Origin of the sequence: Microbacterium testaceum (genome assembly GCF_001476655.1) — a bacterium.
In the GTDB taxonomy this organism is placed as follows: domain Bacteria; phylum Actinomycetota; class Actinomycetes; order Actinomycetales; family Microbacteriaceae; genus Microbacterium; species Microbacterium testaceum_C.
The window spans coordinates 1-57,671 of record NZ_LDRT01000027.1 but is presented as its reverse complement, the minus strand read 5'-3'; the positions used below and the strand labels follow the sequence as shown (position 1 = coordinate 57,671).

Genomic DNA, 57,671 nt, shown 5'->3' with positions numbered 1-57,671 from the left:
AGGCGACGCGGCTCACCTCCACCCCGTCCACGTGGCCGACCGCCTCGGCGAAGCGTTCGGAGATGCTGCTGGTGCCGACGATTCCGATGCGGATCATTCCCCCATCATCGTGGCTCACCCGCTCGCCGTCCCGTGGCGTGGCCAGGGAGTGCGCGAATCGTCCGGCTAGGATCGCGATGATCGCTGCCGATCGCATCCGACCCGAGGGATCATGACAACGACACGTGCCCAGCACCGTCGCCGCGCCACCCGGCGCGTGCGTCTTCGCCGAACCATCGTCGCGGCCGCGGCCATCGTGGCGATCGCCGGCGGGGTGACGGTGTTCGCCGTCACGCGCGGCACCCCGGTCCCGACGGCGGACGCCACCTCCACCCCTGTCATGGAGGAGACACCGACACCGACGCCGACCCCGAAGACCGCGTCCGAGCAGCTCCTGGCGTCCACGACCGACCCGAAAGCGTGCGCCGTGTCGTTCTCGGGCGAGGGCGTCGCACTCGCCCCCCAGCTGGAGACGCAGGACACGCTGTATGCGGCGCTCCCCCTGCCCCAGGCGGACGGTCGCGTCTTCGCCGGGTGGTACGAGACGGCAGCCGACGCGGCCGCGATGACGCTCCCCGCGCGCGTGAACGGCGCCGACCTGGTGGCGTGCACGGCACAGGAGAAAACGCTGTACGCGGGGTGGACGACCCCCGAGGCGAATGCGGCGGAAGAGGCCAGCATCCCGATCCTCATGTACCACCAGTTCACGACGAAGCCCGAGGGCGAAGACAACTGGCTCCGACTGAACTACGCCTACATCGGCGATTTCGACGCGCAGATGGCGCACATCCAGGAGTCGGGTTTCTACCTGCCCACGTGGGACGAACTGAGCGCGTTCATCGACGGGAAGGTGTTCCTGCCGAAGCACTCGGTGATCATCACGGATGACGACGCCGACAGCACCTGGCTCGAGCTCGCCGCTCCCATCGTCGACAAGCGCCACCTGCTCACGACGTCGTTCGTCATCACCTCCGCCCGCACCGAACCGACGCCGAACCGTTTCGTCCTGCAGCGCTCGCACACGCACGACATGCACCGCGCCGGCGACAACGGAAAGGGGCGCATGGTCAACGAGGACGCGGCGACGATCGCCGCCGACCTCGAGCAGTCCGCCCAGATCCTCGGCGCGAAGGAAGTCGTCGCCTACCCCTTCGGGCACTACAACGACACCACCAAAGAGGGGGTGCGCGAAGCAGGGTTCGCGCTGGGGCGCACCATCGAGCACGGCTACGTGCGCATCGGGACCGACAAGCTGGCCCTGCCCGTGATCCGAATGAACTACGGGATGACCGTGGACGATCTGAAGGACGCCATCGGCTGATCCGCCCGGGATAGCGGGTCCTACCAGGCAGTAATCGGAATGAACACCTGCTACCTCCCAGGTAACTGATCCACAATACCGAGTTGAGCACGCGTCGGCCGGTCTACGCTGTGTAATCCTGGATTCACTTTCGAAACGCGAGCGCCCATGATCCTTTCCGTCATCGTTCCGACCTTCAACGAAGGTCCGAACGTCGCCGAACTCGTTCGACGCACGGCGGCAGCGGTACCCGGTCGCGACATCGAGATCATCTTCGTCGACGACTCCACCGACGACACCCCCGAGATCATCCGCGGGGTCGCCGGGAACGCCCCGGTCCCCGTCCGCCTGATCCACCGCGACGAACCCCTCGGGGGCCTCGGCGGTGCGGTGGTCGAGGGCATCAAGGCCGCGGCATCCGATTTCTGCGTCGTCATGGACGGCGACCTGCAGCACCCGCCGGAGGTCATCGCCGATCTGCTCGCGCGCGCCGAGGTCGGCGATGCCGACGTGGTCGTGGCCTCGCGCTACGTCGACGGCGGCACATCCGACGGACTCGCCAACGCCGTGCGCACGCTGGTCTCGCGCGCATCGACCATGCTCACCAAGGCGATGTTCCCGAAGAAGCTGCACAACTGCTCCGACCCGATGACGGGCTTCTTCCTCATCGACCGCCGTTCCCTCGACATCGAGGAGCTGCGTCCGCGGGGTTTCAAGATCCTCCTCGAGATCCTGGCCCGCAAGCAGATGCGCGTCGCCGAGGTGCCGTTCGACTTCGCCCCCCGCTTCGCCGGAGAGAGCAAGGCCTCGTTCAGCCAGGGCATGCGTTTCCTCACGCAGCTGACCATGCTCCGGTTCGGACGCATGTCGGCGTTCGCCGTCGTCGGCGGCCTCGGAGCGCTCGCCAACCTGGCGATCATGTGGGGACTGCAGATGTTCGGGGTCCAGTACCTCGTCGCCGCGGTCATCGCGAGTGTGCTGACCATCATCGCCAACTTCATCGCGCTCGAGTACCTCGTCTTCGCCGACATGCGCCAGGAGTCGGGCCTCATGCGGCACCGCTTCATCAAGTCGTTCACGTTCAACGGCATCGAGGCCATCGTCCGCATTCCGGTCATCTGGTTGCTCGTCAACGAGGCGCACATCCAGAGCGTGCTCGCGGCGGCGCTCACCCTGATCGCGGCATTCGTGATCCGCTTCGTGTTCCACGCGCTCGTCGTGTACGCGCCCAAGAAGGCCCCCGCCGCGGCCGTGGCCGCCGTGCGCGAGCCGCTCGAGGACGAGCTCGCCGCCTGAGGTCTCGAGAGCCGGGGTCACCGCGGGGCGGCGTACCCTGGAGTCATGTCCTCTGACGCTCCCATCCGCATGTTCGGCGCCGACTGGTGCCGCGACTGCATCCGCACGAAGAAGCAGCTCGACGAACTCGGCATCGCCTACGAGTACGTCGACCTCGTGGCCGACCCCGCCGCCGCCGACGTGGCGAAGGAGATCTCGGGCCGCACCAGCATCCCCGTCGTCGTGTACCCCGACTCGAGCCACCACGTCGAGCCGAGCAACGCCGACGTCGAGGCGAAGCTGCGCGAACTGTCGCTGATCTGACGCGTTGTCGACCGACCTGACGGCCGCGTTCGCCGCCGAGGCGGCGGAGCTCGACGCCGCCGACCCGCTCGCGCACCATCGCGATGCGTTCGTCGGCACCGAGACGCCGCTGATCTACTTCGACGGCAACTCCCTCGGGCGTCCCCCGCGGGCGACCGCGGACCGTCTCGCGCGCTTCGTCACCGAGGAGTGGGGTGGCCGGCTGATCCGCGGCTGGGACGAGTCCTGGATGCAGCTGCCCTTCGAGATCGGCGACCGCATCGGCGCGCTGGCTCTGGGGGCGGGGCCCGGGCAGACCGTGATCGGCGATTCGACCACGGTCCTGCTCTACAAGCTCCTGCGCGCGGCGCTCGACGACCGGATGACGAAGGATCCGGAGCGCGTCGAGATCGTCGTCGGACGAGACGACTTCCCGACGGACCGCTACCTGGTCGAGGGCATCGCAGCTGAGCGCGGTGCCCGCGTGGTGTGGGTCGAGGTCGACACGGCGCGCGGGGTCGACGCGGCACTGCTGCGCGCTGCGGTCGGTCCGCGCACCGCGGTCGTCCTCCTCAGCCACGTGTCTTACCGCTCGGGATTCCTCGCCGACGGCGCTGAGCTGACGCGGATCGCGCAGGACGCGGGAGCGCTCGTGCTGTGGGATCTTTGCCACTCAGCGGGTTCTGTGCCCGTGGAGCTGGACGGGTGGGGGGCCGATCTCGCCGTCGGGTGCACCTACAAGTACCTCAACGGCGGTCCAGGGTCCCCGGCGTTCGCTTACGTCGCGTCACGTCACCACGTCACCCTCGCCCAACCCGTGCAGGGATGGATGGGCGCGGCCGACGTCTTCTCGATGGGGCCGGAGTACCGGCCGGCGGCCGGCATGCGCCGCTTCCTCTCGGGGACGCCGCCGATCCTCGGGATGATCGCGATGCAGGACACCCTCGATCTCCTCGAGGCCGCCGGAATCGCCGCCGTGCGCCGCAAGTCCGTCGCGCTGACGGAGTTCGCCCTGCGGGTGAGCGACGGCATCCTGTCTCCGCTCGGCGTGCGTGTCGCGTCTCCCCGGGACCCGGCGGAGCGCGGCGGCCACGTGACGCTCTCGCACCCCGCGATGCGCGCCGTCACCGCGCGCCTGTGGACGCAGGACGTGCTGCCCGACTACCGCGATCCCGGCGGCCTGCGCATCGGTCTCTCACCCCTGTCGACGAGCTTCGACGAGGTCGTGACGGGTCTCGCTGCGGTGGCCGAGGCGCTCCGCGCCGACGCCTGAGGTCGTCGCGCCGACACCGGTCAGCGAGCGTCGACGTGCTCACGCAGGACGGCACCGGCAGCGGCGACAGCCCCGCCATCGCGCGGGTTCGCCGAGACCGCGACGGTCAGATCGGTGCGACCCCGCGCCCGTGCGTGCTCACGCACGCCGTCGAGATACCGGTCGAGGAGACGGCCGTAGCCACGCCCCGAAAGCACGAGGCGGTCGAGATCGAGCACGTCGGCGAGCGCGACCACCCCGCGGCTGAAGGCGACCACCGCATCGTCGACCACGTGGGCGGCCCGGGGGTCGCTGCCGGTGCGCGCGACGATCCGACCGATGGTCTGGCTGCTGCCGGTCTCTGCGTGAAACCGTTCCACGATCGCGTCCGGCGGGGCGAGGACGGCCAGGCACCCGCGCTGACCGCAGCGGCACGCCGGGCCGGCGGGGTCGAGAGGGAGGTGCCGGATGTCGCCCGCGCGGCCACGTGAACCCCGGACGAGCCGCCCGTCGACGACCACGCCCGCGGCGAGTTCCCCGTCGAGATGAATCACCGCCAGGGCGCGGGAGTCGGCTGCGGCGCCGGTCCACACCTCGCCGGCGGCGGAGAGGAGAGCGGCACTCTCTATGCGGACGTTCAGGCCCGTCGCCGCCTCCAGAGCGGGACCGAGGGGGAACCCCTCCAGGTTCGCGAGGCTGGGCGTGTCGACGATCGCTCCCGCGTCGTCATGGGGCCCGGGCACCGCGACGCACAGCCCCTCGATGAGTCCGTCACCCACGGACGTCGCGGCGAGCAGCTCCGCGACGGCGGAGGTCACCGCGCTCACGACGTCCTCGGGCACCGCCCCCGCCGCGCCCGCGACACCGATGCGACCGACGACGGCACCCCAGAGGTTGGCCACGACGACCTGCACCGACGCGGGGCCGAGTTGCACCCCCAAGCCGTAGCGCGTCGCGGGATTGACGTCGAGAAGCTCGCGGCGCTTCCCACCGGTGGACTCCCTGTGTCCGACCGACATGACGAGCCGCTGCTCGATGAGGTGACGCACCGCGGTCGTCATCGTCGCCGGGGTGAGGCCGGTCGCGGTGGCGAGCTCGATGCGGCTGATCGGCCCTCGCGTGCGGATGACGTCCAGCACCAGAGACGGCGTGGAGACACCGGTCATCTCTCCCGCCACGCTTTCCCCTGCCCGCTTAATTCAGTAGCTTGAATAAGGCCCGCATCTGTGCCGATATTACCGTCCCCCTCACTCGAGAGCGGGGCGACGGCGGGGCCTCTCCGGAAGGAACACCGACGCTGATGTATCACCCTCTCGACGCAGGTTGGACCCTGACCCTTCTCCGCGGAGAGCGTCCGGACGAGGACGGGGCGCTCGATGACGGGATCCCCGCCGCCGTTCCGGGCGTCGTTCACACCGATCTGCTCGCCGCCGGCCTCATGGACGATCCGTTCCCCGGCGCACAGGAGGAGAAGCTCGCATGGATCGGTGAATCGGACTGGCGGTACCGCACGACCTTCTCGTGGAGCCGTCCCCTCGACAGCGCCCGCGTCGACCTGGTCGCCGAGGGCTTGGACACGGTCGCGACGGTGCGCGTCAACGGCGCCACCGTGCTCGAGACCGCGAACCAGCACCGCGGCTACCGCACCGATCTCACCCCCGTCCTGCGCGAGGGCGAGAACACCGTCGAGGTCGACTTCCGCTCGCCCGTGCGGTACGCCCGCGAGCGAGAAGCGGTGCTCGGCGAGCGTCCCCACTCCTACGCGCACCCGTTCAACGCCATCCGCAAGAGCGCCTGCAACTTCGGCTGGGACTGGGGCCCCGACTTCGCGACCGCCGGGATCTGGCGTCCGATCGGCCTTCAGGAATGGACACGCGCTCGCATCGCGGCGGTGCGCCCCGTCGTCGACATCGTGGACGGCATCCCGCATCTCACCGCGCACGTCGAGCTCGAGTGGCAGCATGAAGAGGGGGAACCAACCACGGTCCAGATCGAGGTCGCCGGTGCGTCGGCCCGCGTCGAGGCGCGGCCCGGTCAGCCCGTCGTGATCGACCTCGCCGTTCCGGATGCCGAGCCCTGGTGGCCGCGCGGCTACGGCGAAGCACGGCTCTACGACCTCACCGTGCGCGTGGGCGACGGTGCCGACGAGGCGACGCGGTGGTCGCGGGCGATCGGCTTCCGTCACGTCGAGGTCGACATCGCGCCCGACGAGCACGGTAGCCCGTTCACGGTGCGCATCAATGGACGCGACGTCTATGTGCACGGCGCCAACTGGATCCCCGACGACGTCTTCGTCACCCGCATCACGCCCGAGAGCCTCGCCGCTTCGATCGCGGATGCCACGGACGCGGGACTCAACCTGCTGCGCGTGTGGGGCGGCGGTCTGTACGAGAGCGACGACTTCTACGACATCTGCGACCGCGAGGGTGTCCTCGTCTGGCAGGATTTCCTGCTCGCCTGCGCCGCGTACTCCGAGGATGCCGAGCTGTGGGACGAGTTCGAGGCCGAGGCGCGCGAGGCCGTCACGCGTCTCTCACGCCACCCGAGCCTCGTGATCTTCAACGGCGGCAACGAGAACATCTGGGGCTACGTCGACTGGACGTGGCGCTCGCGCCTGAACGGGCGCAGCTGGGGCGAGGGCTACTACCGCGACCTCTTCCCGCGCATCGTCGCCGAGCTCGCCCCCACGACCTTCTACTCGGACGGGAGCCCGTTCTCGTTCAGCTCGTACGTCCACCCGAACGACGACGCGCACGGCACCATGCACATCTGGGACGTATGGAATACGCGGGACTACGACGGGTACCGCGCCTATCGCCCGCGCTTCGTGTCGGAGTTCGGTTTTCAAGGCCCGCCCGCGTTCTCGACGCTCGAGAGCGTCGTGCGCGACGAGCCCCGCAGTCCGTTCGGGCGCGAGATGCTCGCGCACCAGAAGGCCAACGAGGGCAACGACAAACTCGCGCGCGGCCTGGGCACGCATCTGCCCGAACCTGGCGGATACACCGACTGGCACTGGACGATGCAGCTGAATCAGGCGCGCGCGGTGTCGTTCGGGATCGAGTGGTTCCGCTCGCTCTTCCCGCTGAACCGCGGATGGATCGTCTGGCAGCTCAACGACTGCTGGCCCGTCGTGTCGTGGGCCGCGGTCGACAGCCACCGGCACCGCAAGCCGCTCTGGTACGAACTGCGCCGCGTCTCGGCACCACGGCTGCTGACGATCCAGCCCGAGCTCGAGGGCGACGGCCTGCGCGTGACCCTCCACAACGACAGCGACGAAGCGATCTCGGGCCGCGTGGAGCTGCGCCGCGAGGGCCTGGAGGGGGGCGTCCTGGCATCCGCGACCCTCGATCTCGAGGTGGAACCGCGTTCGAGCTGGACGGCAACGGTCGACCCCGCCCTCGCCACCGCGATCGAGCCCGAACGCGAGGTCCTCGTCGCGCACGCGACCACGGGCGAGCGTGGCCTGCACTACTTCGTCGACGATACGGAGCTCGCCCTCGAGGACGACATCTCGACGCACGCGCGTGCGGTCGACGGCGGGTACGAGGTCACGGTGACCGCGCGCACCCTGGTGAAGGATGCCACGCTGCTTGCGGACCTCGTCGAGCCCACCGCGCGCGCGGACTCGGGGATGATCACGCTCACAGCGGGCGAGGAGCACGTCTTCCGGATCACCGCGCCCGCGGGCCTCGACCCGGCCGCCTTCGCGGATGCCCGGGTGCTGCGCACGACCAACGACCTTCTCGCCCGCGCACGCGAGAGATAGGCGATACTTGCCGACGATGAAGGACGAGCCCGCACCTCACTCGACCCTGCGGCGCTCCGTCGGCCTGGTCCTCCGCCGCCCGGTGCGCCAGCTCGGCGTCGAAGCGTTCTACAGCGACTTCATGGCGGGTCTCGAAGAGGTGCTCACCGAACACGGTCGACCCTTCGTGCTCCAGGTGGTGCCCGACCTCGACGAGGAGCTCGACGCGTACCAGCGGTGGGCGCAGTCCGGTCGGGTCGCGGGGGTCGTGCTGGTCGACATCACGCGGCAGCGGGACCCCCGCCTCGACCTCGTCGACCGGCTCGGCTTCGCGAGCGTCGCGCTGGCGCACCCCGACGACGCCCCCGGCCACGCGGTCGTCTGGGGCGACGACGAAGCACCCATGCGGACGGCGGTGGAGTACCTGCACGGACTCGGCCACGCCCGCATCGGACGGGTCTCGGGCCCGGACGACCTTGCGCACACCGTCCGCCGTACGCACGCCTTCGAGGCGGTGGCGGAGCGCGGGGGGCTCGACGTGCGCATCGAGGTCGCCGACTTCACCGGCCCCGGTGGCGTCGCCGCCGTCGAGCGTCTGCTCGCGGGCACGAATGCCCCGACCGCCATCGTGTTCGACAACGACGTGATGGCCGCGGCCGCGGCATCCGCTCTCACCGCGCGCGGGATCGACGTGCCGGGCGACCTCTCGCTGCTGGCCTGGGACGACTCGGTGCTGTGCCGGTCGACGGTGCCGTCGCTCAGCGCGATGGCCCGCGACATCGCTGTCTGGGGCGAGAGCGCGGGGACGGCGATCATGAAAGCGCTGGGGCACGGCGCCCGACCGGTGACGATCGCCCCCACACCGGAGCTCATCGTGCGGGCGTCGACGGGCCCCGCGCACGGAGGCGCGTCCGCCGCAGGCCGTGCGGAATCCGCTCCCTCGACACCCGGGACTAGCCTCGAACCGTGATCGATCCCCTCATCCTCGTCGTGGCAGGGGTCGTGGTCGTGGCCCTTGCGACGGTGATCGCCCCGAAGTTCAACGTGGCGGGCCCCCTCGTCCTCATGACGCTGGGCCTCGGCGTGAGCCTGCTGCCGTTCTTCCCGCCGTTCTCGCTCGATCCCGAGGTCATCCTCGTCGGGGTCCTCCCACCCCTGCTGTACTCCGCGGCGGTGCAGCTTCCCGCCATCGAGTTCCGTCGCGACTTCGTCCCGATCGCCGGGCTGTCCGTGCTCCTGGTCGTCCTCAGCTCCGTGGTGCTCGGCCTGTTCTTCTGGGCCGTCATCCCCGGGCTCGGGCTCGCGCTCGGCATCGCGCTGGGTGCGATCCTGAGCCCCACGGATGCCGTGGCCACCTCGATCGCGAAACGGCTGGGCATCGCGCCACGCGTCGTGACGATGCTCGAGGGCGAGAGCCTGCTCAACGACGCCACCGCGCTGGTGCTGCTGCGCACGGCCGTGGCGGCCGTGGCATCCGGCTTCGCCTTCGGCGACGCGGTCGCCAACTTCGCATGGGGTGTGGTCCTCGCCCTCATCATCGGTGCCGCGATCGGGTGGATCAACCTGCGCGTGCGCGAGCGCGTCACCAACTCGGCGGCGAACACCGCCCTCAGCTTCACGGTTCCCTTCATCGCCTACCTGCCCACCGAGCACCTCGGCGGCTCGGGCCTGGTGGCGGCAGTGGTGGCGGGGATCGTGACCGGACAGGGCGCGACCCGCCGTTTCACGCCCGAGCAACGGATGAGCGACCGCCTCAACTGGCGCACGATCGAGCTGATCCTCGAGGGCGGGGTCTTCCTCGTGTTCGGTCTCGAACTGAAGGACATCGTGCAGAGCAACTTGAGCGAGCACGAGGGTCTCTGGCACGGGACCTGGCTCGCCCTGTCGGCGCTGGGAATCGCCCTGCTCGTGCGGGCTCTGTACGTCTCGGGGCTCATTTGGATCCAGGGCCGACGGGGCCGCAACCTGCCGCGACACCAGGGCCGCATCGACGAGGCGCGCGACCGCCTGGACCGGTTCGAGGAAGCATTCCGCAACGATCCCGACAGTCTGAGCAGACGTGTCGACGATCCGGAGCGAGCCGACCGTCGCATCAGTTGGATGCGACGCCGCATCTCGCGCACCATGGCCGATCTCGACTACTACCGCGACAGCCCCCTCGGCTGGCGACACGGCACCATCGTCGTGTGGGCGGGCATGCGCGGGGTCGTCACGCTCGCCGCCGCCCAGACCCTGCCTCGGGAGGGAGTCGAGGACCGCCCGCTGCTGATCTTCGTCGCCTTCCTGGTCGCGCTCTTCAGCCTCGTCATCCAGGGGATGACCCTGCCGGCCGTCGTCCGCGCCGTGGGGCTGACCGGCGACGGCGGCGAGGGGCCGACCAGGGAGGAGCAGCGCGCATTGGATGCCGAACTGCGCGAGGCCTCGACCGCGGCTCTGCAGGCGGGGAAGCTTCGACGGCGGGACGGCGAGGCCTTTCCCGACGAGATCATCGAACGCGTCGGCGCGCGCATCACGGAGCCGCCCGACGAGGAAGCCTCGGGCCGCGTGCGCGACCTGCTCGAGCTGCGCCTGGCCTCGATCGAGGCCATGCGTCGACGACTCGCTCGTGTCGGGCGCGACGGCCGCTACAGCACCGCCGCGCTGAGACATGCCTTGGCCGAGCTCGACGCCGATCAGCTCAGCCTCGAACTGCGGCTGGACGACGGCGACGAGGAGTGAAGGAATACTCGCGGGGAATCCCGCGCTTGCATTCATGTGCATGAAATCCGCGCGAGATCCGCGCGGCCCGAATGCGGAAGGGAAATCCGATCATGAGCAGGTTCACCCAGAAGGTCGCACTCGTCACGGGTGCGGGAAGCGGTATCGGCGCCGAGATCGCTCGCGAGCTGGCCGCCGAGGGCGCGTCGGTGGTCGTCACCGATATCAACGAGGGCGCCGCGGGCGCCGTCGTCGCGCAGATCCGCGAGGCGGGCGGCACCGCCGAGGCGTTCACCCAGAACACCGCGAAATGGCAGGACTCCGAGGCCGCCGTGGAGTTCGCGAAGAAGACCTACGGCGCCCTGCACCTCGCCGTGAACAACGCCGGCATCGGCGCCGCTGCGCAGAACATCGGCGACTACGACATCGAAGCCTGGGACCGCGTGCGGTCCGTCGACCTCGACGGCGTGTTCTACGGTCTGCGGTTTCAACTTCCGGCGATCGTCGCTTCCGGCGGCGGAGCCGTGGTCAACATGTCTTCCGTTCTCGGGTCGGTCGGCATCGCCCAGAACGCGGCCTACGTCGCGAGCAAGCACGCGCTGATCGGGCTGACGAAGGTCGCCGCGCTCGAATACACGGCGCAGGGCGTCCGCACCAACGCCGTCGGTCCCGGCTTCATCGACACCCCGCTGGTGCGTTCGAGCCTCAGCCCGGACGCCCTCGGCCACCTCGAGCAGGAGCACGCCGCCGGGCGTCTCGGAACCGACGCGGAGGTCGCGGCACTGACCCTGTTCCTGCTGAGCGATGCCGCGTCGTTCATCTCGGGCAGCTACCACCTCGTCGACGGAGGGTACTCGGCGCACTGACCGCGTCGCCGCGGTTCGTCCGCCGGAAAGCGCAACGGGTGATCCGGGGCGTCGCGAAGGCGGACAAACCGCGGCCGCCGTGCGGCACAATGGGAGCGGAGGTTTCCATGAGCGATCCGAGCACGACGACGACGTCACCCGCGGATGCCGCCGGGACCGGTGCCGTGCCCGTCGCGCACGCAGCGGCCGAGTGCCCGAAGTGCTTCACGGAGTTGCAGAGCGACCGCGATTGGTGGCGGGCTCGCCCGGCCGGCTCCCGTCTCGTGGGTCTGGTCGTGTCCCGGCCCGGGATGCCGAGCGTCGTTCAGCAGCGCGACGACCTCACGAGATTCGGCGTTCCCATCGAGGGGTTCCGTCACCCGGCCCCGGAGACCCTCGAAGGGTGGGCCGCTCGTCTCGACCGCTTCTTCGGCACGCTCACCCGCGGTGACGTGCTCGTCGTGACGAGCGCTCACTCGCTCGGACTCACGCGCGACGACGAGACGCGCGCGATCGCCGACCTGCGCCGGCGCGGGGTGATCGTGAAGGTGCTCTCGCACGGCGAACGCCACCTGCACGACGCGACGCTCAGCACGCACGGCTGACGCCGGGCGGTGCTTACGCGAGTTCGTCCCGGCGCTTCTGCGCGTCGAACGCGTCTCGCACGGCCACCGTGTCGTACACGATGTGCAAGGACTCGATGAGCCCGTCGGGGGCGAGCTCGGCGATATCGACGACCGTGAACGGCGCGGGCGTCCCGTCGGCGAGAGTCCAGTCGAACCGGAACCAGAAACTGATGACGCGAGCGCCCGAGGTGTCGTGCATGACGCTGCGCAGCGTCAGTCGCGACGACGCTGTGTCGGCGAAGAGGAGCGGATAGAACTCGGCGGCGGGTCGCTCGCCGTACAGCGGCGAGTGGACGCGCGCGGTAGGAGCGAACAGAGCCAGGACCGCGTCGAGATCTGCCCGCTCGAGAGCGGCGAGGTAGCGCTCGACGAGCGTCGTGGGTGTCATACCGGTGTCTCCCTCCGTCGACCCAGACCGGGACGACTCCTTGCGAACGGTGCGTTCACTGTCCCACGTATCGCGCGAGATGCTCCCCGGTCAGGGTCGATCATGCCGCGACGAGATCGGCGGGCGTGCCCTCGAACACGATACGTCCCCCGTCGTGTCCGGCCCCGGGTCCGAGATCGATGATCCCGTCGGCGTACGCCATGACCGCCTGGTGGTGCTCGATCACGACGACGGTGTCGCCGGCATCCACGAGTCGGTCGAGGAGGCCGAGGAGGTTGTCGACGTCGGCGAGATGCAGGCCCGTCGTCGGCTCCTCGAGGACGTAGATCGCCCCGGACGTGGCCATGGAGATCGCGAGCTTGAGGCGCTGCCGTTCCCCGATGTTCACGTCGCCGATGCGCGACGATCGCGCGCCCTCATCGAGGCGGGTTCCCCCGCACGCGGGGCAGGCGCGCACGGTGCCGTCGGGCGCGAGGCCGTCACGCACGGGGCCGTCGGGCGCGAGGCCGTCGGGCGCGGGGCCGTCGCGCGCAGGGCCGTCGCGCGCGGTGTCGTCACCGGAGGGGAAGACGACGGTGCCCCCGCAGACGCATCTGCGGGGGCACCGGGAGAAGCGACTCAGCCCTGGGCGCGACGGTTGGTCCGCGGGTTGCGGGCGCCGACGACCATGCCGGTGGTGGGAGTTCCGGATGCCGAACGCCCGGCGCCCTGCGGACGGGCGGCGGGAGCGCCGGTGCGCTGCGCACCCGCTCCGCCCTGGCCGCGGCCCGCGCCGGAGCGCTGGCCGCCGCGGCCACCCTGCGGAGCGCGACCGGCGGCCGGAGCGTCGGATGCCGGAGCGCCCGCGCCGCGACGACGACTGCCGCCACCCTGTGCGCCGCCGCGGCCGGCGGGCTGCTGGCCCTCACCGCGGGCCGCGCGCTTGCGCTGGGCGTTGGCCCCCTGCGAACGTCCGCCGCCCTGGGGCTGCGCGACGACCGGCTCGGGTTTGACGTACGGGGCCACCTCGCCGACCAGGGCGACGACCTCGGGCGAGGTGGAGGTGACCTGCTGCGGCGTGGCCGAGATCTTGGCCTTGCGCAGGATGTCGAGGGTGTCGCGACGCTGCTCGGGGAGCATGATCGTCACCACGTCACCGGCCGAGCCCGCGCGGGCGGTGCGACCCGAGCGGTGCAGGTACGCCTTGTGCTCGACGGGCGGGTCGACGTGCACGACCAGCTCGACGCCGTCGACGTGCACGCCGCGGGCGGCGACGTCGGTCGCGACGAGGACCTTCGCGCGACCGTCGCCGAAGGCGGCGAGGTTGCGGTCACGGGCGGGCTGCGAGAGGTTGCCGTGCAGGTCGACGGCGGGGATGCCCGAGGCCGTCAGCTGCTTCGCGAGCTTCTTCGCCTGGTGCTTGGTGCGCATGAAGAGGATGCGGCGGGCGGTACCGGAGGCGAGGGTCTGGACGAGGTCCTTCTTGGCATCCGCGTCGACCGGGGCGAAGACGTGGTGGGTCATCGCGGCGACGTGCGAGTGCGCCTCGTCGACCGAGTGCAGCACCTCGTTGCGGAGGAAGCGCTTCACGAGCTTGTCCACGCCGTTGTCGAGCGTCGCCGAGAACAGCAGACGCTGGCCGTCGCCCGGCGTGCGGGCGAGCAGGCGGGTGACGCCGGGGAGGAAGCCGAGGTCGGCCATGTGGTCGGCCTCGTCGAGAACGGTGATCTCGATGTCGCCGAGGTTCGCGAACCCCTGGCCGATGAGGTCTTCGAGGCGACCGGGGCACGCGACGAGGATGTCGACGCCGGCGTTCAGCGCGTCGACCTGGCGCTTCTGGTTCACGCCGCCGTAGACCGTCGTGGTCACGAGGTCGTAGGCCGCGGCGAGGGGCTTGATGACCTCGTCGATCTGGTTGGCCAGCTCGCGGGTCGGAGCCAGCACGAGCGCGCGGGGCTTGCGGCCGCGGCGGCGGTCGGCCTTGGCTGCGAGCCGGGCGACCAGCGGCAGCGAGAAGGCGAGGGTCTTGCCCGAACCGGTCTTGCCGCGGCCGAGCACGTCGCGGCCGGCGAGGGTGTCGGGCAGGGTGTCGGCCTGGATCGGGAACGGCTCGTTCTTGCCCTGGGCGGCGAGAACGTCGATGAGGGGGGCGGGCACGCCGAGGTCGGCGAAAGTCTGGGACGTCATGAATACTCCTGCCGCGGCGCACGCGCGCACGGCGATTCGGGATGCCGCGATGCTGCGGCCAAGTGGGCGAAGGCGCCGGGTGGCGCATCCGTTCGCCGTGAAGGTCAAAGGCCCGAGAAAGGGGCCGGTGCGTTCGACGACGCGAGGAGCGAAAGCTCCGCCGATCAGTCTAGCGGGTGAGCAGCCTCTCCGCCGCGTGGGGGATCCGCCGCCGCCCCGGCGTCCGTAACGTCGAGGGCATGGACGTGTCATCGATGATCATGGGCGCATCGATCGCGTCGATCGCCTGGATCGCCTTCTATCCGTGGGCGCAGATGCGCCGCCTCCGCGAGATCGACGCGAGGAACGCCGCAGAGGGCGGGGAGACCGAACGGTAGCCGGTCGGGCGTCAGGCGGCCGCGCGCCAGCACCCCGCGACGTGGTCGTCGACCATGCCTGAGGACTGCATGAGCGCATACATCGTGGTGGGACCGACGAAGCGGAAGCCCCGCCGTCGGAGCTCCTTGCTCATCGCGGTGGATTCCGGGGTCACCGCGGGCACGTCGGCGAAGGTGCCCGGTGGTTCGTGCGCCACCGGGGCGAACGACCACAACAGCGCGTCGAGTTCTCCCTCGACCATGCCGGCCACGATCGTCGCGTTGCCGATCACGGCCTCGATCTTGCCCCGATGGCGGATGATCCCGGCATCCTGAAGCAGCCGCTCGACGTCGGCGGCCCCGAACGCGGCGACGGCGCGCGGCTCGAAGCCGTCGAAGACCTCGCGAAAGCGCGGGCGCTTACGCAGGATCGTGATCCACGCGAGACCCGCCTGGAACCCCTCGAGGCTCATCTTCTCGAACAGCGGGCGGTCGCCGCGCAGCGTCGTTCCCCACTCTTCGTCGTGATAGCGCTGATATTCGGCGTCGGAGCCGGCCCAGGCGCAGCGGACGATGCCGTCGGAACCGGTCACGAGATCACTCATGCGCACAGACTATGGGGGCCCTCCGACATGGGTGGCGACACCCGGGCCCGAGAGCCGCCCGGCCGTCACCAGAACAGGGGATGCCACGGGAACAGGCCGTTTCCCCCACGACCGGCCTGTTCTCGTCGCATCCCCTGTTGTCGTCGCACCCCTCGACCAGGCGGCAGCGCCGGCGTCACAACGCCCGCGTCGGCAGCGCCTCCTCGACCACACCGTCGCCGTCGCGATCGATCCGATGCACCACGCCCCCGGGCCGCTCGGTGACGACGTCGACGGCGCGGGAACCCTCGTACAGCACGCCGGTCCCCTCGTCGAGACCGAACCCACCCGGGAGCGCCCCCGACGCCACTGCCGCCCGCAGCGCCGGGCGCCGCGAGGCTTGCGAGTCGAAGTGCACCCCGAGGGAGCCGGGGACGAAGCCCAGGCCGTTCGTGATCGTGCGCACCTCGCCGAATCCCGACGTCGGGCCGCCCTCGTGCCAGCACAGGGCACCGGCCGAGGTCCCGGCCAGAAGCGTTCCGCGCTTCCACGCCCGGTGCAGCGCGATGTCGAGACCGTGCGTCCGCCACACCGACAGGAGGTTCGCGACGCTCCCTCCGCCCGCCCACACGAGATCGGCCGCGCCGAGGACCTCGTCCAGGTCGAGGGCGGTGCGTCCGAAGAGGCGCAGGTGCACGGCATCCACTCCCGCCGCCATCGCGGCGCCGAGCTCTCGACCCTCGTCCCCGCGCTGGTCACCGCCGGCCGTGTTGACGAAGACGATGCGGGGCCGTCCCTCGACACCGGTCAGGTCGAGGGCGAAGCGTAGGAGGGGGCCGAAGCTCACATCGCCCCACGAGGCGTCGGCCCACCCGCCGCAGGTCGCGAGGATGCGCGGCACGGTCATGACGTGACCGCCACGGCATCCGCGTTCCAGGCCCGCACGCGCGGGGCGTTCCACGAAGCACCGGCCAGGTCGAACGCGATGACGCGCTCCTCACCGGGCTCGAGCCCGAAGGCATTGTCGTCAAGCCAGGCCCCCGGGGCGGTGGGGAACTCCTCGATGAGCACTATTGGCGCCGGCACCTCGCCCGCGTTGCGCACGCGCAGCACATCCCCGTCGAGACGGGCCTCCAGACGCGTGCGGGGCTGCTCCTTCAACGGAGCCGGTCCCGTCGCGTAGGGGGCGAGCAGTTCCTCGATCGGCCGGTCGGTCAGGCTGTCGAGCAGCGCGGCCTCGAGGGCCGCGACCTCGCCGCTCTTCGGTTGTGCGTTGAGCGCGTACCAGGCCGACGAGACACGCTCGCCTCGCTCGTCGCGAAGGTACGCAGCCAGCACGAGCACCTCGTCGGAGGGGACCACGGCCTCGAGGGTGAACGCGAGGGCGTGGGAGTCGGCATCCAGATCCACGGATGCCGTGCGCTCGGCCAGCACGCGGAATCGCGCGTCGTAGAGACGAGAGGTCACCGAGCCGGCCAGGGGGTGCGGCGTGTCATTCGCCGCGTGCACCTCGGCCGAGAACGTCTCGCCCGCGGCGAACGCTGTCCGGTCGTACACCGCGAACGCGGAGCGCGCGGCGCCGAACTGGCGCGCGCGGTAGTACGACAGCTTCGCGCGACCGTAGTAGTCCACGATCGCCCACGAGGCGCCGGGGAACACCTCGCCGACCTTGTAGAACCAGTAGGCCGCGGTGCTCTCGCCGGCGTGCGCGCGCAGCCGCTCCGAGGCGAACCGGAGCGCGTCGCCCTGGGCGAGCTGCGAGTACTCGACGAACGTCGCCCAGTCGGTGAGGGGACCGTAGTGGGCGTAGCGCGCCTGCTTGAACAGGTCGAAGAGCGAGAACTGCGCCTGGTGCTGCAGGATCGCGCCGTGCGCGGGAGGCGGCCACTGCTCGAGCAGGGCCGGATCGAGGAAGCGCTCCATGCTGTCGAGATCGCATTGGCTGGATAGCCCGTACTCCCCGAACACCGGGGGGACGTGCGTCGCGTACGCCTCCACGGGCTCGCCCTCGTGATAGACGCCGTAGTAGTGCTCGCTACCGCCCCAGGGGTCGGTGCGGTGGAAAGGACGGGTCGGGTCGTACTGCCGCACGCGTGTGCCGATGACGGTGAGCAGATCGTCGCCCGAGATCGTGTCGGGGTTCTCGTTCCCCCCGCCCCACATGACGAGAGAGGGGTGCGAACGCAGCCGCCGGACGATGCGCGACGCCTGCTCGTCGACGGTGGCGAGCGTGGCACCCGTGGCATCCAGCCCGAAGGTCAACGGGAACTCCTGCAGGACCAGGATGCCGCGGCGGTCGCACTCGTCGAAGAAGGCGTCGCTCTCTACGGTGCCGCCGCCCCAGGCGCGGAGCATCTGCAGGTTCGCCCGCACGCAGAGGTCGAGGATGTGCCGATCGATCTCGAATCCGCGACGCGCCATCGGATCGGTGAAGCACCAGTTGGCCCCCTTGAGGAAGAGGGCGCGGCCGTTGACGACGAACTGCCAGTCGTAGACGTCGTCACCCGACATCTCGGGGAGCGCCCGCATTTCGACGGTACGGATGCCGACGGTCGTCGCGCGCGAGGAACCGTCGACGCGCGCCTCGACCCGGTACAGCGGCTGCGCTCCGTACCCGAACGGCCACCACAGGCGCGCGTCCGGCACGTCGATCTCGACCGCGTGCCGGGACGTGCCCCGGGATGCCGCGGCCTCGGCCGTGACGTCGGCGACGACCGTGCCCTCGGGATCGAGGACGCGCACGCGCGTCGGGGCGACTCCCTCGTCCGGGGTGTGCCGCACGAGATCCCACTGCACGCGCAGGAGCGCGGAGCCCTCCGCGGCCCGGACGGTCGAGACGAACAGGTCGTCGAGCTCGAGGTCGGGGACGCGCTCGAGGCGGACCCCGCGCCAGATCCCCATCGAGATGAGGTGCCCGTAGTGCCACCCCCAGCCCGGGGAAGGTTTGAGGACACCGTGCCAGTCCCGCGGGGGTGCGTCGATACGCACGACGATCTCATCGGTGCCGTCGCCGCGCAGCAGGGTCGTCACGTCGATGTCGGGACCGCCGTACATGCCGGAGTGCCGGGCGATCGGTTCACCGTTGAGCCAGAAGGATGCCGTCTCATCGACGCCGTCGAATGCGAGGCGCACCCGCTCCCCATGCCACGCAGCCGGCACATCGAATCGGCGGGCGTACCACCACTGCTGCTCCTCGACGCGCGTGCGGCGGAAGAACCAGGGCCACTCGCTCGGGACGCCGTGCGCGGTGAGCTCGGCGTGCGTGTGGTCGTGCAGCAGCGGGTCGGGGATCTCGCCCGCCGCGACGAGGGCGGCCTGGACGGTTCCGGGCACCGCGGCGGGGATCCACGACGATCGATCCGTGTCGGGGCGGTGCCAGCCCACGGGCGCGGGCGGGGCGTGTCCGGCGAACCACCGTTCGATCGCGAACTCGCGGCCGGCGGGAGCTCCGGCCAGCAGCCACTCCCCGTCGAGCGAGATCGTCTCGCGCGGGGGCGGGGAGTCCTCTCTCGGCGTCGGATTCCCGGCATCCGACCTGCTCGCGGCGGGCCCGCCGCCGGTCGAGACGACCGGCGAGGAGACGGGCAGAGTCGCGTGCTCCTGCACCCAGCGGTCGCCGTACAGCGGCGACGCGAGCGCACGCGCCCGCTCGCGGTCGTCGAGCGAGGTCATGCCCTCACTTCACCGCCCCGGCGTACAGGCCGCTGACGAAGAAGCGCTGGGCGAACACGAACAGCAGCAGGATCGGCAGACTCATGATGAGAACGGCCGCCATGATGTTGCCCCAGTCGGCGAGGTACTGCGCCTTGAAATAGAGCACGCCCGTGGTCAGGGTTCGCTTGGACGGATCGGTGAGCAGGAGCTGTGGCACGAGGTAGTCGTTCCACACGCCCACCCCTTGCAGCACCCAGAACGTCGCGATCGCGGGCCGCGCGAGGGGGAGGAAGATCCGGCGGAAGAGGGTGAAGTACCCCGCGCCGTCGATGACCGCGGCCTCGACGATCTCCTTGGGTACTTGGCGCATGAAGGCCGCCATGAGGAAGACGCCGAAGGGCAGCGCGCCGGCGATGTAGATGAGGATCACGCCGACGTAGTTGTTGATGAGACCCAGGTCGCGCACGACGCGGAACTGCGGCACGAGCGCGAGCTGCATCGGCAGGAAGATGCCCGCCGCGAGCAGCAGGTACACGCCCGAGCCGATACGCGTGGCCTGCCGCACGATCGCGTACGAGGCGAGGGCGGCCACGAAGGTGGCGATGGTCATACTCGTGACCGTCAGGAGCACCGAGTTGAAGAAGAGGTTGGTGAAGCCGGCATCCTGCCAGGAGGTGACGAAGTTGTCGAAGGTCGGCGCCTGCGGCAGGCCGGTCGGGTTCGTCAGCACCTCGAGGTTCGGCTTGAACGCGGTGATGACGATGATGACGATCGGGTAGATCATCGCGATGCTGAGCACGATCAGGAGCAGATTGATCGGGATGCGGCGGGCCAGGCGGAGCAGGGACCGCGTGTTCACGCGGGGGTTCGCTTGCGTGCTCATCGGTTGCCCTCCTCGGCGGCGACGCGGTTGTTGAGTCTGTTCTGCACGGCGGCGATCGCGATGAGCACAATCAGCACCAGGACGGCCATGGCCGAGGCGTAGCCGAAGTTGTTATTCACCAGGCCCTCCTGGAACACCTGGGTCATGAACAGCTGCGTCGAGTTGCCCGGCCCCCCTCTCGTCATCAGGTAGACGGTGTCGAAGGCTCGCAGCGCGCCGTTGATCGACAGCACGAGCACGAGACCGATCGAGGGGACCATGAGCGGGATGGTGATGTAGCGCATCGCCTTCCACCCGCGGGCACCGTCGACCTTCGCCGCTTCGAGGATCTCGCCGGGGATGGTCGAGAGCCCCGCGAGGAAGATGACGACGTTGAAGCCGAGTCCGCTCCAGAGGTCGACCAGGATGACGCTGTACAGCGCGAGGTCGTAGTTGCCGAGCCAGTCCTGCGCAAGGCCCCCGAGCCCGATGCTGCGCAGCAGCGTGTTGAACGTGCCCGTGGTGGGGTCGTACATGAAGCTCCACGTGAACACGATCGCCACCGGCGAGATGACCATCGGCGCGAAGAAGATCGCGCGGTAGATGTTGCCGAGCCGGAGCTGGCGGTGCAGGAGCACGGCGATGAGGAACGCCAGGATCGTCTGCACGATGATCTTGAAGAACCCGTAGATCGCCGTGTTCCCGATCGCCTCCATGAGCACGGGGTCGCCGGAGAAGATGCGCACGAAGTTGTCGGCCCCGACGAACTCCCACGCGCGGTTGAACCCGCGGGCGTCGGTGAAGCTCGCGACGATGACCTGTCCCATCGGGTACACCGTGAAGACGGTGTAGAGGATCAGCGCGGGGGCGACGGCGATCCAGAACCTGCCCGCGGTGGATCGCCCTGTCCACAGGCGCACCTTCAGCGAGCGCGTCGTGACAGCCTGCGTCGCGGTGGGGTCGTCCAGGGCGAGGACCCGCGGGTCCTCGACGCGTGTGCTGCTCATAGCGATCCAATCGAGTCGGAAGAGGGGAGGACGACGGTCGCGCTCCGGGCGGGCACGACGATGCGCCCCTTGGAGACCGGGGCGCGGAGCCCGTCGAGGTCGTCGGTCTCGGCGTCGCCGAGACCCGTCAGATGGAGCGACAGGGGTTCATCGTCGTAGGTGGCCACGACGACGGCGCGGGTGCCGTCGGCCCCCTCCCACACGGTGAGGAGGTCGTGGACCGTGCCGTCTGCACGGTGGGCGACGACGTCGTGGTCGACGACGAGGCGCCCGTTCCAGAGCAGGTCGCGGTGGCGCTCGCGCAGGGCGTCGGCCGCGCGGGCGAGGGCCACGGTTGCGGGCATGTCGCCCGGTCGTCCCTTGAAGTTGTAGGGCTCGAGGCTCATCGCGTACCCGTACAGAAGGCACTGTGCGACCATCGAGCGGTCGTCGAACCCGGTCAGCGCCGTGACGATGCGCGCGTCCGGCCGCAGCTGCCGGCCGAGCGGGCGGTGCGCGGGCGACGCGCTGCGGAAGTACGACACGTCGTAGTGCGCGAACTGGTCGTCGTACGCGCCCTCGGCGGCGATGACGAAGGTGTCGGCGCGGGCACCCAGGGCCGCGCGGATGTCCTCGACGAAGGCGGCATCCCAGGTGAAGGCGCTCGCCCCGACGGGGTGAGCGTGGTCGTCTGCGAAGCACAGCAGAGCCCGCCCGTGGTAGAGCGACTCATCGGCCAGGATGCCGTCGGCCCCCCACGCGGCCATCTCGGCGACCTCGTCGGCGAAGCGGCGGCGCAGCGCCTCGACGCCGAAGCACAGCGGCACGTACCAGGGGGTCGCGATGCCGTAGCGCTTGCGCGACGAGTGGTAGACCGGACCGGGCTGCGCGTAGGGCTGCCCGTTGACGTCGCGCGAGACGAAGGGCTCGAGCTCGTCCCAGAGCGGTCCCGGCTTCTCGACCCACACGTACTTCACGTACAGCACGGTGGCGACGTCGAGCTCGCGCGCGCGGTCGAGCGCGCGGCGCAGGCCCTCCTCCCCGCCGAGCTTGGCGGCAGGCCGGTGCTGGGGAACGAGACCGTCCTGACCGCCCTCGTTCCAGCCGACGATCTGGATCGCCCCGATGCCCTCGCGCGCGCACTCCTCGATGATCTCGACGAGGGCGTCGAAGTCGTACCGGGGCTCCCCCTCGGTCGACATGAGCTGTACCTGCAGCCATGAGCGCGGCTCTCGGAGCCAGGATGCCGCGCTCTTCCGCGTCGGCTCCTGCGTGGGCAGGTAGGCGGCCAAGCCGTTGCTCCACGCACCGGCGAAGGGCGCGAGGATCATCTCCGGAAGCGAGGCCCGGGAACCGTCACCCTCGGGGAAGTGGATCGCGTCCAGCGTCACGGTGCCGTCCGACCCCGCGCGCCGCAGGAGGCTGTCGGCGAATCCGGGCTCGAGGCTCGCGCGCCATCCGATGAAGTCGAGCGTGCGCTCCGCGGGCTGAACGGTGAGGCCGCCGCTCCCGGCCGCCAGAATCACGAAGGGCGACGTCGGGGTGCCGACGAGTTCGGGGCGGAGGTTGCCGCTCGCGTAATCGGGGAACGTCGTGCCCCAGTACGGCGCGTTCGAGTCGAACACCGGCAGGAGCGAGACGCGCGTGCCGGTGGAGTAGTCGACGCCGCGGAGTTCGAGAGCGCCGCTCGTGGGACGGATGCCGCGCAGCGCGGGGAAGCGCACCGCTTCGACGCCGCCCTCGTCGAGGTGGAACGTCAGGGCGAGGCGCACCACGCCGTCGACGATCCGTGCGGTCACCGCGATCTCGCCGGAGAGACGCTCTCCCGCGGAGGTCAGGGGGTTCGACCAGACCAGACGCACCGCGCGGTCCCCGTCGCGGTCGACGTGCGAGAGCGCCTGGGCGGCGGTCTCGATGACCACGGTGCGGTCACCGCCCCGCGGGACCTCGAGAACGAACAGCGAGGCCGCCCTGGCGGCATCCCGTGTCAGTCCGGGCGCGTCGAGAACGGCGATCCCGCCGGTCTCGGGGTCGAACGACACGGCGGCACGATCGTCGGCGATCGTCAGTAGCGCAGTCACAAGCACATCCTCGTTCTCGTTGTGTAGCCATACTACATGGCATCCCGAATCTTGCCCATACAGGCCGGCTCTCCGCCCCGAAACAGCACCTATCGCGTAGCTGCGCTACCCACGGGCGGGGCATCGCCACAACCGAGGCCCCCGTCGACGAGCGGCGGGGGCCTCGGAGAACGGCGGGTCAGTCGGCGTTCGCTCGCACCTCGACGAGGGCCGCGTCGAGGTCGGCGATCACCGTGTCGACGTCGCTGCGCCCCGCGATGAGGTTCTGCATCCCCACGAGGAGCGTCTCCTGCAGCTGCGGGTGCGCGGGGATCACGACGGGGCGGAAGGTCTTCCCCTCCCACGCCGCCGTCATGGCGGGGAAGAGCGGATCGTCCGCCGAGACGTCGATGCCCTCGGTCGTGGGGAACGCCTTCACCGAGGTCAGGAAGTCGGTGTACACCTCGTCCTGGAAGAAGAAGTCGATGAAGCTCTCGGCGGCTTCGACTCGATCGTTGCCGGGGTTGATGCCCCATGCGACGAGGTAGCTCCCCCACATGTCGGCGACGTCGGCGTCGACGGTGGGGAAGTTCATGTAGCCGGGCTCCACCCCCGCCGCGCGCGCGTCGGAGAGGATCCAGGTCGCCGGGAACATCGCCGCCTGGCCGGTGAGGAAGGCGGACTTCGCGGCCGACTGATTCGTGCCGAGCGGGTCGGGCATGTAGGCCGGGACGAGATCCTTCACGACCTCGAGCGACTCGGCGTAGCCGGGGATGTCCGCGAAGGTCTTCTCGCCGGAGAGGAGTTCCTCGATCGCGCCCGGGTCATCGGGGAAGACGTGCTGCGCCATCGCGTAGTAGGCGACGAACTGCGGCCACCAGCTGTCCTGCGCGCTCATCGCGAGCGGCGTGATGCCCGCCGCCGACAGCTTCTCGGCCGCCGCCTTCAGCTCGGTGTAGGTCTGGGGAACCTCGGCGATGCCCGCCTTCTCGAACAGCGCGGTGTTGTAGATGATCCCGTTGCCCGACTGCGAGATGGGCACCGAGTACGCGGTGTCCCCGTCCGCACCCCGCCGCGCTTCCTGCGCCGCCGCGTCGTCGAGGCGCGAGAAGAAGTCGGCGCCCGACAGGTCCGCGGCGAACCCGTCGCGGACGAAGTCGGTGAGGTTCTTCGGGTCGAAGCCGTAGACGTCAGGGCCGGCTCCTCCGGAGAGGCGGGTCTTCAGCACGTTGTCGTAGTCGTTCGTGTTGACGAATTCGGCGTTGACGGTGACGCCGGGGTTCTCGGCTTCGAACGCGTCGATGACCTTCTCGTAGGCCTTCTGCGTATCGCCGCCATCGCCCCACATGAGGAAGCTGAGGGTGGTCGTGTCGCTCGAGGCGGTTTGGCATCCGGTGAGGGATGCCAGGGCCAGGGCGGTCAGCGCCGTCACGGTCGAGGCTGTCCGGGCGCGGGAACGGGGCATGGGGGATCCGACTTTCGAAAAGGGAACCGCCTCGCCCGGGTACTCCCGAGCGAGGCGGTTCGAATGGGTCAACCGTTGTTGGCGCGGTACTGCGCGAGGGCGGCGTCGAGGTCGCCCAGCACCTGGTCGGTGGTCTTCTGCCCGCTGATGATGTTCTGCAGCCCGACCAGGAGAGCGTCCTGGATGCTCGGGTCGGTGGGCGAGAACGCGGCAACGAAGGTCTTGCCCTCCCAGGCCGCCTGCATCTCGGGGAAGAGCGGATCGACGTCGGCGCCGATCTCGACGCCCTTGGTGGTGGGGAACAGCTTCACCTTGTCCAGGAACGCCGTGTACGTGTCGTCCTGGAGGAAGAAGTCGAGGAACTTCTGCGAGGCGGCGAGCTTGGCATCCCCGTTGTTGGGGTTCACACCGAAGCGCACCTGGTAGGTGCCCCACAGGTCGTTCGACGGCTTGTCGACGGTCGGGAAGTTCATGTACCCGAGGTCCAGGCCCGCCTCACGCGCATCGGAGAGGATCCACGTCGCCGGGAACATCGCCGCCTGACCGCCGAGGAAGGCGGACTGCGCCGCCGTCTGGCTCGTGCCGACCGGGTTGGGCATGTAGTACGGGGTGAGGTCCTTGACGACGTCGAGCGACTCGGCCCAGGCCTTGCTGTCGGAGAAGGTCGTCTTGCCCGCGGCCATCTCGGCGCCCAGCTCTTCGTTCGCGCCGTGCTCGGCGAGGGCGTAGTAGACGATGAACTGCGGCCACCAGTTGTCCTGCGCGCTCATCGCGAAGGGGATGATGCCGGCGTCCGACAGCTTCTGGGAGTCCGCGAGCAGCTCGGTGTACGTCGTGGGCGGGGCAGCGATGCCCGCCTTCTCGAACAGCGCCTTGTTGTAGATGATGCCGTTGCCCGAGAGCGAGATCGGCAGGTTGTAGGTGCCGCCGGCACGCTGGCTGTCTTTCGCCGCCTCGGGAGTCAGCTTGGACAGGTAGCTCTCGCCGCCGTCGGAGAGGTCGGCTGCGAACCCGTCGGCGACGAAGGTGTCGATGTTGCCGAGGTCGAAGCCGTAGACGTCCGGGCCGGCACCGCCGGAGAGGCGGGTCTTCAGGATGTTGTCGTAGTCGTTGGTGTTGAAGAACTCCGCGTTGACCGTGATGTCGGGGTTGGCCGCTTCGAACTTCGTGATGACGTCTTCGTACGCCGTCTGGGTGTCGCCGCCGTCGCCCCACATCAGAAAGCTGAGCTCGGTGGGACCGCCGCCGGCACCTCCCGCGCAGCCGCTCAGCGCGCCTGCGGTGGTCAAAGCGACCGCCGCTACCGCCGTGTGCCTCAGCCACTTCGTCATGGCCACTCCCTATCTCCGTCGATCGTCGCGCGGTCCATTCCGCGGGACGTGGTGTCGGTAGCAAGACTACACAAAATCGGTTCATAAGCCCATATCTAATACATAAAAGGCCAAAAGAGCGTGACTATTGCTAGTGGAACTACGCGATTGGCGAAACCGGCGGCTAGGGTGAGGCCCCATGCAGACACGCCCGCCCCTCGGCCGACGACTGACCGTCAACACCATCGTCCGCCGCCACCAGATCGAGGCGACGAGGGACACCTCCCTCTGGGAAGACGAGACCGCGCTGCACTCCGCGGCTCTCGTCGAGCAGTTCTCCGACGCCGTGCGCGGCGCGATCCCGGATGCCTCTCTCACCTGGGCCCTCTCCTGGGGCGCCCTGACCGACGAGTCCCCGCGCTACCGCGACATCCGCCGCACGCTCGCGCGCCTGGCCACCGAGCACGGCGACGACATCACGTTCGTGCCCGGCGGATTCTTCGCCAATCTCTACGGCACGCGCGACGAGGTCGCCCGTGACATCTCCGACGCCGTCGACCTGCTGCACACCCATTTCGACCGCCCGACGACCGCGCTCGTCGCCGGGTTCCTGTCGGCCGCGAACATCGCGGGAGCGCGCGATCTCGGCATCCGCACCGTCCAGGGCAACATCTGGAGCCAGTTCGACATCGACCTGCAGGACGGCGACGGCTCGCTCGCATACCCCTACTACCCCTCGCGCGGACACTTCCTCGTGCCCGGCCGCGGCGACGACCGCCTCGACGCGGTGCAGCTCGACGGCTGGACGGTCGACCTCGTCGCCGCCCGCACCGCGGGCATGTCGTCCGAGTACAACTCGCGGCTCGGGCTCGGTCCGATCGAGACGCTGCACCGCCTGCCGCGCGCGGACGCGCTGAGAGAACTGGATGCCACGAGCGAGGCGCACCTGAACGACCGCAACGTCGCGCGCAACGGCCTCGGCTGGCTGACGGTCAACTACGAGATCAGCGAGGTCGCGCGCGGGCTCGCGCACGACCCCACCACGCTCGACGCCTGGGCGGGCTGGCTCGGGGGCCTCCGCGAGCGGTGGAGCGACCTCGAGGTGACCACGATCAGCCGGTTCGGCGACGAGTGGCGCGCCCGGCATGCCGACAACGAGGACCTCGCCTACCTCCTGCAGCAGAGCGGCAGCGGCGTCCAGGCATCGCGCGCGGGAGAGACGGTGACCTGGTTCATGTGCGCCGACTACCGGCTCGGGATCGTCCAGGTCGGCGACACGGTCGAGGTCTTCGACTACACGTCCTACACCGGCGCTTTCGCCGAGCCCGCGGAGCGCGGGAATCGCCGGTGGAGCCTTCTCGGCGAGATCAATCAGAAGCAGACGCGGCCGCAGGACCGCCCCGTCGCCCTGGACGCCTTCCTCGCGCAGCACCCCGACGTCGACGCCGGCCTGGATGAGCGGTGGGGCGAGACCCCCGAGCTCCGCGCGCTGCGGAGTGCCCGATGATCGCCATCGCCGACCTCACCGTCGAGCACACCGTCGACCCGGTCGGGATCTCGGGGTCTCCCCGATTCGGGTGGGCCCTGCGCTCCGACACCGACGGCGTTCGGCAGCTCTCCTACCGTCTGAACGTGCGCCGGGGCACCGAGACGATCTGGTCGAGTGGCCCCGTCGCCTCCGACCGCAGCGTGGATGTCGCCTACGACGGCCCCCCGCTGGCCTCACTCGGCCGCTACGAGTGGACGGTGGTCGTCACCACCACCGCCGGAGACGCCGCCGCGGCGGGGACGTTCGTCGCCGCCGTCCTCGACGACGACTGGCGGGGGGCGACCTTCATCGGGGCGGCGGACGACGGTGCGGCCGCTCCCCTGCTGCGCACCGAGTTCGAGGTGGATGCCACCCCCGATGAGGCGTATCTCGTGGTCGGGGCCGGGGGCCTCGCCCACGTCGAGATCGACGGCGCGGTGCCCGATGCGAGCGTCCTCGGTCCCGGCTTCACCGACTACGAGGTGAGCGCGCAATACACGGTCGTCGATGTGACCGCGCGGATGACCCCCGGCCGGCACGCGATCGGCGTCGAGCTCGGTCGCGGCTTCTCCGGCATGCGTGGGCGCAACACGTGGAACTGGGAGACCGCACCCTGGCACGCCGATCCCTCCGTACGCCTGCTGCTCGTGCTGCGCGACGCCCGCGGCGAGCGCGTCATCGTGAGCGACTCCGCGTGGAGGACCGCCGCCGGCCCGACACGCTTCGACGACCTCTACGCCGGGGAGGACTACGACGCGCGTCTCGAGCAGCCGGGGTGGAGCACCGCCGGATTCGACGACAGCGCCTGGGCCGTTGCCCGCGAGGTCGAGGGGCCGCGGGGAGCCCCCGTCCCCCAACGACAGCCCCCGATCGTCGAGGGCGAGACACTCGAACCGACGCGCGTGACGCAGCTCGACGAGGGCCGCTGGGTCGTCTCGTTCCCCCGCGTGATCGCGGGCTGGGTCGAGGTCGACGCCGACGCCGATCCGGGCGCGGGGATCGAGCTCCGTCTCGGCGAGAGCCTTCGCGCCGACGGAACGCCCAACTCCGACGACGAGAAAGGGTACTTCGACGGCCGCTTCCAGACCGATCGCGTGACGCTGGCGGATCGGCCGCTGCGATGGCATCCGCGATTCACCTGGCACGGTTTCCAGCACGTCGAGGTGCGCGCCCGCCGACTGCCGACCCTGCGTGCGCGGGTGGTGCACACGCGCGCCGCGCGCACCGGCCGCTTCGAGACGTCGTCGCCGATGCTGAACACCCTGCACGAGCTCACGGTGCGGACGATCCTCAACAACCTGCACGGCATCCCCACCGATACGCCGAAGTACGAGAAGAACGGGTGGACGGGCGACGGCATGGTCGGCGCCCGGATGATGCTGCTCAACCTCGATACGCACGAGCTGCTGGCGAAGTGGGTCGCCGACATCGCGGCATCCCGTCATGGCGAGGGAGCTCCCGAGGTGATCGCCCCGCACGGCGGCTGGCGGATGGACTGGACTCCCGCACCGACGTGGCACTCGGCCCTTCTGCTCGTGCCGTGGGACATCTACCAGCTGCGCGGAGACGAGCGGGTGCTCGCCGACGTGTGGCCCGACGCGCGCGACTACCTGCGTTTCGAGCTCGCGCGCGGGGCCGACGGTCTCTTCGACACGACCCTCGGCGACTGGGTGAGTCCCGAGACGGATCCGGGTGGCGGCAACGCACCCGAGGACACCCGGGTCGCGGCGACGGCGTTCGTCATCGCCATGTGCGACACGGCGGCCGCGATCGCGCGGGTGCTCGGCCACGATCCGGGCGAGTGGGAGCGGGCCGCCGCGGCCTCTCGTGCCGCGTTCGTCGCGGAATTCTGGGATGCCGACACCGCCGAGGTGCGCGGACGGGGCGACGCCGGGTATCGCCAGGCGCACGCCGCTCTGGCCCTGGCCTTCGACATCCTTCCTCCGCTCGACCGGCAGCGCGCGGCCGACCGCCTGGCCGCCGACGTGGTCGACCGCGGACACCACCTGTCGACGGGGGCTCTTGCGACGAAGCACCTGCTCCCCCAGCTCACGCGTTTCGGTCACGCCGACGTCGCTGTGGCCGTGGCGCTGCAGACGACGTTCCCGAGCTGGGGCTTCTGGGTCGAGCGGGGGGCGACGTCGCTCTGGGAGCACTGGAAAGAGGAGTCGCGCTCACGCGGGCACTACTTCCTCGGCACGATCGAGGACTGGTTCTACGCCGACGTCGCAGGGCTGCAGGCGGTCTCGCCGGGGTGGCGCGACGCCAGGATAGCCCCGACGGTGCTCGGGACCGCGCTCTCATCGGCTTCGGCCGCGGTGCGGACCCCGTACGGCGAGCTGTCGGTACAGTGGCGCGTCGCGGGCGGCGAGGTGATCCTGTCGTGCGAGGTGCCGATCGGCGTGCGCGCCGAGATCGAGCTACCGGGGTTCCGCCGCCGGGTCGAGGCCGGGGCGCACGAGGTGCGGGTGGCGCTGGACTGAGGGCGGGGCTGGGGCAGAGGTCCCGTTCGGCCATAAACGCGAGCCGCACACAGAAACACGCTCTGCTCGTGTTCATCGGCGCGGATCGCGTTCATGCATGCCCGGGATGCCCGTTCGCCCCGCGTTCACCCTCCCGCGCTACGGTCGGCGGATCAACGACAGGGAGGTCGGACGGATGCCGATGACCGCACGTGCCCGCATCGGGATCGCCGCTGCCGTCGTGGGGGCCATCGCCGTCGGCGGCGCCGCCGTCGTGATGTTCGGCTGGATGATCGACGAGACGCGCTTCGACAGGCCCGACCCCGCGTTCGACGCGCTCGCCTCCGAGATCTCTGCGGTTCCCGGAGTGTCCGACGTCCAGAAGCAGCGCTGGGTCGAGGCCCCCGCGTTCCTCGCCACCTCGTCCTGGGTGCAGGTCACCGCCTCGGCATCCGCGTACCCCGAGGTCCGCGAGATCGCCTGCGACACCACCTATCCGGATGCCGTCGAGTGGGGCTTCGACCTCGAGGGCGCCGGTGGCACCCGGGTCTCGGCCTACGCCGACGCCGGGCGGGGCTGCCCCGAGCTCGGATTCGACCTGGAGGCCGTGGCATCCGAGATCTCCCGCGTCGCTCCGGGGAGCGTGATCCAGGCGGCGATCTGGGATGCCGAGCGCTTCGCGCTGTCGTCACTCGACGGTCGGGCCTCGGAGGTCGCGGCGCAGCTTCTGCCCCTGGTCGCGCACGCCGACGCGCTGCGCGAGGCCGCGGGAGTCGATCCGGCGATGCCGGTCGAGGTATCGGGGGTGCGGCTCGGCGTCGAGATCGGCCCCGGCGAGGGAGCCGGGTATCACGCGCTTGTCTCGACGCTCATCGACGAGCACGACGTCACGTTCTTCTCGTTCGGGGGCGGCGGAACACCGATCGACGGGGTCGAGAAGGTGCAGGTGACCGCCCCCGACTCGCAGCGCGCCGCGATCGAACGGCTGATCGCCGACTCGGGCCTGCCCGTCGCCGCGCTTCCGGTGGCGTTTCTGGAGTGAGGCGGAGCCCTCAACCACACCGATAAACGCTCCCTGTGCTCAAAAACGGTCTCTCACCGCGTTTCTGAGCACGGGGAGCGTTTATCGGCTGCGGAGGCGGGGGCGGCGCGGAGCCTGCGTCTCACCAGGCCGAGTAGCCGCCGTCGATCAGCACGACCGAACCCGTCATGTACGACGCGGCATCCGACGCCAGGAACGCCACGAGGGAGCCGATCTCCTCGGGGGCGCCGAGGCGGCCCATCGGCGTGCGGCGCACCCAGTCGTCCCACCAGTCGCCGGGGACGCCTTCCTTGGTCAGTTCCGTGCCGACATAGCCGGGGGCGACCGCGTTGACGCGGATCCCCTGCTCCGCGAACTCGATCGCGAGCGACTTCACGGCGAGGTGCACCGCCCCCTTCGAGGCGTTGTAAGCGGCCTGGCGCTGGGGCGCGTTCGCGAGCTCCCCCGACATGGAGCCGATGGCCACGATCGAGCCGCCGCGCTCCTGCATGTGGCGCGCGGCCTCACGTGCGCACCAGAACGTGCCTGTCGCGTTGACCGCGAGGACGCGGTCCCACGTCTCGCGCTCGAGGTCGAGCGACGGTTGGTGGTTGGCGATGCCGGCCGAGGTGACGAGGACGTCCACGGATCCGAGGCGCGTGGCCACCTCGGCGAAGACCCGCTCGACCTCGGCGGCGTCCGTGACGTCGAGGTGCACGTACGACACCCGCCCGCTCTCGAACGACGCCGCGGCGGCGTTGCCGGCGTCGTCGAGCACGTCCGCGATGACGACGATCGCCCCGAACTCCTCGAGGGCGGTCACCACCGCGAGCCCGATCCCGCGGGATCCTCCCGTCACGACCGCCACCCGATCGGTGAGTTCCAGCCTTTGTCGGTACATCGTCGTCCTCCCGTGCTGTCGCGCTGTGCGGGAGAGCCCGCGTCGGCTAAGATGTAGCCATACTACATGGAAGGAGCTCGCGATGACCCTCGACGTGGAGCAGGCCAGCGAAGAGTCCACCGACACGCTTCTCGAGCGCGTCACCCGCCAACTGCCGCACCTGCGCCGCTCCGAGCAGCGCGTCGCGGCGATCGTCCTCGACAACCCCGTGGGCGCCGCGCAGTACACGATGGCGGGCCTCGCCGAAGCCGCCGAGGTCAGCGAACCCACCGTGATGCGCTTCTGCAGCTCGGTCGGGTGCGAGGGCTTCCAGGACTTCAAGATCCAGCTCGCGCAGACCCTCGCACTCGGCCTGCCCGTGACCCACTCGACCATCACCTCGTCCGACTCCCCGGGCGACGTGGCCGAGAAGATCTTCGACCACACCATCTCGAGCCTCGACCGCGCGCGCCGCACCCTCGCCCCCGCCGCCGTCGAGCGCGCGATCGAGGCGATCCTGGGTGCCAGCGACATCCTCTTCGTCGGCTTCGGCGCCAGCGGCATCATCGCGCAGGACGCTCAGCAGAAGTTCCCCCTGTTCGGAGTCCCGTGCCAGGCGCCCGAAGACTTCCACCAGCAGTTCATCGCGGCGACGATGTCGGGACCGCGCAGCGTCACCGTCGCGATCTCCAACACCGGGCACACCGAGCAGACACTCACGGTCGCCCGCGCCGCGCACAAAGCCGGCGGTACGGTCATCTCTCTCACCGGGCGCGTGAGCCCCCTCTCGGAGCTCGCGGATATTCCCCTGGTCGTGCGCACATTCGAAGACACCGACGTCTACACGCCCTCCACGAGCCGCCTCGCCGGACTCGTGGTCATCGACATCCTCGCCACCGGTGTCGCCCTGCGCCGCTCGCCGGCCCACAGCGAAGCGATCCGCCGCATGAAGAGCGAGCTCGCCGCCATGCGCCAGGCCGAGGGCGCCGCTGCCGAGGGCGCCGCTGCCGAAGGCGCCGCCGCCGAGGCCGACTCGTGACCGGGGTCGTGCTGGTCACCTCCCGCTCGTTCGGGTCGGGCGAGTACGACCCCGAGGCGGTCCTCGCGGAGGCGGGCTACCGCATCGTGCGCGCCGGATCGTCGCACGAGATCGACGAGCTCGCGCCGCTGCTCGCCGACGCGGACGGGTGGATCGCCGGCACCGGACCGGTGACCGCCGCGCACCTCGACCTCGCCCCGAACCTGCGCGGGATCGCCCGCTACGGCGTCGGCGTCGACAACGTCGATCTGGCCGCGGCCACCGCGCGCGGCATCCCGGTCACGAACACCCCCGGGGCGAACTCGGCCGCGGTGGCCGAGCACACCCTCGCTCTGCTGCTGACCGCGCTGCGCGGCATCCCCGCCGCCGACCGCCGCGTGCGCGCCGGCGATTGGTCGGGAAAGCCCGCCCGCGAGCTGTCCGCCCTGACGGTCGGGGTGGTGGGACTGGGCCGGATCGGCCGGCTCGTGACCGAGCGCCTGCGCGCCTTCGGCGCCACCGTTCTGGGGGCCGATCCGTGGGTCGATGCCGGCGATCCGCTCTTCGACACCGTGGAGCGCGCCGACACCGAGACCCTCTCGACCCGCTGTGATGTCGTGACACTACATGCGCCGGGCGGCCAGAAGGTGATCGATGAGCGGTGGCTCTCGGCGGCCGATCGCCCTGTCCTGCTCGTGAACACGGCCCGCGCCGACCTCGTCGACGAGGAGGCCGTCGCTCGCGCCGCTCGGCGTGGGCGCGTGGCGGCGTACGCCGCGGACACCCTTTCCATCGAGACCGTCGGCGACGCGTCTTCCCCGTTGCTGGCCGAGGACCTCGCCGACCGCGTGGTCGTCACCGCCCACCTCGGCGCACAGACGCGCGAGGGCGTCGACGGCATGGGGCGCATGGCCACCACGGACATGGTGGCGCTGCTGCGCGGCGGCACCCCGGCGCACCCCGTGCCCGCATGACGGGCTTCGTCCGCAGTACGACGGGCGACCTCGACCCCGGAACCCTCGGGAACGTCGACTACCACGAGCACCTCTTCCAGGTCTCGCCGTTGCTGCCCGACGACGACCTCGACGACGAGGAGGCCAGCACCGAGGAGACCCGCCAGTTCGCGGCATCCGGGTTCCGAACCCTCGTGGATGCCACCCCCCTCGGTCTCGGCCGGCGCCCGGTGGCGGCCCACCGCATCGCCGAGGCGACGGGGGTCACCGTCGTGCTGACGACGGGACTGCATCGCCGCGAGCACTACGCCCCGGACCATCCTCTGCTATCCGCCGACGTCGACACTCTCGCCGACGCCTTCATCGACGATCTGTTGCACGGTGCCGCGGAACCCGGCGCGTCTCGCGATCCGGCGATCCGGGCCGGTGTCCTCAAGGCGGGCATGGGGTACTGGCGACTGGATGCCGTCGCTCGACGCTCCCTCGAGGCGATCGGTCGCGCGCACGCGACGACCGGAGCTCCGGTGATGGTGCATCTCGAACACGGCACGGCGGCGTTCGAGACGCTCGATACCCTGGCCTCCGTCGGCGTGCCCGCCGACCGGGTGGCCCTCGCACACGTCGACCGCAATCCCGACCCGGGTCTGCACGCCGAGCTCGCGGCCACGGGCGCGTTCCTCGGCTACGACGGACCGGCTCGGGCGCGCGAGCACCCCGACTCCGTCATCCTGTCCTGCCTGATCGCCACCGCCGCGGCGGGAGGAGCGCACCGCATCCTGCTGGGCGGCGATGTCGCCCGCCGCACGCGCTACATCGCCTACGGCGGCATGCCGGGGCTGCGATACCTCGGCGACCGGTTCGTGCCGCGCCTGAGAGCCGAGGGCGGCGACGACCTCGCCGATGCCGTCCTTCGCCGCAACCCCGCCGCCTGGTTGACCTGGCGCTGACGTCGGCACGGGTAGCTCGACTACCGATCAGCGGGCCGAGGAGCCCCAGAAGCCACCGAGATTGCCCAAACTCCCCCACTTCTTGTAGTCTTACTACGCACGACGACGCTTCCCGGTCGTCGGCGAAGGGAACGACTTCATGTGCGCCGCTGCACGACTGGCCGAACCGGCTCGGATGACCGTCGATTTCGCCCGCGGCCTCCTCGACGGAGGCTCCGAGCGTTACGAGAAGCACGTGCCCGACCTCGCCGGTGTCTACCGCGACGATGCGGCCTACGCCGAAGCGCTCGCCCGAGACGACGGTGAGCCGGTCTACTGGGTCGAGAGCAGCACCCCGGAGACGGGCCGAGGCGCCCTCACGATCGGCCTCAGCGTGCTGCGACCCGGCCGCATCGGCGACGAGTTCGCGATGACCCGGGGGCACCTGCACGCGCAATCCGAGTTCGCCGAGCTGTACTACGGCATCGCGGGCTCGGGCGTCATGCTGCTCGAGTCGATTGACGGAGAGTCCCGAGCCCTCCCGATCACCCCGGGCGTCGTCGTGCACGTGCCCGGCGGCTGGATCCACCGCAGCGTGAACGTCGGCGACGACACGCTCGTCACCCTCTTCACCTACGCGACCGAGGCCGGTCAGGACTACGGGATCATCGCCGATGCCGGCGGGATGCGACAGCTCGTCGTAGCCGACGGCGCCGACTGGACGACCCGCCCGAACCCCGACCACGGAGGCTACCGTGCCTGATCCCGGGCCCGTTCTCGCCGACCTCGCGCAGCACATCGACATCAGCTGCGTCCAAGCGCAGCACGCGCGCGAGGACATCGACGAGCTCGTCCGGCAGGCGGTGGCGGGCGGATTCGTCAGCGCGCACGTCCTCCCCGAATGGCTCGGCTACCTGCGCGAACGCCTCGAGGGCACGGGCGTCCTCGCGGGGTCGCCGGTGTCGTTCCCGAGCGGCGGCGCCACGACCGCGACGAAGGTGGCCGAGGCATCCGAACTCCTCTCCCTCGGCGCTCAAGAACTCGACGTGGTCGTCGCGATCGGGCGCCTGCGCTCCGGTGACGACGTCTACGTCACTCGAGAGCTCGCCGCGATCGTCGAGGTCGTCGACGGGCGCGTGCCGCTGCGCGCGATCCTCGAGGTCGGACGCCTCGACGACGACGACATCCGCCGCGGAGTGGATGCCGCCATCGAGGCGGGCGTGCCCTGGATCAAGACCGGCACGGGCTGGTCGGGGGTTCCCACCTCGATCGGGCACATCCGCTTGATCGCCGACCGAGCGGACGGCCGCGCAGCGCTCAAGGCCGCGGGCGGCATCCGCGATCTCGAGACCGTCCGCGCGATGGCCGAGCTCGGCGTCACCCGATTCGGCATGAACGCCCCCGCCGCGCTGGCCGCGGTCGACGCCACGAAGGATCCACGATGACTTTCCCCACCCTCACCGCCGCGACGCTGCGCCCCGCGACGACCCCCACCCTCTACTTCATCGGCGTCACGACCGGAAGTTCCTCGATCCAGCACGTCTTCCCCCGGTGGGCGGCGCACCTCGGACTCGAGGATGCCGTGCTGCAGGGCATCGACCTCCCCCTGCACGCGCCCGCCGAGGACTACCGCGCCGTCGTGAAGTTCATCGCGCAGGACCCGCTCAGCCTCGGCGCCCTGGTCACGACCCACAAGATCGACCTCTTCGCCGCGTGCCGAGACCTCTTCGACGAGATCGACGAGTTCGCCGCGCTCATGGGCGAGACGAGCTGCATCTCTCAGCGCGACGGCCGGCTCATCTGCCACGCCAAGGACCCGATCTCGAGCGGCCTCGCGCTCGACGCGTTCCTCCCCGCCGGATTCTGGTCGGGCGGTCCCGCCGACGCCCTGTGCCTCGGCGCGGGCGGATCGTCGATCGCGATCAGCTGGTACCTCTCCCGTCTCGAACGGGGGCTCGACCGGCCCGCGCGCGTCATCGTCACCAACCGCTCGGCCGCGCGCCTCGAGCACCTCCGCGAGATCCACGCGTCGCTGCCGACCGACACGCTCTTCGAGTACCACCTCACCCCCACCCCCGCCGACAACGCCCGCGTGCTGAGCGACCTGGCACCGCGCTCCGTGGTGGTCAACGCCACCGGTCTCGGCAAGGACGCACCCGGTTCCCCGCTCCCCGACGACGCCGTGTTCCCCCTCGACGGCGTCGCGTGGGACCTCAACTACCGCGGGGACCTCGTCTTCCTGGATCAGGCGCGCGCGCAGAGCGCCGACCGCCGTCTGCAGGTCGAGGACGGGTGGATCTACTTCGTGCACGGGTGGACGCAGGTCATCGCCGAGGTGTTCGACATCGAGATCCCCACCTCGGGTCCCGCCTTCGAGCGGTTGAGCGAGCTGGCTCTGGCCACCCGCTGACCGATGGAACCCCTCGCTCTCGCCCTCGACCTCGGCACCGGCGGCTGCAAAGCCTCCCTCTGGTCGGCCGACGGGCACGCGGTCGCCGAGACGGTCGTGTCGTATCCGACGCGGCATCCCGGTCCCGGCCGCGCCGAACAACGGCCGGACGAGTGGTGGGATGCCGTCGTCTCGGCGACCCGCGAGGTCGTCGCCCAGACCCCCGGCGCGCGCGAGGCCGTCATCGGGATCGCCCTGTCGGGGCAGAGTCTCGGCGTCGTGCAGGTCGACGCCGCCGGAGAGCTCGTCGCGCGCGACACCCCGATCTGGTCGGACACCCGCGGTCGCACGCGCCCGATCCTCGACCGCATCGACGAGGACGAGTGGTACCTGCGCACGGGAAACGGCTTCGGCGCCCCGCTCTACCCGCTCTTCAAGACGCAGACGATGCGCGCCGAAGACCCCGAGGGATGGGCGCGCACGCGCGCGCTGCTGGGGTCGAAGGACTGGATCACCCTGCGGCTCACGGGCGAGATCGCGACCGACCACTCCATGGCATCCGGGTCCGGCGCCTACGACCTGACCCTCGGCGACTACGACGACGCGATCCTCGACGCGGCCGGGCTCGACCGCTCCCTCTTGCCGACGCCGCGCGAGTCCGCCGACGTCGTCGGGACCCTGCTCCCCGCGCCGGCGGAAGCGCTCGGCCTCCCCGCGGACGTGCCCGTGCACGCGGGCGCCGTGGACAACGCGGCCATGGCCCTCGGCTCGCGCGGCACGACCGACGGCCGGATCTATGCCGCGCTCGGCTCGTCGAGCTGGATGACGGTGACGTCGAGCGCGCCCGTGCTCGACGTCGAGACGCGACCGTACGTCTTCCGGCACGCCGTGCCGGGCCTCTACATCAGCGCGCTGTCCACCTTCAGCAGCGGCACGACACTGACGTGGCTGCGCGATGTGATGCGCCCCGGTGCGGACATCGGGGCCTTCATCGACGGCGCCGCGGCGAGTCCCCGCGGAGCGCGCGGGGCCGTGTTCGTTCCCACGCTCGCCGGCGGCACGCCGCTCGAGGGCGGGAGCGGGGTGCGCGGCACCCTCACCGGCCTCGAACTCGGCACCGGTGCCGACGACCTCGTGCGGGCGTGTCTCGAAGGCATCGCGTTCGCGCTCGACCGGAGCCTGCGTCACATCCGCGCGCTCAGCGGTCTTCCCGCTGACACTGACCTGCTCATCTCGGGCGGGGGAAGTCGCTCCCCCGTGTGGAACCGCATCTACGCCGACGTGCTCGACACCGCTCTGCTGCGCACCACCGTCGACCAGCAGGCCGCCACCCTCGGCGCCGCAGCGCTCGTCTTCTCCGGTTCGGGGGTGTGGTCTTCGCTCGCCGCGGCCGACGACGCGCACGAGGTCGTCGAGCGTCTCGCCCCCGATCCCGACGGGGTGCGCGCCTACGACGCTCTTCGTGACCGTTCCTCTGCCGCAGCCGACGCCGCGGTGCTCTTCGCCCGATCCACCCCCTCCCAGGAGAACGCATGACCGCCCTGCCCCTCGTCGTCATCACCGGAGCCAGCTCCGGGATCGGCGCCGCGACCGCGCGCGCCTTCTCGGCCGCCGGCCACCCGCTGCTCCTGATCGCGCGGCGTCTCGCCCCGATGCAGGCCCTCGGACTTTCGGATGCCGAACTCGCCGAGGCCGACGTCACCGACACGGCCGCGGTGGCCGCGGCGATCGCGCGCGCCGAGGAGCGCTTCGGTCCCGTCGACCTCCTCGTCAACAACGCCGGCCTGATGGCCCTCTCCACGGTAGCGGAGCAGGATCCGGCCCTCGTGCAGGAGCAGTTCGACGTCAACTGCGTCGCCCTGGTGAAGAACAGCCAGCTGGTGCTCCCCGGCATGCAGGATCGCCGTCGCGGAACGATCGTCAACATCGGATCGATCGCGGGAAAGCAGCTGTACGAGAACCACGTCGTCTACAACGGCACGAAGTACGCCGTGCACGCGATGACGGAGGGGCTCCGGCGCGAGAACGCCGCCCACGGCGTCCGCGTGCTCCTCATCGCCCCCGGCATGGTCGACACCGCCCTGCTGAGCAACACCGGCGAGGGCGACGTGCTCGACGGATACCGCGACTACAAGCAGAGCATCGGCGGCGGGCTCGTCCCCGACGACATCGCCCGCGCGATCCTTACCGCGTACCAGCTCCCGCAGCACGTGAGCTTCCGCGAGATCGTGGTCGCCCCGACGTCTCAAGACGCATGAGCGGCGTCGACGTGCTGCACGGCAGCCGCATCGTCCCCGTCGTCGTGCTCGACGATGCCTCTTTCGCGCCCGACCTCGCTGACGCGCTGACGGCCGGCGGCATCCCGACCGCCGAGATCACGCTGCGCACCCCCGCCGCCCTCGACGCGATCCGCGCCGTGGCCGGGCGCTCCGGCTTCGCCGTCGGTGCCGGCACCGTCACCACCGCCGCGCAGGTCGACGCCGCCGTCGACGCGGGCGCGACGTACCTCGTTTCGCCGGGGTTCGACGACACGGTCGCGGAGCGGGCGGCGGCCCTCGGCATTCCGTTCTTCCCCGGGGTGGCGACGGCGACCGAGATCCAGCGCGCGATCGCCGCGGGACTCGACCGTCTGAAGCTGTTCCCCGCGGGTGCCGTGGGCGGCACCGCCGCCCTGAAGGCCTTCGGCGGTCCGTTTCCCGACGTGCGGTTCCTGCCCTCGGGCGGGGTCTCGGCCGCGAACGCCGGCGAATACCTCGCCCTCGGCAACGTCTTCGCGGTGAGCGGATCGTGGATGGTCCCGTCCGCCGCGCTCCAGGCACGGGATGCCGAGACCGTGCGGTCCCTGTCCGCCGAGGCCTCCGCGGCGGTTTGACCCGTCTCCGCCACACCACACTCCGTGTAGCTGGACTACGAAAATGTAGTGGTGCCCACGCGGAAGATGCCCGAAATACGCGCTTGCATACGCGGCTCGCGCCTCATAGCCTCGCTTATACATCCCCCCGGCGTAGCTTTACTACAGATTCACTGAGGAATCACCGCAACGCCTCCCATCACCGGCGATAGGAGAACCCATGAGACCACGGCATGCCGCCCTCGCCGTGACCGCGACGACGAGCGTCGTCGTCGCTGCCCTGCTCGTCCCCGCGACCGCGGCATCCGCGGCCGATGAGCAGCGCACGGTCACCGTCCACCTCGACCAGACCGTGCAGGAGGACTACCTCGGCGTCGGCGTCAACGTCATCCCGTGGAGCCTCCTCGAAGGCACCACGAAGTACGGGTACGACGACGCCGACTGGGAGGTCGACGTCGAGCGCATCCACACGCTGCAGCCGAAGGTCGCCCGCATCTGGTTCCAGATCGACTGGATGGAGCTCGAGAAGGGCCAGTACGACTTCGAGAGCCCCGAGATGAAGGCGTTCTCCCGCTACCTGGATGCCTTCAAGGCCGTCGGCACCGAGGTCGAGTTGAACTTCGGGTGGAAGGTCGGTGCCCGCGTCCACGACTGGTTCACCATCCCGGGTGCGCCCGACCCGTACATCTCCGCCCCCGCAGACCTGCCCGCGTACGGCGCCTCGGCCTCCGCGCTGCTGCAGAACCTCTTCGATCGCGGCTACGACAACGTCGACCACCTCACCTTCTACAACGAGCCGAACGGCAGCTGGGATTTCTGGGCGCCCGGCGACGAGAAGGCGTACTACGCCGACATGGCGCGCGCGGTCAGCGACCGCCTGACGGCCGACGGTCTGCGCGACGACGTGCAGATCTGGGGTCCCGAAGAGGTCAACGCGGTGGCCTGGACCCAGTACATGGCCGAGAACGCCGACGACGTCTTCGACCAGTACTCGTTCCACCTGTACGGCGAGTCGTACGACGCGATGGGGGATGCCATCGCCCAGCGCCGCGCGGTGATCGGCGATGCTCCCCTCAACCTCTCCGAGATGGGCTGGACCAACCCGGGCACGAGCGTCTGGGAGACCGGCTACGCGAACTACATCATCCGCAGCGCGAACGACGGCGTGCACTCCAACCTCATCTGGCAGCTCAACGGCGTGATGACCGGAGACCCCGCCGGCGACACGAACGGTTCCTACAACCTGTGGGACTCGCTGATCCTGGGCCTCGAGCCCACGGCCGCCTTCTCCGAGGCGGGCCCGCTCATGCGCTACATCCCCACGCACAGCACGGTGCTCGGCACGGAGGTATCGGATGCCGACGTGCGCGCGACCGCGTTCCGGGCGCCGGACGGCGAACTCACGGTGCTCGTCGAGACGCAGTCCGGATCGCCGAAGGACGTCCGCGTGCAGTTCGACGGCGGCGACGTGACCGCGGACTTCACCCGCATCGCGTACACGGATTCGATCGCACAGCCCGGCGAGAACGCCCTGCTGCCGGCATCCAGTGGGACGCTGACCCCGGATGCCGACGCCTTCACCGACACCGAGATCGGCGACGAGCACACCTACGCGATCTACACCACCGCCCCCGCGGCGACGCAGGTCGAGATGACCCCCGTGCGCACCGCGGTCGTCGGCGGCGCGCAGGTGCAGCTCGGCGCGAACGTCATCGACGGCACCGGAACGCCCACCTGGTCGGTGGTCGGCGACGACAACGGCACCGTCGACGCGAACGGTCTGTTCACGGCCCCCTCGGTGACCACCGAGCGCACCGTCGCGGTGCGGGCCACGCTCCCCGACGGGGAGTACGGCGTCGCGCAGGTCGAGGTCACCCCCGCCCGCACGACCGGTGTCACCGACGCTCCGGTGTTCAGCCTCGAACGCGGCGTCTACGACTCGATCGAGGCCGTGACCATCACCAGCGTCACCCCCGACGCGCAGATCTTCTACACCACCGACGGCACCGAGCCCACGGCATCCTCGACCCCGTACACCGGGCAGATCTTCCTCGAGCCGCTCAAAACGACGTACCTGCGGGCCGTCGCGGTGGCGCCCGGGGCGGCCGCGTCGGGAGTGACGTCCCGTCTGTACAAGGTGAAGGACGTGCAGAACGCGCCCGACGGATACACGTTCTGCCAGTACGCCGACGGCGGCGAGTGCGCCTTCGACGGGGAGGCGAACGTCGCCTTCGGATCGGACGGACTCTTCGTCTTCGGCACCTTCACCGACGGCGTGGACTGCGCGGTCTCCTCGTTCGGTTCGAACCCGAACCCGGGCGGTGCCAACCGCTGCTTCGTCAACCCGGACGTGTCCCAGGAGCCGCCGCTGGTCAGCATCCTCAACGCCGGATTCGAACGCCCCGCCACCGGCGGCACCGCGAACGGGCCGATGGTGAACGGCTGGACCTTCAGCGCCCGCGCCGGCATCCAGCACAACACCAGCGTCTTCGTCCCCGCCGCGCCCGCCCCGCAGGGCGAGCGCACGGCGTACCTGAAGAGCGACTCGGGGCTGGCCAGCCGCATCGACCAGACCGTGGTGTTCCCGGCCGGCACCTACGCGATCACGTTCGCCGCGGCGAACCGCGTCGGCTTCGGTGGTCAGCAGGAGTTCGACGTGCAGGTCGACGGCCAGACGCTCGGACACTACGTCCCGGTGGGCGGCGACTATCAGTACTACGAGACCGCGCCGTTCACCGTGACGGAGGGCGAGCACACGATCTCGTTCGTGGCGACGACCACGGAGGGCGACAACACCGGCTTCGTCGACGATGTCCGTGTCGTGGCAGCGGAGACCGAGCCGGGCGACACGGTCGCTCCGACGGTGACAGTGAAGCAGGGCGCGGAGTTCACCCAGGGCGATGCCGACGCCTACGACGAGGTGAGCTTCAAGCTCTACGACGCCGGCAAGGTCGACCGCGCGGTCATCAACGGCATCGTGAAGGATCTCGTCGACAACACCTGGTCCGACGTGAACTTCGTCGCGCCGGGAGTCTTCGGGGCCGTGTCGGGCAAGAACACGCTCGTCGTCTTCGACGCCGCGGGCAACAGCACGACCGTGACGTTCACGCTGCGCTGACGTTCACGGCAGGCCCGTCCCTCCCTTCGGGGTGGGGCGGGCCTGTTCTGGTGCCGCGCGCGGAGGCGCGAAAGCGCGCGGGCGGCAGTCCCCCACGGCCGCCGCCCGCGCGCGCTTACTTGGCCGGCTTCTTCTCCGGCACGGGCGCATTGCCCGAGGCGCGCAGTTCGGCGTAGTACGCCGCGGCCTCGTTCTGGCGATCGTCCTCGACGCCCGACGCGACCGACGCGCGCACGTGCTCGGGGCCGTAGCCGAAGGCATCCACGAGGTCCTGCGCGTGCGGGCGGAGCCGCGCGCACAGGCGGTCGATGTAGCTCGAGACCGCCGCCGCGCGCTGCGTCGACAGCCGGCCGTTGATGAGATGCCAGGCGAGGTGCTTCTCGATGAGCTGAAGACCGAACAGGTCGCGCAGCCACGTCATCACCTGCAGGGTTCCGCGGTCTTCGATGCGGTTGATCGCGTCGGTGAACGCCTCCCACTGCAGAAGCTCGCCATGGGCGCGCGCCGCCTCGATGAGCTCGGCCTGGTTCGCGTTGAACAGCGCGGCCGCGTCTTCCCGGGAGAGCTTGGATGCCGGACGCAGACGACCCGCGATGTCGGCGATCATCTGCTGCACACGGCCGGCCAGCAGCTCGTGCTGCTGATCGGCGCGGAGTCCGCGCTCGACCGACCGGGCCGTGGACCCGAGATCGGTCACGGCCTGACCGAGCTGACGCAGCCCCGCCCCGTGGAAGAGCTTGCCCGCGGTCTGCCCGACGGCGAACGCGGCGAGGGCCTTGGCATCCTTGCCCTTGAACTGGCGGGCGTAGTCGGCGAGCAGGCGCTTGCCGACGAGCTGCAGGAGGATGTTGTTGTCGCCCTCGAACGTGACGTAGATGTCGAGGTCGGCACGGAGCCCCACGAGACGGTTCTCGAACAGGAAGCCCTGACCGCCGCAGGCCTCGCGCGCCTCCTGCAGGGTGTCGAGCGCGTGCCAGGTCGACAGGGGCTTCAGGGCCGCGGCGAGGGTCTCGAGGTCTTCGCGGTCGGCGTCGGTGTCGAGCTCGCCGCTGAAGACGCCGTCGAACTTCTGCAGGAACTCGTCGTGCGCGAAGATCTCGGCGTAGGTGGTCGCCAGGCGCGGCAACAGGCGGCGCTGGTGCTTGCCGTAGTCGAGCAGCGTGACCTCGGGCGTGCCACTGCCCGAGTCGAACTGGCGGCGCTGGTTGCCGTAGGTGATGGCGATGATGAGGCCGATGGCCGACGCCCAGGCGGCCGCCCCGTCGAGCGACACGCGCCCCTGGACGAGGGTCCCGAGCATCGTGAAGAACCGGCGACCGGGGCTCGCGATGTCGCTCGTGTACGTGCCGTCGGGCGCGACGTCGCCGTACCGGTTGAGCAGGTTCGTGCGCGGAACACGAACGTGGTCGAAGTGCAGGCGACCGTTGTCGATGCCGTTCAGGCCGCCCTTGAGGCCGTCGTCTTCGCCCCCGATCCCCGGGAGGAAGTTGCCGTCGTCGTCGCGCAGGGGCACATAGAAGCAGTGCACGCCGTGGTTGACGCCGTTGGTGATGAGCTGGGCGAACACGGTCGCGGCCTTGCCGTGGAGCGCCGCATTGCCGAGGTAGTCCTTCCATGCGCCGCGGAACGGCGTGTGGATGACGAACTCCTCCGTCTCGGGGTCGTAGGTCGCGGTCGTGCCGATCGCGGCGACGTCCGAGCCGTGGCCGGTCTCGGTCATCGCGAAGGCGCCGGGGATCTCGAGGCTCATGATGCCGGGCAGCCACCTGTCATGATGCTCGGCCGTGCCCAACTGGAGCACCGCGGAGCCGAAGAGGCCCCACTGCACGCCCGACTTGATCTGCAGGCTCGGGTCCGCGGCGACGAGCTCCTCGAAACCGGCGATGTTGGCGCCGTTGTTCTCTTCACCGCCGAACCGCTTCGGGAAGGCGCGGTGCACGGCGTTGTTCTGCACGAGCAGGTGCAGCTGGCTCAGGGTGCGCTCGCGGTGAGCGTCCATTCCCAGGCTGTCGTCGCGCCACAGGGCGGGATCTTTCAGCATCTCGCGCGCCTGGCGGCGTGTGTCGCCCCAGGTGCCGAGCAGCAGGTCGGTGACGCGGTCGACATCGATGCGCGACTCGGCGGCCTCGGCGGCGGAGTGCGGAGCGGAAGGGGCACCTCCCACGGGCGTGCGCGTGCTCGTGGCGGGCGTGGTGGGACGGACGGCGGCGTCGGTCATTTCGGCACCTTTCGACGTTGCAAAGGGATGCCACCACGGTAGAAGTCCCACAACGCAGCGGCAAACGATGTGTGCGGTGTCCACAATGCGGTCGCGCGCGGGGTACCGGGGTCGTTGTGGGTGGTCAACATTCCCGTGCGGGGGCTGCGAGGCCGGGCGCCGCGCGAAAGACCGGGGGCTTCGACAGGCTCAGCCACCTCCCGCGGAACCAAGGTCCCTGAGCTCGTCGAAGGGACCGGAGCCCGCGCGTCAGTTCGCGGCGACCACCGTCAGGATGCCGTCGCCGTACGCCTCGCGCTTCTTGGCACCGATGCCGGTGATGCCGTCGAGGTCACCGATCGACGCAGGACGCGCGGCGGCGATGGCCCGGAGCGTGGCGTCGCCGAAGACGATGTACGCCGGGACACCCTGCTCCCGCGCCTTCTCGGCACGCCACGCGCGCAGCGCCTCGAAGAGATCGCGGTCGTCGGGGGCCACGTCGTCGGCGCTCGACTTCCGCGGGCGCGAGGAGCCGCCGCCGGTACGGCCCAGGACATCGCGACGAAGCGGCACCGGCGTCTCGCCACGGAGCACTCCGGCCGACGCCTCGCTGAGCGCGAGCGTGCCGTAGTCGCCCTGGGCGACGATGATCCCTCTGGCCAGGAGCTGGCGGATCACGCTGCGCCAGTCCTGATCGGAGAGGTCGGCGCCGAGCCCGTAGGTGCTGAGGCGATCGTGCCCCTGCTGCGAGATGCGCTCGGTCTTCGCCCCTCGGAGGATGTCGATCAGGTGCCCCGCCCCGAAGGCCTGGCCGCGCTCGCGCTGCAGCCGGACGATGGTGGACAGCAGCTTCTGCGCGGCGATCAGCCCGTCCCACGTGTCGGGCGGAGTGAGGCACGTGTCGCAGTTGCCGCACGGCTCGGACTTCTGCCCGAAGTAGTCGAGGAGATTCTGGCGGCGGCATCCGACCGTCTCGCACAGGGCGAGCATGGCGTCGAGGTGCTGGCCGAGTCGCATCTTGTAGGAGCGGTCGCCGGGCGATTGGTCGATCATGCGGCGCTGCTGCACGACGTCGCCGAGGCCGTACGCCATCCACACGACCGACGGGTCGCCGTCGCGGCCGGCGCGGCCCGTCTCCTGGTAGTAGCCCTCGACCGACTTGGGCAGGTCGATGTGGGCGACGAATCGCACGTCGGGCTTGTCGATGCCCATGCCGAACGCGATCGTGGCGACCATGATCACCCCGTCTTCGCGCAGGAACCGGGACTGGTTGGCGGCACGCACGGAAGCGTCGAGACCCGCGTGATAGGGCAGGGCGTCGAGCCCCTGCGTCGAGAGATAGGTCGCCATCTGTTCGACACTCTTGCGACTCAGTGCGTAGACGATGCCCGCCGAGCCCTCGGGCTGGCTCTTGATGAACTGCACGAGCTGGCGGCGGGGGTCGACCTTGGCGTCGATGCGGTACTGGATGTTGGGCCGGTCGAAGCTCGCCACGAACCCGCGGGCGTCACGCAGCCGCAGCCGCTCGACGATCTCTTGCGCGGTGGCCGGGGTCGCGGTGGCCGTGAGCGCCATGCGCGGCACCCCGGGGAAGCGGTCGGCCAGATCGCCGAGCGCGAGGTAGTCGGGGCGGAAGTCATGGCCCCACTGCGACACACAATGCGCTTCGTCGATCGCGATCACGCTGAGGCGGCCCCGCGCGAGCAGGCCGAGGGTCTGCGCGCCGTTCAGCCGCTCGGGAGCGACGTAGAGCAGATCGAGCTCACCCGACAGGTAGGCCTGCTCGACCGCCTGACGCTCGGCCGGCGCCTGCGTGGAGTTCAGATACCCGGCGCGCACACCGTTGGCGATGAGCGCCTCGACCTGGTCGTGCATGAGCGCGATCAGGGGACTGACGACGAGCCCCGTCCCGGGACGGACGAGCGCGGGCACCTGGTAGGTGACGCTCTTGCCACCGCCGGTGGGCATGAGGACGACCGCATCGCCCCCATCGACCACGTGCTGCACGATGTCGGCCTGGTCGCCGCGGAAGGCGTCGTACCCGTAGACCTCGTGCAGCACCTCGCGCGGGTCTCGTCCGGTGAAGTCGCGGACGGCCGGCAACTCACGCGCGGTTCCGGTCACCGCGACCGCGCGCGCGAAGGGAGATGAGGGGTCGACGGGGGGCGGCGGTGCGTCGAAATCCTCCGGCGGGGCGAACTGGTCGGGGTCCCAGTCGGCACCGGCGTAGGGATCGTCGTAGTCGCCGAACGGCTCGGGCGGCGCGTCGGCGTAGGACTCGGGGGCGGCGCCGGAGGAAGTCACCCGTCCACGGTAACCCGGGGTCCCGACAGCCGCGCGGGTCACCCGGGCATCTGTGGACGAGGACTCAGGAATCAGGGGTGTGCAGACGAGCCAAGTACCGCTCGACGCGGAAGGGAGCCCCGGCGCGATCGCCCAGCGACACCCCGACGATCACCCCGGTGGTCAGGGGAATCGTCCAGGCGGCGGGCTGAGCGAGGACGGCACTCCACCCGCCGGCATCCGGAATCATCCCTCCGGCCACGAACGCCGCGCCGCACGCGAAAGCACCCACCGCCATGCCCGCGATCGCGCCCCGCGCGGTCAGGCGCGGCCACCAGACGCCGAGCAGCAGGACGGGCGAGAGGGTGGATGCCGCGAACACGAAGACCGCGCCCACGCTCGAGACGAGACCCGCGGGTTCGGTCAGCAGCGCGACCGCGAGCGGCACCACCGTGCAGAGCACCGCCGACAGGCGGAACGAACGGACGCTGCCGCCGAACACATCCTGGCTGACGACTCCGGCGAGAGAGACGACGAGACCGGACGAGGTCGCGAGGAAGGCGGCGAAGGCCCCCGCGACGATGAGGGCCGTGAGCAGTTCGCCGACCACGCCGGGCAGAAGGCGCGAGGGCAGCGCGAGCACGACCGTATCGGCGAGGCCGCGCACCGCCAGGTCGGGCGCCACGGCCCGCGCGATGAGACCCATCGTCGACGACACGGCGTAGAACGCGCCGATGAGCACGATGACGACGACGGTCGTGCGCCGCGCCGACCCGCCGTCCGGACTCGTGTAGAAGCGTACGAGCACGTGCGGGAGCCCGATCGTCCCGAGCAGGAGGGCGAGGAGCAGCGACACCGTGGCATAGGTGTCGACGGCGCCGGGACCGGCGGAGGCGGGGAAGATCGAGACGGGGTCGAGGTCGCGCCCGCCCTGCGACAGCACGACGAGGAGGAACACCGCGGGCACGAGCAGAGCGGTGAGCTTCAGCCAGTACTGGAAGGCCTGCACGGCGGTGATCGCGCGCATGCCTCCCGCGGCGACGATCCCCGCGACGAGGGTGGCCACGACCACGGCACCGGCCCAGCCGGGCACCTCGGCCACCACTCCGAGGGCGAGGCTCGCCCCGTGCAGCTGCGGCACGATGTACAACCAGCCGATCATCAGCACGACGACACTCGTGACCCGTCGGGCCGCGCGCGACTCGAGCCGCGCCTCGACGAAGTCGGGGATCGTGTACGCGCCGCTGCGCCGGAGCGGCGCGGCGACGAAGAGGAGGACGAGCAGATACCCGGCCGCGTACCCGATCGGGAACCAGAACCCTTCGGAGCCCGAGAGCAGCACGAGGCCCGCGAGCCCCAGGAACGTCCCGGCCGAGAGGTACTCGCCGCTGATCGCCGAGGCGTTCCAGACGCTGCGGACGCTGCGCGAGGCGACGAAGAAGTCGCCGGTCGTGCGCGACAGGCGCACACCAGAGAAGCCCAGCACCGCGGTGACGGCGATCAGCAGCCCCACCGCGGCGAGGTCGAACACCGGGTTCACCCGTCGGGCCCGGGGTCGGCGAGGTGGCGGTAACGCCGTTCGTTGCGCGCCGCCGCGCGGACGAAGATGAGCGCGAAGACCAGGATCAGCGGATAGAAGCCGTAGGCCTGCGCGAGCCACGACAGCGGAACGCCGAACAGCACCGGGTCGTCGAGCGCGGGAAGCGCCGCGATCACGACCGCGAACGCCCCCGCCACGACGAGGAACGCGGCGACGCAGCCGATCGCGAGCCGGAGCTGCGCGCGGACCAGCCCGCGCGAGAACACGTCGTCGGCTTCGTCGGGAGCCTGTCCCGGCAGGGCGAAGCCGCGCGTCGCCGGGCGCGGCACCCGAGCGGACCCGGATGCCGTGACCCGGACGCGCGGAAGGCGCGACGTCTCGTCGGTCATGGCCTCCCATCGTGGCATCCGGACCCGTCGGCGTCGATGCGCGTCTCGCGCGCTCAGACCTCGCGCGACAGCGGGACCGGGGGCGTCGCGGCGGCGGGATCGAGGTCGACGCGACGGGCGCGGCATCCGGTGCACCGCACGTAGCGCACGCGCCCCTCACTCGTCGCGTGGACCGATTCGGTGATCCACGCATGCTCGTGAACGGATGCCGAGAGACGAAGCGAGAGGGTGTCGGGGGCGCTCATGGAGCCAGCGTGCTGTAATGCCCTTATGCATCTCAACCCTTACGGCGAGTACGCGGTCCTGCTCGCGGCGTCGCTCGCGAACGACTGGCCCGCCGATCGCGACGGGATCGAGGAGAGGGCGAGGGAGCTGGGCATGTCGATGGAGTTCCCCGTCGGCGCCGACGATCACGAGCGCACGCGCGAGGTCATCGACGCGTGGTTGCGGGTCGTGGACGAGCCCGATCACGACGCCCGAGCCGCTTTGCTGAACGCGCAGATGGCCGAGGTCACGGCCTACCCCCGGCTCACGAACCACAACGGCGAGGGGTGGCACCTGCACTACCGCGACGAGAACGACGCCCTTCCGCGCGTGCTCGCCGCGGTCATCTCGGTCGGCACCGCGCTGCATCTCGTCACGCGCGGTCAGGATCGCCTCGGTCGATGCGCGGCGGAGCCGTGCGTCAACGTCGTCGTCGACATCACGCGCAACGGACGCCAGCGGTACTGCTCGGTGCGCTGCGCGAACCGCGCGGCCGTGCGCCGCCATCGCGCGCGTGCGTGATGCCGGCGCACCCGAGAGCATGTCCCACTCTTTGCCGCCTGAGACCGTCCCACGCAGCACATTTCGGGACATACTCCGCGAAAAGAGGGGCGCCTCAGCGCAGCAGCGCGTCGCGCACCGACGGCACGAGCCGGCGGCTGATCGGCAGCTCGATCTCGGCCAGGACGACCGAGGGCGCCGCACCCGACAGGCGCACCTCGACGATGGCATCCCGATGCACGAGGGTCGAGCGGTGCACCCGCACGAAGCCCACCTCGGCCCACCGGTCGGCGAGCTCCGACAGTGGCACGCGGACGAGATGAGCGGATGCCGCCGTGTACAGGCGCGAGTAATCGCCCTGGGCCTGCACCCACCGCACATCGGCCCGGCGAACCATCCGCGTGACCCCGCCGACCGTGACGGGGATCGCCTCGTCGGCGGCCGGCGTGGGACCGGCGTCGATCGTGCGGTCGAGAACGCGGTCCAGAGCTCGGCGCAGCCGCTCGACGCGGACGGGCTTCAGCACGAAGTCGACGGCCTCGACATCGAAAGCTTCGACGGCCCCCGCGTCGTCGGCGGTGACGAACACGATCGCGGGACGTTCACGCAGGCGCGCCACACCGCGGGCGAGGTCGAGTCCCGACAGCCCCGGCATGTGGATGTCGAGGAAGGCGACCGCGACGTCGACCCTCTCGAGAAGGCGCAGCGCCTCTGCCCCGCTCGAGGCCGCGTGCACCTCGGCGACGCGCGGATCGGCCGAGAGCAGCGCGACCAGTTCGGCGCGCGCCGGCGCCTCGTCCTCGGCGACCAGGACCACGACGCTCACGGCAGCGCCGTCTCGTGCCGTGGCTGCGACTTCGGCACCCGGAGGCGCACGGCCGTGCCCGAGCCGACGTTCGTCTCGACCACGAGGCCCCCCGCGGGGCCATACAGCTGGCGCAGTCGCGCGTCGACGTTGCGCAGCCCCACGTGGGTCGACGCGGCGTCGAGGTCGAGCAGGGTCGCGAGTTCGTCGGGGTCCATCCCGATCCCGTCGTCGTCGACCACCACCTCGGTGTGCGTGCCGTCGTCGATCGAGGTCACCGTGATGACCCCGCCGCGCTCTCCGGGTTCGAGGCCGTGCCGCACCGCGTTCTCGACGAGCGGCTGCACGGAAAGGAACGGGATCACCGTCGCGAGGGTCTCGGGGGCGATCCGCAGGCGCACCGACAGCCGGTCGCCGAACCGCGCACGTTCGAGCTCGAGGTACGAGTGGATGCTGCGCAGTTCCTCGGCGAGCGTCGTGAACTCCCCCTGCCGGCGGAACGAGTAGCGGGTGAAGTCGGCGAACTCGAGCACGAGATCGCGGGCGCGGGGCGGGTCGGTCGAGATGAACGAGGCGATCGCCGTGAGCGCGTTGTAGATGAAATGCGGACTGATCTGCGCCCGGAGGGCCCGCAGCTCGGCCTCGGCGAGAGCGGCGCGCGAGGCGTCGAGGCCGGCGAGTTCGAGCTGCGCCGCGCACCACGTGGCGACGTCGCCGGTCGCCCGCACGAGCGGCCCGCGCACGGGAGACGCGAAGGCGATCACCGCACCCCAGACGCGCCCGTCGACGACGATCGGGGCGCCCACCGCGTCGCCGTCGCTCTCGGTGAACACCTGCCGGCGTCCGGTCTCGCGCACGCGCGCGGCGATGCGGCGCGCCGACGCGGCCAGCGTCTCGGGGCCGTCGAGCGCGACCCGGTCCGCGGCGGCATCGACGATCGCCACCGCGTCGGCCGCGAGGAGCGTCCGCAGATGCTTCGCCGCGCGGGCGGCATCCGGCTCCTCCCGTCCTCCGCGGAGGGCGGATGCCGCCGCGGCGGCGAGGTGCAGAGTCCGATGCGTCGCGCGCTCGGCGTCGCTCCCGAGGTCACGCGGGGCGAGCGCGAAGCGACGCGCGAAGACCAGCGCGAGGGTCAGCGCCGCGCCGACGACGACCCCCGCCGCCCCGGCGAGCAGCGGCGCGTCGATCATGCTCGCAGCCTAGTCAGCAGCAGCGCGCACCGGGATCGGCATCCTGATCCGCCGCCCGCTGCCGCCAGAACTGCCGTTCGGTCAGCGGCTCCTCCCCCGGGTGGTGCACCCGGTGGTGCGCGACGTACACGTCGTAGGCGCGGTCGCCCATGAGTGTCGTGACGTACCACCGGATGCCGCGCCCGAGCCGCGCGAGGCGCACCCCGAGGCGGGTGAGGGCCGAACCGGATTCCGCGCGTACCAGAGCCATGACGACCTCAGTGGTGCGACGACGCGGTCGGGCGGGCGGGGTGGTCGGCCGGCAGAGCCTCCCACTCCTTCTCGATCTCGCGCTCGGCCTTCGTGGCGAGGAAGCCGGCGGGCGCGAAGCGACGGGATGCCACGGGGGCATCCTCGAGGTCGTCGCCGCCGCCGTTGCGCAGGGCCTTCACCGTCACGATCACCGCCATGAGGATGACGACGATCGCCAATGTCACGAAGATCACCGACAGCACTCCCTGGACGAACGTGTTGCGGACGACGGCTTCCATCGCGGCGACCGTCTTCGCGGTGCCGAACCCCGTCTTGCCGGCAGCGAGCGCGTCGCGGAACGCGAAGTGGTTCGCCCAGTATCCGACCGCCGGGACCGGCGAGAAGATCTTGTACATGGATGCCGTGATCGTCACGACCGCGGCGAAGGCCAGGGGCAGCGCCACGATCCACAGCCAGCGGAAGGACGAGCGTCCGCGCTTGGCGACGATCGCGAGCACCACGGCGAGCGCGATCGCGGCGAGCAGCTGGTTGGCGATGCCGAACAGCGGGAAGAACGTGTTGATGCCGCCGAGCGGGTCGGTCACCCCGAGGATGAGGATCGATCCCCACCCGGCGACCATGACCGCCGTGCAGATCCAGACGCCGGGGCGCCACGACAGGTCCCTGAACTTCGGAAGGACGGTGCCGATCGAGTCCTGGAGCATGAAGCGGGCGACGCGGGTGCCGGCATCCACCGCCGTCAAGATGAACAGGGCCTCGAACATGATCGCGAAGTGGTACCAGAACGCCATCATCGCCTGACCGCCGAGGGCCTGCTGCATGATGTGCGCGAGGCCGAGCGCGAGGGTCGGGGCGCCGCCGGTGCGCGAGACGATCGAGGTCTCACCGACGGCCGCGGCCGTGGTGGTGAGCATGTCGGGCGTGAGGGTGACGCCCGCGAGCCCCAACCCGTTCACGAACGCGACCGCTCCCTCGACGGTGCCGAGCGTGGCTGCGGGCGAGGCGTTCATCGCGAAGTAGATCCCGCGGTCGATCGACAGCGCGGCGACGAGTGCCATGATCGCCACGAACGACTCCATGAGCATGCCGCCGTACCCGATGAAGCGCGTCTGGCGCTCTTTCTCGACGAGCTTGGGCGTGGTGCCCGAGGCGATGAGCGCGTGGAAACCGCTCAGGGCACCGCACGCGATCGTGACGAAGAGGAACGGGAAGATCGGGCCGCTGAACACCGGACCCGTCTGACCGCCGGCGAACTCGCTGAACGCGGGGACCGAGATCTCGGGACGCACGAGCACGATGGCGCCGGCGAGCATCACGATGACGCCCACCTTCATGAACGTCGAGAGGTAGTCGCGCGGGGCCAGCAGCAGCCAGACCGGCAGGACCGCGGCCACGAAGCCGTAGATGATGATGCCCCACGCGATGACGGAGCGGTCGAGGTGGAAAGCCGCGTAACCCCACTCGGTCGAGGCGACCCAGCCGCCCGCGATGATCGCGCCGATCAAGAGGACGAAGCCGATGATCGAGATCTCGGTGATGCGGCCCGGGCGGATATAGCGCAGGTACAGGCCCATGAAGAGGGCGATGGGGATCGTCATCGAGACGCTGAAGACTCCCCACGGGCTCTCACCCAGGGCGTTCACGACGACGAGCGCCAGGATCGCGACGATGATCAGCATGATCAGCAGGCTCGCGAGGATCGCCGCGGTGCCGCCGATCTTTCCGAGCTCGTCGCGGGCCATCTGCCCGATCGTGCGGCCACCGCGGCGCATCGAGAAGAACAGCACGAGATAGTCCTGCACGGCGCCGGCGAGGATCACGCCGACGATGATCCAGATCGTGCCGGGGAGATAGCCCATCTGGGCGGCGAGCACGGGTCCGACGAGGGGACCGGCGCCGGCGATGGCGGCGAAGTGGTGGCCGTAGAGCACCCGGCGATCGGTGGGCACGAAGTCCTTGCCGTCCGCCTTGCGCTCCGCGGGGGTGGCGCGGCGGTCGTCGGGACGCGTGATGTAGCGCTCGATGACCTTCGAGTAGAAGCGATAGCCGATCAGGTAGGTGCAGACGGCCGCGAACACGAACCAGATCGCGTTCACGGTCTCGCCGCGCACGATCGCGAGCATCGTCCACGCCAGGCCGCCGAGAAGGGCGATCCCGACCCACAGGGCGATCTTCGCCGGCGTCCACTTCCTGCGGAGTCGGTCGGGAGGGACGGCGACCGGCGGAAGGTTCGGGTCGGTGACGACGTCGTCGTCGACGGAAGCGCTCATTCTGTCTCCTGCTCGCGGCGTTGCGGACTCCGACAGTGAAGCGGATGCCGCGGGCTCGACGCCGTGGCATCCGGTCATCGTGCGGTGAGCGGCGGGAACGGTGCGGTGAACGGTGCGACGAGTCCGTGAGCCCGTCGGATGGACCGGGGCTTCGACGAGCTCAGCCACCTACGCCGCGACGGAGGTCCCGGAGCCCGTCGAAGGGACCAACCACGGACGGGCCCTAGACCTCCCTGCAGACATGAGGACTAGATTCTGTAACCCGGTGCAGCGACCTTCACTCCCAGCTGGTCGGGCACGACCCGGGCTCGTTCGGCACGCGGCGGCGACACGTTCGGATCGCTCACGAGGGCTTTCATCTGCAACGCCGGATCAATCCACCGCGCGCGGCGACGCAAGAGCCCGCGGCGCGGCAGGTTCGCCGCCAGCGCGTCTCGGTCCGCCGGCGGCGTAGAGAGCTCCATGAAGGCGAATGACCCGTGATGTGTGACGCCGACCGTGCGCGGGTCGATCAATTGCGCGTAGTGCGAGCCGAAATACGTCCACCAAACGGGATGCGGTGGGAGTCCCATCCACCCGTCTCTCCAGAACGTGGAGTACTCCATATCAGTCGCACGTCCTTCTGGGAGGGGCCACCCACCCACACTGACATTGCGTATCACCTGAGCCGAGGCGAAGAAGCAGTCCAGCTGTCTCGCGAGATCGACGAAGAAGGCTCGGACCGCGAGACGTGTGATCTCGTCATGAAGGCTTGCGGCGAGGATGCTTATGCATACGCGCGTGCCCCGTTCGTCGCGGCGACTGATCGAGCCGGCGTCCACGGGAGCGGCGCTGTCGAAGAAGAGCATGTGATCGTCGGCCGCCTCTCGGATGAAGCGGTCATCCCCGTCGCGCTCCAAGCGGTAGGTGTACGGCTCGTGCGGGCCGAACCGACGAGGCAACGCGACCGGCAGATGCCGACGTGACGTGTCCAGATACGCCTCAGCAACCCCATCGCATTGAGCGGTGTACCAGTCGAGTTTCACGAGATCGACGGGCGGCGCGGGTACCCGGGCCGCCCGGCTGTGCGCGGGTCGTGGGAACCATGCTCCGGTCTGCTGGTCCCAGCTGACGGCGTCAAGGGAACGTGCGATATGACGGACGAGCTTGCGGGTGCGTTCGATCGCTGCGCGAGCGCTGCCCTCGACGCTGATGTCCATCTGAAAGCACACGGGCGGCGAGAGGCTCGAGAGCTCATCCGGTAGATCCTCCTCGTCAACCGGCACAGCCTCGCCGATCGAGCAGCAGTACAAGCCTCTCCCCCGCTTGACCACGAGGCCCGCGCCGTCGGTCTCGACAGCGAGGTCGGCCTCTGCGGCAATGAGGTCGGAGAGGCGGCTGGCCGGGTCCTCCTTCAAGAAGACCACCAGGTCGTAGGACATGAGAGGGAGTCTGCCACCCGCGCGCGACGGAGGTCCCTGAGCCCGTCGAAGGGACCGGATGCCGCGGTGTCGAGGGGGTGCGGAACACCGCACGCGCCCCGTACGTTGCTGCAGAGACCGACGACAGGAGCCGCCATGACCGACGCACCGACCGTGACCCGCAATGACGAAGCCCGCCGCTACGAGATCCACGTGGGCGATGAGCTCGGAGGCTTCCTCGAGTTCCGCCCGGCCGGCGAGGGCCGGGTCGTGCTCCCGCACACCGAGATCGACCCCTCCTTCAAGGGACGCGGCCTCGGCTCGACGCTCGCGAGCGACGCGCTCGCCGATCTCGCCCGTCGGGGCGACAGCATCATCCCGTCGTGCCCCTTCGTCGCCCACTATCTGCGCGAGCACGACGTTCCCGGCCTCGTGATCGAGTGGCCGCAGGACAGCGACGCGGCCGACTCGGCCGACCCCAGCGAACCGGCATGACCCGCCTCGACGTCGCCCCCGAAGCTTCCGAGGGCCCGATCGCGTGCGACGGGCCGCGCGCTCTCGTGGTCGAGGCGCGCGAGGTTCCGCTGGGCGGCGTGCGCGGCATGGAGGTACATCGCACCCTTCCCCATCGCGGGCTGCCGATGGTCGCGGCGTGGTGCTTCCTCGACCGGTTCGGCCCGCAGGAGACCACCATGCGCGTCGAACCGCACCCGCACATCGGACTGCAGACGGTGACCTGGCCGATCATCGGCGAGGTGCGCCACCGGGATGCCGTGGGAAGCGACGTCGTGGTCCGTCCGGGCGCGCTGAACCTCATGACCAGCGGCGCAGGCATCGCTCACTCGGAGTACTCGCTCGGCGAGGGGCCCGTCGCGCTCGACGCCCTGCAGCTGTGGGTGGCGCTGCCCGAGTCTCGCCGCCACGGCGCGCCCGCGTTCGAACGCCACGAGGACCTTCCCGTCCTCGACCTCGGCGAGGGCGCCGATGCCGTCGTCGTGATGGGCGAGCTGGGTGACGTGAGTTCGCCCGCGACGGTGCACACCCCCATCGTCGGGGCCGAGCTTCGGCTCCCCGCGGGTGTGCCGGTCCGGCTTCCCCTCCGTCCGGAGTGGGAGTATGCGCTCTACGGCATGACCGGCACCACCGATGTCGAAACGGGAATGGATGCCGTCGACGCCGACGCCGAGAGGCGTGCGGAGCCCCTCTCGATCACCGGGCACGGCTCGGCCTCGGTGGACGACAGCCGCTTGCTCTACCTCGGGAGGGGACGCGACCACGTCGACCTCCTGAGCCTCGAGGGCGCGCGGGTGTTCCTTCTCGGCGGAGAGCCGTTCGAGGCCGACATCGTCATGTGGTGGAACTTCGTGGGCCGCGCGCACGACGAGATCGTCGAGGCCCGTGAGGCGTGGGAAGCGCGTGCGCCCCGCTTCGGCCAGGTCGTGGACCACGGCCCCGAACGCATCCCCGCTCCACCCCTCCCCGCCGTCCGCTTGACGCCCCGACGCAGGCGCGGCGTCACCC

The 57,671-nt window shown here is 70.4% G+C and carries 49 protein-coding genes and 1 pseudogene (1 of these 50 running past the window's edge); 26 read left to right on the top strand and 24 right to left on the bottom strand.

What is annotated here, in order from left to right; genetic code table 11:
* On the bottom strand, positions 1–97 hold the 5' end (the start) of the coding sequence (locus NS220_RS05125; protein ID WP_058623015.1) for a Gfo/Idh/MocA family protein. Its footprint begins 860 nt before the window's first position; the window shows 97 of its 957 coding nt (coding positions 1–97); the start codon lies at positions 95–97; the stop codon falls past the left edge of the window.
* 114 nt (positions 98–211) lie between these two features.
* On the opposite strand from NS220_RS05125, the gene NS220_RS05120 reads away from it, so the two are divergent.
* The 4 genes from NS220_RS05120 (at position 212) to NS220_RS05105 (ending at position 4,190) form a co-directional block, all read left to right on the top strand.
* Positions 212–1,360 carry a polysaccharide deacetylase family protein gene (locus tag NS220_RS05120; protein ID WP_242864534.1) on the top strand — a complete coding sequence of 383 codons (1,149 nt, stop codon included), beginning with the start codon at positions 212–214 and terminating at the stop codon, positions 1,358–1,360.
* Positions 1,361–1,507: 147 nt separating this feature from the next.
* The gene (locus tag NS220_RS05115) at positions 1,508–2,635 is read left to right on the top strand and encodes a glycosyltransferase (RefSeq protein ID WP_058623014.1); all 1,128 of its coding nucleotides are present in this window, start codon (positions 1,508–1,510) and stop codon (positions 2,633–2,635) included.
* A gap of 45 nt (positions 2,636–2,680) precedes the next feature.
* Positions 2,681–2,938 carry a glutaredoxin family protein gene (locus NS220_RS05110; protein ID WP_013584189.1) on the top strand — a complete coding sequence of 86 codons (258 nt, stop codon included), beginning with the start codon at positions 2,681–2,683 and terminating at the stop codon, positions 2,936–2,938.
* A 4-nt stretch (positions 2,939–2,942) separates the two neighbouring features.
* Complete coding sequence (locus tag NS220_RS05105) at positions 2,943–4,190, top strand: kynureninase (RefSeq protein ID WP_058623013.1); 1,248 nt, start codon at positions 2,943–2,945, stop codon at positions 4,188–4,190.
* Between the two features lie 20 nt (positions 4,191–4,210).
* On the opposite strand, the gene NS220_RS05100 is transcribed toward NS220_RS05105, so the two are convergent.
* On the bottom strand, positions 4,211–5,335 hold the full coding sequence (locus NS220_RS05100) for an ROK family transcriptional regulator (protein WP_058623012.1): 1,125 nt from the start codon (positions 5,333–5,335) through the stop codon (positions 4,211–4,213).
* Between the two features lie 134 nt (positions 5,336–5,469).
* Here NS220_RS05100 and NS220_RS05095 point away from each other — a divergent pair, with 134 nt between their 5' ends.
* The 5 genes from NS220_RS05095 to NS220_RS05075 all read left to right on the top strand — a co-directional run bounded on the left by NS220_RS05095 (position 5,470) and on the right by NS220_RS05075 (position 12,061).
* The gene (locus tag NS220_RS05095; protein ID WP_058623011.1) at positions 5,470–7,935 is read left to right on the top strand and encodes a glycoside hydrolase family 2 protein; all 2,466 of its coding nucleotides are present in this window, start codon (positions 5,470–5,472) and stop codon (positions 7,933–7,935) included.
* A 16-nt stretch (positions 7,936–7,951) separates the two neighbouring features.
* Positions 7,952–8,884, top strand: a complete 933-nt coding sequence (locus NS220_RS05090) for a LacI family DNA-binding transcriptional regulator (protein WP_058623010.1) — start codon at positions 7,952–7,954, stop codon at positions 8,882–8,884.
* On the top strand, positions 8,881–10,632 hold the full coding sequence (locus NS220_RS05085) for a cation:proton antiporter (RefSeq protein ID WP_081322992.1): 1,752 nt from the start codon (positions 8,881–8,883) through the stop codon (positions 10,630–10,632). Before NS220_RS05090 ends, NS220_RS05085 begins: the two co-directional genes overlap by 4 nt.
* Before the next feature lie 92 nt (positions 10,633–10,724).
* A complete protein-coding gene (locus NS220_RS05080; RefSeq protein WP_058623054.1) occupies positions 10,725–11,477 on the top strand; it encodes an SDR family NAD(P)-dependent oxidoreductase in 753 nt (250 codons plus the stop codon).
* A gap of 107 nt (positions 11,478–11,584) precedes the next feature.
* Positions 11,585–12,061, top strand: coding sequence for a hypothetical protein (locus NS220_RS05075; protein ID WP_058623009.1), 477 nt, complete (start codon positions 11,585–11,587; stop codon positions 12,059–12,061).
* 13 nt (positions 12,062–12,074) lie between these two features.
* Here the strand turns inward: NS220_RS05075 and NS220_RS05070 are convergent, their stop codons facing one another.
* The 3 genes and pseudogenes from NS220_RS05070 to NS220_RS05060 form a co-directional block, all read right to left on the bottom strand.
* Complete coding sequence (locus tag NS220_RS05070) at positions 12,075–12,470, bottom strand: nuclear transport factor 2 family protein (protein WP_058623008.1); 396 nt, start codon at positions 12,468–12,470, stop codon at positions 12,075–12,077.
* 100 nt (positions 12,471–12,570) lie between these two features.
* Positions 12,571–12,849 (bottom strand): annotated as a pseudogene (locus tag NS220_RS05065) (excinuclease ABC subunit UvrA); the annotation flags it as partial.
* A gap of 239 nt (positions 12,850–13,088) precedes the next feature.
* On the bottom strand, positions 13,089–14,636 hold the full coding sequence (locus NS220_RS05060; RefSeq protein ID WP_058623006.1) for a DEAD/DEAH box helicase: 1,548 nt from the start codon (positions 14,634–14,636) through the stop codon (positions 13,089–13,091).
* A 176-nt stretch (positions 14,637–14,812) separates the two neighbouring features.
* Between NS220_RS05060 and NS220_RS05055 the strand changes: the two genes are divergently transcribed.
* Positions 14,813–15,013: a hypothetical protein gene (locus tag NS220_RS05055; protein WP_058623005.1), complete on the top strand. Its 201-nt coding sequence runs from the start codon at positions 14,813–14,815 to the stop codon at positions 15,011–15,013.
* A gap of 11 nt (positions 15,014–15,024) precedes the next feature.
* Here NS220_RS05055 and NS220_RS05050 read toward each other — a convergent pair whose 3' ends face one another.
* The 8 genes from NS220_RS05050 to NS220_RS05015 form a co-directional block, all read right to left on the bottom strand.
* The gene (locus tag NS220_RS05050) at positions 15,025–15,597 is read right to left on the bottom strand and encodes a DNA-3-methyladenine glycosylase I (protein WP_058623004.1); all 573 of its coding nucleotides are present in this window, start codon (positions 15,595–15,597) and stop codon (positions 15,025–15,027) included.
* 175 nt (positions 15,598–15,772) lie between these two features.
* Positions 15,773–16,483: a Type 1 glutamine amidotransferase-like domain-containing protein gene (locus NS220_RS05045; protein WP_058623053.1), complete on the bottom strand. Its 711-nt coding sequence runs from the start codon at positions 16,481–16,483 to the stop codon at positions 15,773–15,775.
* Complete coding sequence (locus NS220_RS05040; RefSeq protein WP_058623003.1) at positions 16,480–19,248, bottom strand: glycoside hydrolase family 2 protein; 2,769 nt, start codon at positions 19,246–19,248, stop codon at positions 16,480–16,482. The genes NS220_RS05045 and NS220_RS05040 overlap by 4 nt, the downstream gene beginning before the upstream one ends.
* Before the next feature lie 4 nt (positions 19,249–19,252).
* The gene (locus NS220_RS05035; RefSeq protein ID WP_058623002.1) at positions 19,253–20,113 is read right to left on the bottom strand and encodes a carbohydrate ABC transporter permease; all 861 of its coding nucleotides are present in this window, start codon (positions 20,111–20,113) and stop codon (positions 19,253–19,255) included.
* Positions 20,110–21,099: a carbohydrate ABC transporter permease gene (locus NS220_RS05030; protein WP_058623001.1), complete on the bottom strand. Its 990-nt coding sequence runs from the start codon at positions 21,097–21,099 to the stop codon at positions 20,110–20,112. The genes NS220_RS05035 and NS220_RS05030 overlap by 4 nt, the downstream gene beginning before the upstream one ends.
* Positions 21,096–23,159, bottom strand: coding sequence for a DUF6259 domain-containing protein (locus NS220_RS05025; protein ID WP_058623000.1), 2,064 nt, complete (start codon positions 23,157–23,159; stop codon positions 21,096–21,098). The genes NS220_RS05030 and NS220_RS05025 overlap by 4 nt, the downstream gene beginning before the upstream one ends.
* 178 nt (positions 23,160–23,337) lie before the next feature.
* A complete protein-coding gene (locus tag NS220_RS05020; RefSeq protein WP_058622999.1) occupies positions 23,338–24,603 on the bottom strand; it encodes an ABC transporter substrate-binding protein in 1,266 nt (421 codons plus the stop codon).
* 68 nt (positions 24,604–24,671) lie between these two features.
* Positions 24,672–25,934, bottom strand: a complete 1,263-nt coding sequence (locus NS220_RS05015; protein WP_058622998.1) for an ABC transporter substrate-binding protein — start codon at positions 25,932–25,934, stop codon at positions 24,672–24,674.
* Between the two features lie 178 nt (positions 25,935–26,112).
* On the opposite strand from NS220_RS05015, the gene NS220_RS05010 reads away from it, so the two are divergent.
* From NS220_RS05010 to NS220_RS05000, 3 genes are all read left to right on the top strand, one after another.
* A complete protein-coding gene (locus NS220_RS05010; protein ID WP_058622997.1) occupies positions 26,113–27,420 on the top strand; it encodes a DUF3863 domain-containing protein in 1,308 nt (435 codons plus the stop codon).
* The gene (locus NS220_RS05005; protein ID WP_058622996.1) at positions 27,417–29,924 is read left to right on the top strand and encodes a family 78 glycoside hydrolase catalytic domain; all 2,508 of its coding nucleotides are present in this window, start codon (positions 27,417–27,419) and stop codon (positions 29,922–29,924) included. The genes NS220_RS05010 and NS220_RS05005 overlap by 4 nt, the downstream gene beginning before the upstream one ends.
* 106 nt (positions 29,925–30,030) lie before the next feature.
* Positions 30,031–30,945 (top strand): hypothetical protein, encoded by a 915-nt coding sequence (locus NS220_RS05000; protein WP_153004159.1) that lies wholly within the window; start codon positions 30,031–30,033, stop codon positions 30,943–30,945.
* 121 nt (positions 30,946–31,066) lie between these two features.
* Here the strand turns inward: NS220_RS05000 and NS220_RS04995 are convergent, their stop codons facing one another.
* On the bottom strand, positions 31,067–31,825 hold the full coding sequence (locus NS220_RS04995; RefSeq protein ID WP_058622994.1) for an SDR family NAD(P)-dependent oxidoreductase: 759 nt from the start codon (positions 31,823–31,825) through the stop codon (positions 31,067–31,069).
* A gap of 82 nt (positions 31,826–31,907) precedes the next feature.
* Here NS220_RS04995 and NS220_RS19620 point away from each other — a divergent pair, with 82 nt between their 5' ends.
* From NS220_RS19620 to NS220_RS04945, 10 genes are all read left to right on the top strand, one after another.
* Positions 31,908–32,843, top strand: coding sequence for an SIS domain-containing protein (locus NS220_RS19620; RefSeq protein ID WP_058622993.1), 936 nt, complete (start codon positions 31,908–31,910; stop codon positions 32,841–32,843).
* Positions 32,840–33,796: an NAD(P)-dependent oxidoreductase gene (locus NS220_RS19615; RefSeq protein ID WP_058622992.1), complete on the top strand. Its 957-nt coding sequence runs from the start codon at positions 32,840–32,842 to the stop codon at positions 33,794–33,796. Before NS220_RS19620 ends, NS220_RS19615 begins: the two co-directional genes overlap by 4 nt.
* Entirely contained in the window at positions 33,793–34,722 is a 930-nt protein-coding gene (locus NS220_RS04980; protein ID WP_058622991.1) for a phosphotriesterase family protein, read from the top strand. The genes NS220_RS19615 and NS220_RS04980 overlap by 4 nt, the downstream gene beginning before the upstream one ends.
* A 175-nt stretch (positions 34,723–34,897) precedes the next feature.
* Entirely contained in the window at positions 34,898–35,464 is a 567-nt protein-coding gene (locus NS220_RS04975; protein WP_058622990.1) for a glucose-6-phosphate isomerase family protein, read from the top strand.
* Positions 35,457–36,146: a deoxyribose-phosphate aldolase gene (gene deoC / locus NS220_RS04970; protein WP_058622989.1), complete on the top strand. Its 690-nt coding sequence runs from the start codon at positions 35,457–35,459 to the stop codon at positions 36,144–36,146. Before NS220_RS04975 ends, deoC begins: the two co-directional genes overlap by 8 nt.
* Positions 36,143–37,111: a shikimate dehydrogenase family protein gene (locus NS220_RS04965; RefSeq protein ID WP_058622988.1), complete on the top strand. Its 969-nt coding sequence runs from the start codon at positions 36,143–36,145 to the stop codon at positions 37,109–37,111. The genes deoC and NS220_RS04965 overlap by 4 nt, the downstream gene beginning before the upstream one ends.
* Before the next feature lie 3 nt (positions 37,112–37,114).
* On the top strand, positions 37,115–38,626 hold the full coding sequence (locus NS220_RS04960; protein WP_058622987.1) for a xylulokinase: 1,512 nt from the start codon (positions 37,115–37,117) through the stop codon (positions 38,624–38,626).
* The gene (locus NS220_RS04955) at positions 38,623–39,348 is read left to right on the top strand and encodes an SDR family oxidoreductase (protein WP_058622986.1); all 726 of its coding nucleotides are present in this window, start codon (positions 38,623–38,625) and stop codon (positions 39,346–39,348) included. The genes NS220_RS04960 and NS220_RS04955 overlap by 4 nt, the downstream gene beginning before the upstream one ends.
* Positions 39,345–39,962, top strand: a complete 618-nt coding sequence (gene eda, locus NS220_RS04950; RefSeq protein WP_058622985.1) for a bifunctional 4-hydroxy-2-oxoglutarate aldolase/2-dehydro-3-deoxy-phosphogluconate aldolase — start codon at positions 39,345–39,347, stop codon at positions 39,960–39,962. Before NS220_RS04955 ends, eda begins: the two co-directional genes overlap by 4 nt.
* 199 nt (positions 39,963–40,161) lie before the next feature.
* Positions 40,162–43,059: a chitobiase/beta-hexosaminidase C-terminal domain-containing protein gene (locus NS220_RS04945; protein WP_081322989.1), complete on the top strand. Its 2,898-nt coding sequence runs from the start codon at positions 40,162–40,164 to the stop codon at positions 43,057–43,059.
* A gap of 115 nt (positions 43,060–43,174) precedes the next feature.
* On the opposite strand, the gene NS220_RS04940 is transcribed toward NS220_RS04945, so the two are convergent.
* The 5 genes from NS220_RS04940 to NS220_RS04920 all read right to left on the bottom strand — a co-directional run bounded on the left by NS220_RS04940 (position 43,175) and on the right by NS220_RS04920 (position 49,713).
* A complete protein-coding gene (locus NS220_RS04940; RefSeq protein WP_058622983.1) occupies positions 43,175–45,277 on the bottom strand; it encodes an acyl-CoA dehydrogenase family protein in 2,103 nt (700 codons plus the stop codon).
* Between the two features lie 249 nt (positions 45,278–45,526).
* The gene (recQ, locus tag NS220_RS04935; protein WP_058622982.1) at positions 45,527–47,560 is read right to left on the bottom strand and encodes a DNA helicase RecQ; all 2,034 of its coding nucleotides are present in this window, start codon (positions 47,558–47,560) and stop codon (positions 45,527–45,529) included.
* Between the two features lie 64 nt (positions 47,561–47,624).
* Positions 47,625–49,079, bottom strand: coding sequence for a sodium/solute symporter (locus NS220_RS04930; RefSeq protein WP_058622981.1), 1,455 nt, complete (start codon positions 49,077–49,079; stop codon positions 47,625–47,627).
* On the bottom strand, positions 49,076–49,468 hold the full coding sequence (locus tag NS220_RS04925; RefSeq protein WP_058622980.1) for a hypothetical protein: 393 nt from the start codon (positions 49,466–49,468) through the stop codon (positions 49,076–49,078). The genes NS220_RS04930 and NS220_RS04925 overlap by 4 nt, the downstream gene beginning before the upstream one ends.
* A gap of 53 nt (positions 49,469–49,521) precedes the next feature.
* Positions 49,522–49,713 (bottom strand): hypothetical protein, encoded by a 192-nt coding sequence (locus NS220_RS04920; RefSeq protein ID WP_058622979.1) that lies wholly within the window; start codon positions 49,711–49,713, stop codon positions 49,522–49,524.
* A 25-nt stretch (positions 49,714–49,738) separates the two neighbouring features.
* Between NS220_RS04920 and NS220_RS04915 the strand changes: the two genes are divergently transcribed.
* The gene (locus NS220_RS04915) at positions 49,739–50,254 is read left to right on the top strand and encodes a CGNR zinc finger domain-containing protein (RefSeq protein WP_058622978.1); all 516 of its coding nucleotides are present in this window, start codon (positions 49,739–49,741) and stop codon (positions 50,252–50,254) included.
* Between the two features lie 94 nt (positions 50,255–50,348).
* On the opposite strand, the gene NS220_RS04910 is transcribed toward NS220_RS04915, so the two are convergent.
* The 5 genes from NS220_RS04910 to NS220_RS04890 all read right to left on the bottom strand — a co-directional run bounded on the left by NS220_RS04910 (position 50,349) and on the right by NS220_RS04890 (position 56,171).
* Positions 50,349–51,059 (bottom strand): LytR/AlgR family response regulator transcription factor, encoded by a 711-nt coding sequence (locus NS220_RS04910; protein ID WP_058622977.1) that lies wholly within the window; start codon positions 51,057–51,059, stop codon positions 50,349–50,351.
* Positions 51,056–52,228 carry a sensor histidine kinase gene (locus tag NS220_RS04905; protein WP_058622976.1) on the bottom strand — a complete coding sequence of 391 codons (1,173 nt, stop codon included), beginning with the start codon at positions 52,226–52,228 and terminating at the stop codon, positions 51,056–51,058. Before NS220_RS04905 ends, NS220_RS04910 begins: the two co-directional genes overlap by 4 nt.
* A 13-nt stretch (positions 52,229–52,241) precedes the next feature.
* The gene (locus NS220_RS04900) at positions 52,242–52,478 is read right to left on the bottom strand and encodes a YbdD/YjiX family protein (RefSeq protein WP_058622975.1); all 237 of its coding nucleotides are present in this window, start codon (positions 52,476–52,478) and stop codon (positions 52,242–52,244) included.
* Between the two features lie 7 nt (positions 52,479–52,485).
* Positions 52,486–54,750 (bottom strand): carbon starvation CstA family protein, encoded by a 2,265-nt coding sequence (locus tag NS220_RS04895; protein WP_058622974.1) that lies wholly within the window; start codon positions 54,748–54,750, stop codon positions 52,486–52,488.
* A 248-nt stretch (positions 54,751–54,998) separates the two neighbouring features.
* Positions 54,999–56,171 carry a hypothetical protein gene (locus NS220_RS04890; protein WP_058622973.1) on the bottom strand — a complete coding sequence of 391 codons (1,173 nt, stop codon included), beginning with the start codon at positions 56,169–56,171 and terminating at the stop codon, positions 54,999–55,001.
* A gap of 135 nt (positions 56,172–56,306) precedes the next feature.
* Here NS220_RS04890 and NS220_RS04885 point away from each other — a divergent pair, with 135 nt between their 5' ends.
* Together NS220_RS04885 and NS220_RS04880 are read left to right on the top strand one after the other, a co-directional pair.
* Positions 56,307–56,645: a GNAT family N-acetyltransferase gene (locus tag NS220_RS04885; protein WP_058622972.1), complete on the top strand. Its 339-nt coding sequence runs from the start codon at positions 56,307–56,309 to the stop codon at positions 56,643–56,645.
* The coding region (locus tag NS220_RS04880; protein ID WP_153004158.1) for a pirin family protein at positions 56,642–57,671 on the top strand (1,030 nt) is incomplete at its 3' end. The genes NS220_RS04885 and NS220_RS04880, both read left to right, overlap by 4 nt.

Coding starts and splice junctions, on each gene's coding strand:
- NS220_RS05120 (WP_242864534.1), top strand. CDS start 212: ATGACAACGACACGTGCCCAGCACCGTCGCCGCGCCACCCGGCGCGTG.
- NS220_RS05115 (WP_058623014.1), top strand. CDS start 1,508: ATGATCCTTTCCGTCATCGTTCCGACCTTCAACGAAGGTCCGAACGTC.
- NS220_RS05110 (WP_013584189.1), top strand. CDS start 2,681: ATGTCCTCTGACGCTCCCATCCGCATGTTCGGCGCCGACTGGTGCCGC.
- NS220_RS05100 (WP_058623012.1), bottom strand. CDS start 5,335: ATGACCGGTGTCTCCACGCCGTCTCTGGTGCTGGACGTCATCCGCACG.
- NS220_RS05095 (WP_058623011.1), top strand. CDS start 5,470: ATGTATCACCCTCTCGACGCAGGTTGGACCCTGACCCTTCTCCGCGGA.
- NS220_RS05090 (WP_058623010.1), top strand. CDS start 7,952: ATGAAGGACGAGCCCGCACCTCACTCGACCCTGCGGCGCTCCGTCGGC.
- NS220_RS05080 (WP_058623054.1), top strand. CDS start 10,725: ATGAGCAGGTTCACCCAGAAGGTCGCACTCGTCACGGGTGCGGGAAGC.
- NS220_RS05075 (WP_058623009.1), top strand. CDS start 11,585: ATGAGCGATCCGAGCACGACGACGACGTCACCCGCGGATGCCGCCGGG.
- NS220_RS05070 (WP_058623008.1), bottom strand. CDS start 12,470: ATGACACCCACGACGCTCGTCGAGCGCTACCTCGCCGCTCTCGAGCGG.
- NS220_RS05060 (WP_058623006.1), bottom strand. CDS start 14,636: ATGACGTCCCAGACTTTCGCCGACCTCGGCGTGCCCGCCCCCCTCATC.
- NS220_RS05050 (WP_058623004.1), bottom strand. CDS start 15,597: ATGAGTGATCTCGTGACCGGTTCCGACGGCATCGTCCGCTGCGCCTGG.
- NS220_RS05045 (WP_058623053.1), bottom strand. CDS start 16,483: ATGACCGTGCCGCGCATCCTCGCGACCTGCGGCGGGTGGGCCGACGCC.
- NS220_RS05040 (WP_058623003.1), bottom strand. CDS start 19,248: ATGACCTCGCTCGACGACCGCGAGCGGGCGCGTGCGCTCGCGTCGCCG.
- NS220_RS05035 (WP_058623002.1), bottom strand. CDS start 20,113: ATGAGCACGCAAGCGAACCCCCGCGTGAACACGCGGTCCCTGCTCCGC.
- NS220_RS05030 (WP_058623001.1), bottom strand. CDS start 21,099: ATGAGCAGCACACGCGTCGAGGACCCGCGGGTCCTCGCCCTGGACGAC.
- NS220_RS05020 (WP_058622999.1), bottom strand. CDS start 24,603: ATGCCCCGTTCCCGCGCCCGGACAGCCTCGACCGTGACGGCGCTGACC.
- NS220_RS05015 (WP_058622998.1), bottom strand. CDS start 25,934: ATGACGAAGTGGCTGAGGCACACGGCGGTAGCGGCGGTCGCTTTGACC.
- NS220_RS05010 (WP_058622997.1), top strand. CDS start 26,113: ATGCAGACACGCCCGCCCCTCGGCCGACGACTGACCGTCAACACCATC.
- NS220_RS05005 (WP_058622996.1), top strand. CDS start 27,417: ATGATCGCCATCGCCGACCTCACCGTCGAGCACACCGTCGACCCGGTC.
- NS220_RS05000 (WP_153004159.1), top strand. CDS start 30,031: ATGCCCGTTCGCCCCGCGTTCACCCTCCCGCGCTACGGTCGGCGGATC.
- NS220_RS04995 (WP_058622994.1), bottom strand. CDS start 31,825: ATGTACCGACAAAGGCTGGAACTCACCGATCGGGTGGCGGTCGTGACG.
- NS220_RS19620 (WP_058622993.1), top strand. CDS start 31,908: ATGACCCTCGACGTGGAGCAGGCCAGCGAAGAGTCCACCGACACGCTT.
- NS220_RS04980 (WP_058622991.1), top strand. CDS start 33,793: ATGACGGGCTTCGTCCGCAGTACGACGGGCGACCTCGACCCCGGAACC.
- NS220_RS04975 (WP_058622990.1), top strand. CDS start 34,898: ATGACCGTCGATTTCGCCCGCGGCCTCCTCGACGGAGGCTCCGAGCGT.
- NS220_RS04965 (WP_058622988.1), top strand. CDS start 36,143: ATGACTTTCCCCACCCTCACCGCCGCGACGCTGCGCCCCGCGACGACC.
- NS220_RS04960 (WP_058622987.1), top strand. CDS start 37,115: ATGGAACCCCTCGCTCTCGCCCTCGACCTCGGCACCGGCGGCTGCAAA.
- NS220_RS04955 (WP_058622986.1), top strand. CDS start 38,623: ATGACCGCCCTGCCCCTCGTCGTCATCACCGGAGCCAGCTCCGGGATC.
- eda (WP_058622985.1), top strand. CDS start 39,345: ATGAGCGGCGTCGACGTGCTGCACGGCAGCCGCATCGTCCCCGTCGTC.
- NS220_RS04945 (WP_081322989.1), top strand. CDS start 40,162: ATGAGACCACGGCATGCCGCCCTCGCCGTGACCGCGACGACGAGCGTC.
- NS220_RS04940 (WP_058622983.1), bottom strand. CDS start 45,277: ATGACCGACGCCGCCGTCCGTCCCACCACGCCCGCCACGAGCACGCGC.
- NS220_RS04925 (WP_058622980.1), bottom strand. CDS start 49,468: ATGACCGACGAGACGTCGCGCCTTCCGCGCGTCCGGGTCACGGCATCC.
- NS220_RS04920 (WP_058622979.1), bottom strand. CDS start 49,713: ATGAGCGCCCCCGACACCCTCTCGCTTCGTCTCTCGGCATCCGTTCAC.
- NS220_RS04915 (WP_058622978.1), top strand. CDS start 49,739: ATGCATCTCAACCCTTACGGCGAGTACGCGGTCCTGCTCGCGGCGTCG.
- NS220_RS04905 (WP_058622976.1), bottom strand. CDS start 52,228: ATGATCGACGCGCCGCTGCTCGCCGGGGCGGCGGGGGTCGTCGTCGGC.
- NS220_RS04900 (WP_058622975.1), bottom strand. CDS start 52,478: ATGGCTCTGGTACGCGCGGAATCCGGTTCGGCCCTCACCCGCCTCGGG.
- NS220_RS04895 (WP_058622974.1), bottom strand. CDS start 54,750: ATGAGCGCTTCCGTCGACGACGACGTCGTCACCGACCCGAACCTTCCG.
- NS220_RS04890 (WP_058622973.1), bottom strand. CDS start 56,171: ATGTCCTACGACCTGGTGGTCTTCTTGAAGGAGGACCCGGCCAGCCGC.
- NS220_RS04885 (WP_058622972.1), top strand. CDS start 56,307: ATGACCGACGCACCGACCGTGACCCGCAATGACGAAGCCCGCCGCTAC.